We start from the raw sequence: 57,671 nt of genomic DNA, 5'->3' as shown, positions 1-57,671 counted from the left end.
TAAAGACCAACAACGACAAAGCGCGGCCAACCTTCCGACAGCTTGCTCAGCGTGAATTCTCCGATTGCAAATCCGGCTGCCCCTCCAACCAAACTTAGCAAGAGGAGCAGCACATTTATTTTCCGTTGCATAATTGACAGCATCCTTTCCGCTTACTAGTGGAGCGCTGCGAATAGCCATGTAAACCGTTTAACGCAGCTTAGGCAAAAGCGCGTGGTCAATCGCATGGAATTCATATCCGTTCTGCTGGTAGGTTTCATAATAAACCTTGCCGTTTCTGTAATACATCAAATCCTCCAAGTGAAAGCCGCCCATCAGATTCAATTTCTCCACACCGCTGCTGCGCTTCTCATGCACGCTGCCAAGCTTGTAGATGCGAGTGGTTTCGTCAACCCCGATCGCGTAGCGGATAAAGTCGCTTTCTTGATCCCCGAACATGTATTTCTCTTCATAACGATGCTCATGCGTATAGTCGAGAAGCCGGATATGGATAGTGGCCTGCTCCTCCAGCGTTCGGTACAGCTGGTGAAACAGCTCATCCTTGGACAACGCTTTGCGATTGCTATAGGCCACGGAAACGTTGGCCCGCAGCAGCAGCTCCTGCTCGAAGCTCTGATGGAACGGCTCCGCGCGCAGGACGTACTTGCGGCATACTTCAATTAATCGCTCCAAGAGAGCTTGCTCCCCTTGATCGAGCAGCCCTGACACATTGCCGAGAAACCTCTCTTCGAATAGAAACGAAGCGCCGCGTTTTTCTTCAGTCTCGAGCATAACGCCATGTGTGACCCGCTCATAATATTCAAATACATTTTGACCAATGTAATCATCGGCTGAACGGATGCTCTGCAGCGCCGCCTCCTTAAGCTCTGAAGCCAGCCCGTTCATTTGCAGCACGCGCAGTCGATAGGATTCATGGAGCAGCTCAAGCTCAGCGACAAGTCTTCGGTGCAAAGCAAGCTCTGTCTCCAAGCGGAACAGCTGCCATTGCTGACGGTAGACCGTGTCGAAAAACGCACGGATAAAAGCACGAAGATTTTGCTTATCCATAAACGGCAGCCGCTGAAATTTCAAATCCTCGACACGCGTGTCACGGAAACGTGCAAGCTCCTCGCCCGCTAATGCAATTTCTCTCGCCAAATCTCTCATCCGCATGCGGACCATATTCAGCACGCTGCCTTCTTTATGCTCATCAGTCCAATCGGACACTTGATAGAAGGTGACTATCGGTTGTTCGTTCATTTGACGGGCGACCGTACGGCGTATTTCATCTGTCGCGTTAATCTCGCTCAGCCGCAAATCGGCTGGTTCCACGAAATGCTTATGAAAAAAGGCCTCGCTGCTATCGCCGAATAGAGCGCCCTCAGCCTCGCTGAGCGTCATGCGGCGAAGCTGCTCATAGCGAACGCCGCTCGTCAATAGGCCAGTCATGTCCATGAGCCTTTCTTCTCCAGGCACCAGCTCCGCGATCCTAGCCTCCATTGCGGCATTGTCGAGTCCGAAATAGGCTAGCTTCGCTTTGCTGTCAAGCTCGGGCTCGCGCTGAAGGCGTTCAGTCATATGCTCGAAAAAGTGGTAGAGCACGGTCAACGCAATGGAATAAGAAGGACGCATCGCTCTGGCTAACCCGGCTGAGACGAAGCCCTGCCTGCCGGATTCGGCAACCAGACTGTTTCTGAACGATGAATTGTTATAGCTTCCGTCATTCGCATGAAGCGAACCATCCTTGCGTTTCCTGTTCTTCAGCAGCAATATGCGGCAAATCATTTCATAGTTGTCCTGCATGCCGTTCGGCGTTGTCATTCCTCGTTCGTTGCGGTCGGAAAGCACATAAACAAGATCAAATAAAGGTGCCTGCTTGTGCTCTACCGGAATGGCAAGCCCATCGCCGGTAACCTGCAGCTTAGCTGAATACGAGTAATCCGGCTGCTGCATGCCTTCGAGCTCGCGAAGGAAGCTGATTCCAGCCGCTCCTGCATAACCGAAAGTTTCCGACTGGTCACTCTCTTTGATCAAAGCGTATAAATCCATTTGCACCGATTTGAACATCTGCTCAAATATCGATTGCGCAAGCAGCGAAATTTCCGGAATAAGCACATTCATCGGATCGTCAGCTTGTGTAATGACGGCAAGGTGCAGCCGATCAAACGACGCATAAAGACGACCATAATCCGCAATGGTATCGCTAACCTGCCGCAGTGATTGATTGAGCATGCTCAAATGGCTGCCTTGCTTATGGAATGCAATACTTATTTCCTTGCGAACGGAGCGTTTATCGCTATCATCTGGTACAAGCCCCTGCAGTGCTGATACCCAACTCTTAGATGCTAGGCGATCTTGCGTACCTGTCCGGTTCGACGACTCTGCGTATGCAGCTGCCTTCGATGATACATGCAAATAGATAACGCCCGCATTGTTATCCCATTTCTGCTCATTGGAGCGCATCATCGGCTCTATCGCATGTCCAGCCTCATCCCCAACGAATAGAAAGACGGTTGGATAATGGATACTGCTCTGATCATCTTCAAGCCCTTTTAATTGATGCTCCGAGACCGAGTAGTCGGTCGCGAAGCGATTCAGCAGTTCTCTCATCTCTATTTCAACTTTCTGCGGATTTCATTTAATTTGGAAGTCATTTCTTTATAGAACCTATGCAGCTCTTCACCGTTCGCAAGCTCCAGCTTCTCATATTCAAGACGCTCGCGCGCATCAAGGAATTGGCCAAACAGCTCCTCCAGCTTATGAAGCAATAGCTTCGTGTCCTCTGTCGCGGTAAGCTCAGTCACTCTTCGGGATGCTTTACGCATCAGCGTACTGCGGCTTTTCTCATCTAAGCGCCGGAAGCTCTCGAACACCTCATGCTCAACATAGCTGCTGCTTTTCATTAGATTGGCGAATGGCGTCCATGCGTCTTCCTCCGGATCACGGTCGTACACGTAAAGCGCGCCTTTCTTGCTGATCGTATCTGTGTAAAGCGCCTCAATAAATTGGTCAAACCATTTCTCTTCGCCTTGATGAAGCAGCAATAGCTGCTCAAGCTCGCCCGACTTGGCTGCAATCTGCTCATATTTGGCTAATTCTTCGCGAACCCGCATTAGCTGCTCCGGCGATCGAATCAAGTTTTCTTGGGCAAGGTCAGCGGAGAAGCTTCCGAATATATCCTTGGTCGATTCCAGCTCCAGTCCTTCTGCCAGCAAACGTTTCAATTCGATCAACGCCCGCTTCACCTCGCCCAAATTAGGCTTAGCCGCATCCAGCTGCATATTGAAAGACTTTAGATGCTCGGAAAGCTGGAAAGGCTTCGTGAACCGAACCGAATAACGGTTGCTCGTATTGTGGTCGACACCCTTTTCCGCAATAATTTGATAGCTCTCCGCTTTCGCAAATTCGGCACGGACTCTAGCGTTATAGCTTTGTACCCGTGCATTTACGTACGTATCTCCCCATGACTTCTCGGGAATGGGTGATGGCAAGTACGTCCAGTTGTTGCGGTCGGTCTGCACCAGATGGCGGCCGATGCCTTCCTTATCCAGAATCGTGCGCTCGTAGCTTTCCTCGTATACCTTAAGCGGCGTATATACGAACAACGGTACGCCATTCCGCGTATTCAGCCAGAATATCCGGTTTTTAACTTCGCTTTCCTTAATCGTGAAATGAGATTTGCCGATCGAGTTATTCTGGTAGTTCCGAATGCCGCGCAATATGCTCGGTGCCTGTACGGGAACCGAGACGAAGCCCCATGACGGAACATGCAAATTGCCTGAGCTGTTGCTAAGATGGAATACAGGCACGGCTTCCTCATCCAGCTTGCTTGCGATATGGCGCTCTACGAATTTTTCGATTGACTCATCGTTTCCGTACTTCATGACAAGAAACTCTTCCATCGATTTCATAATGAGATCGCCGAATTTATCGGTCAAAAACTCCGAGATCGAGCTAACGATGTCGATTTCCTGCTCCTTCACCCAAAGGTTGGAATGGTCGAGCAGCTCCTGCGTGAAATCGCGGATGAGATCGTCGCCGTCCTTCTTGTCCATCATGCGGCTGATCACATCAGAGATATCGGGCACGCCGACAATGTTCCAATAGTACGTTTTGTTCCCCTTATGATCCGCTTGCTCATCGCCATTCATAAGTAGATCGCCGTTCTTCGCAAAAATGGCATTAAGCGTATTTAAAATTTCGGTAAATACGTTGTAGATCCGATTGTTCTCGTTGTTCAGCAGCTGATGGAGATCCTCGTAAAATTCGATTAATTGCTCCATGCGCTCAACGTCGGCATGCAGCCAGTACTCATTGATTTTCGCTTCGATATAGTTGTTTTTCTTTTTATCCTTCGACACGAATGCGCTTTTGGCATCGCCCATACGCTCATCCGCCTGCTCCCTTGCAGCCTCGATTTCACGCGGCAGTCTTAGCAAGCCCTCGCGCAGCGTTTCGATATAAGAAAGCAGCATTTTCAACAAACAGAATCCTTTCTCGGTGTAGAGCAATCGCGACACATAGAAAGGGCCCTGCTCTGGATGCAGAAAGGTACGCCGGATTTGGTCAGTAAATTGTCCCACGATTTCGCCGGGCAGCTGTTTCTTGGCCTTAATGTATTCCTCACGGGCTCGTGCAAGGAAGTTTTGCTCCAGCTCGGTGTCCATGTTCACCGCTTGCAGCTTAATCACGTTATTGTAATTCAAACGCTCGCTGTTCTCGAAGCCAGGGAGCGGCTCAGGCACACGCGAATCGAATGTTTTCATCATCGTTTCGAGGTCGATGCCCAGCTTGCGCGCAAACTTCTCGACATCATCCTGGCTCGGCGCCTTCTCGAACATCTTATCCATTTTATTGAACAGGCGATATGCCAAGTAGGTCGTCATTTCCTCGATTGGCAATACGGCCGAGGATGCTCCAATAATATTGTAATCGTAGTTGGCCGGGTACATCTTGTTCATTTGCGCGATGTTCGTCCGGATATTGCTGATATAGTCATGGATGGCGAATTCTTCGCCCGACTGCTTTTCTTCGCTTGAGATGAAGTTCGTAATATTCTCAGCCGTTACGTTCATGCAATAATCGTATGCATTCTCAAGCAGCTTGCCCTCCGCATTCGTCGCAGAGATAAGGTGGCATAAATTAAACGGCGGAAGCGGCGAATTAACAGATAGGATACTGCCGTATTGCTGCTTGAACCGCTCGCCGCGACCGTCCACGTTCATCCAATAGTCGAGCTCTTTCAATGCGGCATAGCCATTCTTTTTGATATACTCGCGCGTATGGTCACTCAAGCTTTTGTTCGCCAGATTGATATCCGGCGTGAACAGGTATCCCAGCGTGTTTACGCGGTCAATGCCCGCGGAGCCGTGGTCGCGCTCGATAATCCCCCTTACGATATACGAAATATCGAGGAAACATCCGCTGCCCGTCCCTCCGGATAATCCGGTCAACAGAAATACCATCAGCTTTTTGTTCGTACCGACAGACAGCGTTTTAATTTTCTTGTCGATGCTTTGCACGACTTGGTTAATCTTTGTGAACAGCAGCAGGCGACCAGCTTGGCGTACGCCTGCGGCACCGTTCATCCCGTCCGTAATGCTCAGCTCGGGGGACAGCCAATCGGTAATGTACGGCTCCAGAATGCTGCGGTTCTGAAGAAGCCCGCCAACCTCGGCATTGGACAGAAGCACGAATTCATTAATCGGGTCGAGTCCGATCCCCTTGTATTTTTTATTGCGGTCTTGTTCATTCGTTTCAAAAGCAAGAAATTCCACATTATCCGGTTTATCGCGTTTACGCTTGGAGATCGGATCCTCCGGCAGCTTGAAACGGCGGTTAATCTGGTATTTCAGGCGCAGGAGCGCATCGATGCCGGTACCTCCAAGTCCAATAATAAGGATAGGGTTGTCAATGGTATCAACCCGAATTTTCTCGCTGACAATACCTCCGCCTAGCGATACGTCAAGCTGCTGTATATGTTCTCTTACGATCGGTTTCATGTTCATTTCCCTCCAGGGCTCTATTTATACCAAATATTCAATGAATATCGTCTTGTCCACTTGCTTCAGTGACACCGTGATGAGGTCTCCGCTTTTCATTTCGAATGCATGGGATGCATCGATGGTGCGCCCTGCTTTCTCGATCGTACATAAGGAGCCGTTTTGCAAAACAATACGATCGTTGCTGCCTGGCTTGAAAACCACCTTCTCCGTTTCTTTAAGCTCAGGAGCGAGCTGCAGCAACTGATGAAGCAGCAGCTTGCCTTTGAAGGCGGACAGCTTCTTGTACTGCGGCGACGTTTTGTCACCTGTGTTCTCGTCCCTAATTTCTATAATAAGCTGACCAACGAAGCCGCGGTTCGCCTTTTTCAGGAGACGCAGGATTACGAATGCTGCCGCGAGCACAGCTGCGAGACCTATCACTCCCAATATGACAGGCACGACCGGGAACGGCTTCTTTTCTTCAACCGCAGGCTGATTCGGTGTGGACTGTCCTGTTCCTGCCCCCTTGGCCGTAATCGCGAGCGCCTCGGTTTCACGGAAAAAGCTTTCTTCTTCCGCTTTCACTTTGATTTCATAGTCGTGCTCGTCCTCAATCTTGTACGTTCCTTCGAAATGGTCGCCTCCATTGTCCATAGGCACTTCCTTCGTCGTTCCCGTATCCAAATCTTTAACGAGCAAAACCGCGCTCATGTTGCGATACTGCTCTTCATCCTTCAGCTTTTGTCCACCGCTGATCAAATAAGAACGGAATGTAACAGCATCCCCCTTTGAATAAGAGGTTTGAGCGAGGGGATCTATCGCCAAACCCAGATCGTAGTTGAAAATAAGATTGATATCGATTTTATCGCGATTAACGCCTTTTACTTGCAGCGTCCAATCACCTTCGACCGGTGAAAGCAGCTTAATCAATGAATAGCTCTTCGATTTCGACAGCAGGATATCATCCGAAGGAATGGCGACGCTATTGCCTGCTGGATCGATCAGCTTCGCTTCCACGGGCTGGGATGACATAATCGAAATATTCGCTTCCAGCACGTTCGCGTTGGGAACGGAGATTTTCACGTTTTGGTAGTTTCCGTCCGCCGTGAAAGAATCTACCGGAACGACGTTCAAATCGAGATGGCTGGCAAATATTTCGCTCAATATTTGAGGCAGATCATCCGCCGAGTCCGTGGAGAACGACTTGCCACCGGTCAAATCCGAAAGCTCGGCGAGCGCCTCTTTATTCAGCTTCCCATCCGCATTCAGCCCAATCGTGTAAATCGGCACGCCGCTGTCATTCGCTTCTTGGATAGCCTTGTCCATGTCTGTATCCGACTGTGCTTGCGTTCTGCCGGATGCATCATTGAAATCGTTATTTCCATCCGCCAGCAGGATAATCATTGGTTCATGCGCAGGATCAGCGCCATCCTCCAATATTTGCACCGCTTCCTTAACACCGACAGAAACGTCTGTGTAGGCGCCGCGGTTTAATTGGTCGATGAAGCCTTTCAGATTGGTTTTATCCGCAGCAGATTCAATCTCCAGCAGTGCTTTCTCGCGCTGAATTTCATCCGTGTAAGCAACGATTCCGACCTGGTCACCCTTTGTCGACAGCATATCGATGAACATCTTCATCGCCTCGTTGCCGATTTTCCCCGGATCGCTCGTGCTCATTGAATGGCTCACATCAAGTACCAAAACCGCGTCGATCCGCGATGTTCCCTGCGCTGCCTGCACGATAGAGAGACTGCTGAATGAAAGCAAACAAATTGCGGAAGCCAATATAAGTTGTCGTGTAGCTCGTTTAAGTCTATTCATGTTTGTACTCCTTTGTAGTGGGACGAACGGACCCGATCTGCTAGTCCTATAGTCGCTGTTAGTCATGGCTCCCAGTAAGGTGGTATACTACTAAGTAAGTATACCTGATAGATTTCCATAAATCACTTTTACTGTAAGAGAGGGACCATACATGGTTACATACGTCTGCCTAGGATTATTGTTTCTTTTTGTCATCATCAATGTCATCCAATATCGTTCCAAACAAAAACTTGCCCCATCTCCGGAACAGCTTAGCAAGCTGGTCTTGTCTATTCTAAAAAGCAGCGGGCAGCGTGATCGCGAATGATAAAAAAACAGCCGGTGCTCCTTGCTCCTTATATTAAAACACGCTTTCCTTACGATAAGCTTAAAATTTGCCGCAGATGCAATCACTTTACCGTTCTTGGCGAAGAAAAATGTCCGGTATGCGGCAAAGCAGCGCTGCAGCAGGTGGAGAAACGAGCTGCTTCCAAGCTGCACCGCTCACTGTGGGGATCACGAATTATCGTATTGCTGCTAATCGCATTCGGCCTCTTCATGAGCCAGTCAACGATGCAAACGACATCGCTCGCTATTGGAGGCACGTCGCTACTCGCTCTATTATGGACGATGCAGAGACGGTCAACCCCTGCACTTTTGCAAATGGAACTTGAAAAATTATTTCGCAAGGAGGCTTACTCTCTTATAGCAGGGCTTGCCAATGACCGTGAAATGGCCATTAGCGTCTTTCATAGTGGCAACAAAACGCTCGCTTATGAGATGCTCCGAGAGATCGGGGCTCTCGTGCATACCGACCAGCTTCGCATCGAACAAATCTTGCTGCTCCAATCCTTTGTGCTGCGCAAGGACATGGACTTAATGCTGGATCCATTGCTTATGGATCAATTCGATCCCGATCTCGTCGAATATATTGGCGAGCTCGCCAAAATCAGACGCGACCTGCTGAAAGAGAACACATTCCGGTATGTATTGCTCCATGAGTCACACATCCTAAGAATGGAGCATGGCGAGAGCATTCTCGTGAACGTCACAAGCGCTGCAATTCGGTTGAAGCGGTATACGACGCTCTATCCCTATTTGATTCTTCGGTATGCGCGCAAGCTGCCCAAAGACCGCTTTCTGCGGCTGTACCGAATGGTTCAAAGCAATGCGCAAGCCAGCAATGGCCCTTTATATGAAGAGGTCATGGCTATTTATAACGAGAAATACAAATTTGACGAGGATTTCCAGATCGGTAAACGGAGCCGCGACTAAACAGGGCATTCCAGTCGATTTGAGAAAAAATTAGCAATGATGACAAATAAAAATGGCTGTACAGGCGATCAAACCTGTACAGCCTTTTTGTTTCTTTGGGTGAGTTCTATTAACAAGCGGCTCAAGGCTAATAGCATAGATTAAAAGTCTCGGTAACAAATATCCAATCATAGCACGAGGTTCGTACATATGTTAAATAAAATATGAATAAGGAGGTACACGAAGCTGCTAGAGGAACAAGTCCGCTACTATAAGCTTTCCAATTCGTTTAGAAGCTTTGACGCAAATCATGAAAGAAAGGAAAGTGATTGGTAGTGAAACGAATAAAAAAGGCCCGTGCTAGCGCTATTCTTCCAACAGGAAGCGCGTCACCGATGGAAATCACCATGTCACCTGTATCGCCCGCATTGCCTGCAATGCCTGTAGTACCTGTAGCGCCTGCAGCAGCACTTCCTGAAAGCGAACGCCCTTCCTTCTCTCGAATAGGCGTTTTTGGCGGTCTGGACGGAATGATGTCCATGATGGGCAAAGTCCAGCAATTTTTCGGTATTTTCCAACAAATGCGGCCTGCTTTCAAACTAGCAGGCAATCTATTTGGCGCAAAAGCATTTGTCAAAGGGTTGCCTTCTTCTTCAAGAACAATAAAAAAACAAAAACATAGATCAAGAGCTGTCGCAGCATCACGCAGCAAATCCAATCGAAAACGCCGCTAACCGGTTTGTCCTCCGGGCATCTCCTAAACTAAAAAGGCTGCATGCTACCCAAATGGGAGGCATGCAGCCTTGCAGCTTATGTGTTTCGTTTAGTTGTCCTTAGCCGAAATTTTCTCTAATGGCTGTGCATTCCCGTATACGGGGCGCTTGCGGTCAACCGGCTTTGCCCATTTCACGGCATTTACGATGACGCGCTGGATGTCTTTATTATAATAGGTAGGGTACGTTTCATGGCCTGGTCTAAAGTAAAAGACTTTGCCATTCCCGCGCGTGAACGTGCAGCCGCTGCGGAATATCTCGCCGCCTTCGAACCAGCTGGTAAAAATCAGCTCATCCGGCGCAGGAATATCGAAATGTTCACCGTACATTTCTTCCTTCTCCAGCTCGATAAACTCGCCAATGCCTTCCGCGATCGGATGGCTCGGCGATACGACCCATAGACGCTCCTTCTCATCCGCTTCGCGCCATTTCAAATCACAGCTTGTGCCCATTAGCAATTTGAATATTTTCGAGAAATGACCCGAATGAAGGACGATCAAACCCATACCATCAAGGACGCGATGTCTTACTTTTTCAACCACTTCATCCGCAACGTCTCCGTGTGCAAGATGCCCCCACCAAATCAATACGTCCGTGTCGTTCAAAACATCATCCGTCAAGCCATGCTCCGGCTCATCCAGCGTTGCCGTCCCGGCATCATAGCCCGCTTCTGTTAAAAAACCTGCTATGGCGCCATGTATGCCATTAGGATATAATTCACCGACTAGCGGATTTTGTTTCTCGTGACGATTTTCGTTCCATACGGTTACCTTTGCCATTCTGTTAGCACTCCTTATTGACTCGATTAGTCTCAGTATAGGAAATCCGGCTCTTCAGAGAAAGGCTATATCATGCCGATTTTATATTCAAAAGTGTCATCCTATAAGAGAATCTCTCAAAACTTGCACAATAGCTGTCTTTTTGCTGCTTCAATCATCTCCAAAAATGATATACTCCAAATAGGAGGTTGTACGGATGACTATAACTGAAACGACTGCTTCTGGTTTAACCGAAGCGATAAATGAAGAGGTCATTTATCAGAATCCCCTGCTCTTCCTGAAAATATGGGAGATTACCGCCGACGCTCCTATGACTAGCAGCATGGAGAAGCATCCCTGGCACTTTCACAAGGAAGTCGAATTTCTTGCTATTCTGAAAGGTCATCTCGGTGTACAAAGCAAAAATGATTATCGCATTATCGGACCTGGCGATGTAATCGTGCTTGGCGCCTCCCAGCCTCACCGAACGCATAAGCCGTTTGCGGAAGCACTGCATTATATCGTGTTTCAAGTCGATTTAGGAAAACATTTTGACCAGAGCACGATGCCCTACCTTTACTGCTTCTCGGAACTGACAGAGCCGCTTGACAAGCTCAACTATATATTCGATCTAAGCGAGGCAGCCAAACGCGAAACGCATTCTTTCATACTCGACATATTCACAGAATCCCAGACAAGGCTGAAAGGCTATGAGATATCCATCAGCTCTACGATAAAGAGAATGCTGCTCCTATTGTTAAGAAACGATACGCGCAACGTGCTGAACTATACAGTCGAAGCCGAAATTAATCGCTTGCGCCCGGTGCTTGATTATATTAACAACCGCTTGAATGACAAGCTCTGCGTAGAGGAAGCCTGTGCAATGCTTAATTTGAGCTACCACTATTTCATCAAATATTTCAAAAAAACAATGGGCATCTCCTTCGTTGAGTACGTCAACTATAAGCGTATCAAGCGTTCTGAGCTGCTATTGCTGACGAGCGACCTTAGCATAATTGAAGTAAGCCTTGAAGTGGGCATATCCAATATGGCTCAATTTTATAAGCTGTTCAAACGACATAATCAGTGCTCGCCGCGGGAATTCAAGCTTCGCATGCGAAGCGAGTCCAAAGTCGCCATGGAAAGGATACAAGCCTTTCTCTAATCGGTCATTATTTTGAGCTAACCGTACTGGCCGGACTTCTACAAGCTTCTTCTGTTTGCTTCTCGCTTTAAAATCTTAATCCCGTTTGTCTCCAGCACAACGTTCAAGGCCAGGGTTTCGCTGGACTCCAGATCGACGTAGAGCCTATTGTCCAATAGCACCGTTTTCTGTTGACCGGTAAAGTTCATGAGGAATACATAATCAAACCTTCCATCCGTTCGCAACTGCGCGGTTACGCCTGGAGGAAGCTTCGAGTTCATAGCTTTCTCCAGTCCGATATCTTCCGCTATTTTACTGTAGAAAAGCGCCAAGAAATCCTCCTTCATACGTGTTGCCATATAATAGGCTTGCCCCTTGCCCAGCCGATTGACGGTTATCGCTGGCTTCCCCGCGTAGAATTCATCCTTATATACGCCGATGATCTCGGCACCTTCGATATGGATCACCTCGCATATTTCATGTGATTCGAAGGTTCCTGCAAGCCCTAATGCATGAGGCTCGCTCAGGGACACCCTATTCGTATCCTGATCATATAAGCCTTCAATTTCCTCTGCCCATATGCCTAGCGTTTTTCTTAACGGGCCAGGAAATCCCCCTAGATGGCAAAGATCATATTCGTTTACGATTCCTGACCAATACGTCGTAACAAGAGTGCCGCCACTCTCCACAAATTTCTCCAGCTTGCGTCCGGTCTCCTCGGTGCATAAGTAGAGCATTGGCGCTACAATTAACCGATATGGCGAGAAATCCTCTTCTGCTCCAATAACATCTACTGGAATTCCTTGCTGCCAGAATGCCCGATGATGCATGAGCACGGTTTCCTCATAATGAATACCCGTATTGCGAGGGCCAGATGCGTCGTTAATCGCCCAGCGGTTATCCCAATCAAATAGTATCGCCGTCTCGGAAGGAGTAGCCGTGCCTGCGACCTGTGAAATATGTGCTAACGTATGGCTTAGCTCGGTTACGTCCTTGAACACACGAGTATGCTCATGTCCGGCATGATCCACCACAGCGCCATGGAATTTCTCGCTAGCCCCTCGGCTTTTGCGCCATTGGAAGAATTGCACGGAGTCTGATCCGTGTGCGACCGCCTGCAGGGAAGAAAGCTTATGCATCCCTGGGCGCTTCAGCTTGCTGACTGCCTGCCAGTTTGTTGCGCTAGGAACACTTTCCATCAAGAGAAACGGTTTTCTTTTTAAAGATCGGTACATATCATGGTGAAAGGCAAAGGTTGAACCCAGCTCGCTATCGTCTTTTTGTTCATGCCACATCGGATAGGCATCCCAGGAGACGACATCTATAATGGCTGCAAGCTTTCGATAATCAAGGCTATCAATCATATGCATGTTTGTCGTAACGGGCAAGGAGGAATTCATCGCTCTTACCGCTTCGATTTCATGCCTGCAGAAATCGACGGTCCGATCCGTGACAAACCTGCGCCAATCGAGATTATGCCCATGCATCGCGAATTCGCCATGCGGTGCCGGTGATTCAATCTGCTCCCAAGCCGTAAATGTACGTGACCAGAACGAAGTCCACCAAGCTAAATTCAGCGATTCCAGCGTCCCGTATTTCAGCTGCAGCCATTGCCGGAATTGTTCCTGGCAGAGCTCGCAGTGGCACTCGCCATGATACTCATTGGAAATATGCCAGCCAATGACCGCCTCGTGGCTCCCGTATCGTTCGGCCAGCTTGCCGTTCATGATGGCTGTCTTCTCCCGGTATACCGGTGAAGTGTAGCAATGGTTATGTCTCATGCCATGCAGGTTGCGGATGCGGTTCGCCTCTGTACGGAGCACTTCTGGATATTGCTTAGACATCCACGCCGGCCGTGCCCCGCTCGGTGTCGCTAGCCAAGCATACAGCCCGTTATCCGCAAACGCATCCAACACTTGGTCCAGCCACTCAAATGTAAAGTGTCCTTCCTCCGGTTCAAGCGCCGTCCATGCAAAAATACCGATAGCCATCACCTTGCACCCCGAAAGCTTCATTAGCCGAATATCCTCCTCCAATATGCCCGGCGCATGCAGCCACTGGTCTGGGTTGTAATCGGCACCGTGCATGAAGAAAGGTATCTTATCGCTTATTGGCGGGAACTTTTCAATCATCTTTTTCTCTCCTTCTGCAATCGTCATTTTCTCTCATTAGCTTTATCATAGTTCACAGATCCTTTATACTGATAGCATAGAACGCTCCAATAATCGTACGATCCTAACATGGAGTTGAATGCTCATGATGCCTTTTTTGCTCGCAGAGTTTGCTAACCGCGAGAAATTTCTCCCGCTCTATGTCTGCTGCGTTGGCAGCCATGAACAAAAGCAGCTGACCCGCCCGGTCGGGCATTCCGCGCACCAGCTGTTTCTATCCAGAGGCGGCACAGGTGTTTTTCGTACTGAAGGACAACAAGATCTCGTCATGACCCCTGGCACGGTTCTTATTCTGCCTGCCAACATCCCGCATTCCTACTTCCCTCAGTTAACTGGCGATGCGATGTGGGACCTGGGATTTATCGCTTTCCAGGGACAAGCAGCCGCTCCTTTGCTTGAGCAGATGAACGCGTTCGTTTTAAAAGTGCTGCACGCACCTAATTTCCAAGATTTGTGGAATCAACTCTCTTCCCTGTGGCATCTCATCAGCTTAAATGGCGAGCATGCTTACTGGGAAACCTCAAAGCTGCTTTACGATATAACACTCACTTTGCTAGAAGGCCAAACCAAGTTCAATAAAGATTACACCAGTCCCTTGCCCATTTCCCAGCCAAACAGGGCACTCAACTCGGCTATTAAACTCATTCATGATCATTACAATGAGCGTTTGTCACTCTCGAACGTAGCCAGGGCGGTCGGATATTCCGTCCAGCATTTCCACCGCTTATTCGTCGCAAGCGTTGGCGTCACCCCTCAGCAATACATCTTGCAGCTGCGCATGCGCAGCTCCATTCAGCTATTCCATGATCATCCAGGCATTACGATCGAGAAGGTGGCTGAGCGAGTAGGAATGGATACCAGCTATTTCATTCGCATGTTTAAACGGACATATGGCACTACGCCTAAGCAGTATGTGAAGGGGAACGACAGTCTGCTTCTTTAATACAAGAGAATTTACTTCTCATTTCTGGAATGAATCATACAATGTAATCTACAACGCGGCATGTGCTAAGGTATAATGAATGTGCAATACATAGCAATTATTTGTCAGTTGCGCTCACATGGATGAATCAATCGTAGTCAGTGGAGGAATGGAATAATGGGATTTTTAGACGGATTGATGGGAAATGCATCAGAATTAAAAATGGAGGAAGTGCACAGGGAGTTCAATCATTTGCTCGGAAGCACGGAAAATTTCGAGAAGGCGTACAAGCTTATCAGAGACTTGTTTATTTTCACGAATAAGCGGCTTATTCTCGTTGACAAGCAAGGACTCACAGGGAAAAAAGTCGAGATCCATTCTTATCCGTATAAGAGCATCACGCATTTCAGCATCGAAACAGCAGGAACATTCGATATGGATGCCGAGCTGAAAATTTGGATTTCGGGAGCATCGACACCCGTCGAGAAAAAATTCAATAAAAGCCTAAACATATACGAGCTGCAGAGCGTTCTCGCAGATTACGTGATGAGATAAGGAATAAGACGACTCTTCTCGTTTTTACAGGTTAAATAGGCATAAGCGAAAAAGAAATGCTGCCGGCTTTGACTGCCGATAGCATTTCTTTTTGTTTCGTCTCTGCCTCTCCTTCCACAGAAGCATTCATTATGTCCGGCGCATGTATGCACGAACCGTAATAGGTGCAAAGATTGCCACAATGACGGCTGCACCGATCAGGGAGATGCCCAGATCCCAGCCTACATGGCCCGTATTAGCAAGATCGCGTACCGCCGTAACAAGATGTGAGACCGGATTAATGTTAACAAACCACTGGAGCCAATTGGGCATCGTGTCTACAGGCACGAACGCATTGGAAAGAAACGTTAGTGGAAACAGCACAAGCATGGATATCCCTTGCACACTTGAAGCCGTACGTGCAATGACGCCAAAAAATGCGAATATCCAGCTAATTGCCCATGCGCAGACAATGACGAGAATGCCTGCTAATGCGACATGCTCCAGACCGCCTTCCGGCCGATAACCCATAATATAGCCCATCGTAAAAGTAAGAACTGTCGCAATGGTATACCGAACGGTGTCTGCAAGCAAAGCTCCCGCGAGCGGGGCAATGCGTGCAATGGGCAATGACTTGAATCGGTCAAACACGCCTTTATCCATATCCTCGCGCAGCTGGACACCCGTGACGATCGATGTGGTAATGACCGTCTGTACGAGGATGCCCGGAATGATAACAGGCAAATAGCTTCCGATATCGCCCGATATCGCTCCGCCAAAAATGTAGGTGAACATTAAGGTGAAAATAATGGGCTGAAGTGTAACGTCGAACAATTGCTCTGGCGTACGCCGGATCTTAAGCAGGCCGCGGTAAGCCATCGTCAGCGAGTTTCGTATCGTCTGCCCGAAGCTTGTATGGTTTTTCAACTCTCGCTCCGCGCCTGGTTTAATGGAAGTAATGGAAGTCGTTCTCATATGCTTGCCACCTCTGCTTTTTGTGCCTCATTGGACGAGGAACTCGCGTCCTCCTGCACGCCATGGCCTGTGATGGTTAAAAATACCTCGTCCAAAGTCGGCTTCTGCACGCTGATCTCGGCCAAATGCACTCCTTTTTCGCGCAGAGCGTTCAATACGTCAGTTACCACGTCCACATTGGTTATAGGCGCAGTTATTTTTTCAGTTTCTTGCTGCGATACCAATAGCTGAATACCGAGTACCTTCTCAATGGTGCTACGAGCGACAGCTGCATCATCTGGATTCTGAACTCGCAATTGCAGTGAAGAGCTGCCCACCGATGCTTTCAATTCATCGACTGTCCCCTCCGCAGCGACCTTGCCGCGATCGATAACCGCAATCCGATCGGCGAGCTGATCCGCCTCTTCCAGATACTGCGTTGTAAGCAGCACAGTCGAACCCGTCTTCACGAGCCGACGAATCGTATCCCACATCTGCGAACGGGTTCGAGGATCAAGACCGGTAGTCGGCTCATCCAGAAAAAGCAGCGGCGGCTGTGCAATCAGGCTTGCTGCCAGATCCAGCCTGCGGCGCATACCGCCGGAGAAGTTTTTGAGCGGCCGCTTCGCTGCTTCCGTTAAGCCAAACTCTTCAAGCAGCTCCCATGCTTTTTTCCGTGCTTCAGCACGCCCAAGCCCGAGCAGCCGCGAGAAAATAATCAGGTTCTCGGTAGCGCTGAGAGACTCGTCAACTGAAGCATATTGCCCCGTCACGCCGATTAATTGACGAACAATCTGCGACTCCTTTACAACATCATGACCGAAGATCGTTGCCGAACCCGCGTCGGGCCGAAGCAATGTTGCCAGCATTCTAATGGTCGTCGTCTTGCCTGCTCCGTTCGGGCCAAGCACGCCATATATCATCCCAGCCCTCACATTCAGATCCACACGATCTACCGCTCGGAAGCTGCCGAACGTTTTGACAAGCCCGCTCGCTTGGACCGCCCAATCACCATTGTTGGGCTCTCGTTTTTTCTTCAATCCGTAATCCATTGCCATTCCTCCAATATGAGATGATGTAGTCATCCTAACTCACCTATTTAAACGGAATATAAACGAATCATTTATGAACAAAAAAACCACATGCAGCTTAAGACCGCATGTGGTTTTTGCTCAGCGCTCCTCCTCTTTCATATCGTGAAGATAGGCCATTGCTTCCGCTCGACTTGCAACATTCAGTTTTTTATATATTGCACTTAAATAATTTTTCACCGTACCTGTTGTTAAAAATAATTCAGCAGCGATTGCTTGGTTGGAACGCCCTTGTTTCAATTGGCTTACAATATTCCGCTCCTGTGAGGACAAACCATTCAACCGATCATCCTGCAGCGAATTAAAATGGGATTCCGTTGTTTCATTCATTGATTGTTGTTCCGTTTGTTCTGAAGAGCGGAGCGCTTGCAATAGCCGAGTTTGAATACGGCTGGGATAATTGATTCTTCCCTCTAAGCAGTCCTGTACGATGGAGAAAAGCTTTTTCGTCTCGACTCCTTTAACTAGAAATCCGCTGGCGCCGTGACGTATCGCCTCCCATATGTATTCCTCATCCTCGAAGGTGGTAAGAATCAACACCTTAATCTCAGGAAATTCCGCTTTAATACGCTTCGTTGCTTCCAATCCATCGAGCTTAGGCATATGAATGTCCATCAAGACAAGCTCAGGACGAAGCAACCGCACTTGAGCGATCGCAGCCAAACCATCGCCGGTTGTAGCTACTACATCATATTCATCCTCCATGTTGAACATAGCTGCCAATCCGTCGCGAATTAAAGGCTGATCCTCTGCGATCAGAATGGTTCTTTTAGTAATGTTGATCACTCCGTTCCATTGTTTTCGTTGGGAAAGGGATGCTTATATCTAACGTAACACCACGCTCTGATGACTTTTTCATAATCAATAGCTCTCCGCCAATTTCCTTCACCCTCTCACTCATGGCCTTCAAGCCAAAGCCATAAGCAATGTGAGAAGGAGCCCTGCCATTATCAGATAATCTAAATTGAATATGCCCTTCACGATAGTTCAGCAGAAAGTAAAAAGTAGTGCTGGAGCCATGCCGAATGCCATTGGTCAGCCCCTCTTGTAAAGCACGGTATATGGTTAACTCGGTCATTGGCAGCAAATCCGGCAGATTTGGGTCTATGTCGTATGTAATATCTACCTGTGTCTGCATCTTCGTTTCATCGATAAGCTTAATAAGCTCGGGAACGAACGGCTGATCCAGCCTATGTTCATGAAGCAAGTGTACGGAGCTGCGCACATCGTCTAGACCGCTGCGAATATACCCCTTCGTTCTGTCGATCATATCTTTTGCTATGACATAATTGTTTTTCTCTATCGCATAGGTTGCTGTTTGCAGGCCCGTTAAAGCTGCCGTTAATGTATGTCCAACCGAATCGTGAATTTCGCGCGAGATTCTAGTCCGCTCTTGTAATTTAACTTTCTTTTCCAACTCGATGGATGCCATTCGCAGCTGTTCATTGTCTCTAACCAACTGATTTTTTTGCTGAACAGCCATTTTGGCGAGTAGACTTATGCCGAATATCGCAAAGTATTCGACGATACGCGGCAGCAGATAGAATATCTCATGAAAAGGTGGAAATTGACGATACACCAACAGGCCTAATACACAGCTAACGTAACTTGCCATAGTAAAGAGCAAAGAATGGCTTCTGCGGTGATGAAAGCTAAATTCTCCAACGAGAACTAAGATATAGATTTGCGCAAAAAAGCTTTCCGACCCTATTGCGATCAAAGAAGCTAACGCCAGCTGAAAAAATAGACATAACATGCCAGCCTTACTTTGCAGATTTACCTTTATGACGTAGTTCCGAACGAAAACCGCTAATACGTACGTGCATAATAGCAATAATAGCCCAAGAGAGTATTGATTGGTATGGAACAATAAGAAGAGCGTCGCACCGGTTACGATGATAAACAAGATGTGAGTCATTCTATGATTTAATTGAACATCCATATTTAAGTCCCCACAGAACATGATAGATTTACCAAATATTTTATCATAAACATGACTTTAGTCATATGAATATGCAAATTTCAGCGAAAATCGTCGAATCGCATGTCTTTTTAGTGAACTTCTTCATCTAGAATAAGTCTATGTCATTATTTATAATGATAAAAGTAGATCGGAATGAGACCTAGGAACCATTTGAATAGAAACTTTATTCATTCATTATGAGGCAAAAGAATTATATGTAATGTTTAGACAACCATCAGGATTGGAACTCACTTATCTTCTGCAGATGAGAATAACACTTCAAGGGAGACCTAACGACATGCTGTGGATACTCTGGAACGTATTAGGCTGCTTCCTGCTCCTCTCAAGTATTTTTTTCTCTATCCGTTTGATGCTTGAAAGCAAGCATCAAAGATGAAACTCATCTATGAAGACAGGATACCATCACATGAAGAATTGATCATCCAAGACTGTGTTGCTGCAAACGAGGCTTTGGAGCATTCCGTCGCACAAAAGCTAAACTGTGCAATGCAACAATTTTCATTGATTTATCGCCTGACACAACGGGAATCCGAGATGCTCACCTTATCCGTAATCCATGGTTTATCTAATCGCGAAATTTCCGAGAAATGCGTCATCAGCGAAAAAACAGTCAAAAATCATCTTGCCAATCTAATGAATAAGATTGGTGTTCATTCCATGCGGAAATTGTTCTCGATGCTGCTGCATCATGCATTTTCCTCAAAGAAAAATCAACCAGACGTCTAACCAATTCGCGCATATCGTCCGAGTTCCTAAGCTCCAGCCAACTAACAGCCATGGTCCAAAATAGAAAATAGCGGCACAGGAATAGACTCCTGTACCGCTATTCGTTTAGCTATACCCCTATTTGTATTAAAAGTAAGCAACCATTCCCGCGAGCTTATTGCTATTGGTCCCTTTTCTCCCATGCAGCAAGGCCAAGTGCAAGCGAGCCGCATAAGCCGGCATTGTCGCCAAGTCCAGGCAATACGATGTAATCGTCCATTCCGGTCAACAGCTGCGCTGCGCTGACGTAGCCATTGAGATTTTTGCTTACCTCACTACGAATCATTGGCAGCAGTTGCTCTTGATGCATAACACCACCGCCTAGTATGACCCGTTTGGGCGAAAGCATCAGAATCGCGCTCGTCACAGCTTGACCTAGATAATAGGCCTCCATCGCCCAAGCAGGATGATTAGCTTCTAGCTCGCTGCCCTTCACGCCCCACCGCTTCTCAATCGCAGGACCTGCAGCCATCCCCTCCAAGCAATCGCCATGGTATGGACAGTTCCCCTCATAGCGGTCGTCTGGATGACGTCGCGGCAATATATGTCCGCCTTCTGGATGAACTAAGCCGTGAACCAGCCTTCCTTCGGAGTAGACGCCAACCCCAATTCCTGTCCCGATCGTGAAATACACACAGCTATCCAGTCCCTGAGCAGCTCCCCAGACTGCCTCTCCGTAAGCTGCGGCATTGACATCCGTATCCCACCCAAACGGTACATGAAATTCACGCTTTAGCGTATCCAGAAAGGGATACCCTGACCAACCTGGCTTCGGAGTCGTCGTTACGCTGCCGAACGTCGCACTTTTACGGTCGATATCAATCGGTCCAAAGGTGCCTATGCCTATCGCTTCCGGGTTTTTACTTTTAAAATAGGAAATAACCTGCTCCATCACCTGTTCTGGCTTCTCCGTCGGAAAGCTTATCCGGTCCTCGATCTCCCCGCTTTCATTCCCGATCCCGCATACAAATTTCGTGCCGCCTGCTTCAATTGCTCCAATTCGCATGATACGTCTTCTCCTCTATTCGTATTTATGTCTAAACGTAATCGTTTTTCTGATTATAGAAGCTTCGTTCATTTCTCGTCAACCGTTCATGCACCATCACTTCACCGCAGCTATCATCAAATAGTATCCATATGCAAAAGGAGTATGCTTCCTTCTATCGAAGTGTATATGGAGATGGAGTCCACTCATTCAGAAAGGATCTATATCATGACAATAACGATTAGAAATGTAGTCGATGCCATCCGTTCCTCCGTCCACTCTATTGCGAATACGGTCGATGGATTGGAGTTCGGCTCCCCCGATATGGAAGTACGCGGAATTGCGACGACGTTTATGGCAACTCGGCAGGTCATTGAGCAAGCTTTGTCCTTGGACGTGAACTTGCTTATTTCCCATGAAACCTCGTATTATAGCCATCGAACGATTGATGGACTATTGACCGGAGATCCGGTATATGCGAACAAAACAAAGCGCGTTCAGCACTCGGGTCTTGTTATCTATCGACACCATGACTATTGCCACAGCGCACAGCCTGATCCGATTATGATCGGTCTGCTGCAAGATTTGAAGCTGGAAGCGTGCGTAGAGGAAATGCTGCCTACAGCAGCTATTATCCGCGTACCCGACGAAATGCGTGCCGATGAGATTGCGGAATACGTCAAATCAAAGCTAGCTATCCCTTATGTTCGATTAGCCGGCGACCCGCATATGATTTGCAGGCGCATCGGCATCCTTGTAGGCTACAGGGGCGGAATTGCTAATGCTGTCCCGCTCTACCGCGACAAGGGAGTTGACTTGGTAATCGCCGGCGAAGGGCCAGAGTGGGAAACACCCGAATACGTGAGGGATTCTGTCAATCATGGCATTCCAAAAGCATTAGTAAGCATAGGGCATGCAGAGAGCGAAGAGCCCGGCATGCGTTATCTGGCCGAACAGCTGAGGAGAGCATATCCGGGGCTGCCTGTTCACTTTATAGCATCTAAGCCGGTATTTCAGGTATTATGAGCAGTTGGCACCAGGTATCCACCTTATTCTTCACATAGTATAATAATGATAAGGTGAATGATTATTCTATCATGTCACTTTACCAGTATCATCCTACTTAAAGATAAAGGAGGATATCTATGCTAAAATCAATTTCTATCGATCGCAGAGTCTTCAAATCAAAAACAGCTTTGAAGCAGGCTTTGCTTGAGTGGATGTCACATAAACCATTCTCTGATATTTCGATAACTGATATTGTGAAATCAGCTGATTTGAATCGTGGAACCTTTTATAAACACTATACCTATAAGGAAGAGCTGCTCGACGATATATTGGCAGACGTGTTGACTGATCTGATTCAAGCCTACCGATATCCTTACCTGCATCGTCAGAATTTCGATATCCAGAGCCTGAGTGCGTCTGCCATAAAAATATTCGAACATGTGCATGCTTACGCAACCGTCTACACCTTGTTGGTCAGCACGAGTATGCTGCCAGATTTCCGAAATACGGTGTATCAAACACTGAAAAGCCTGTATTTGGACGATGTCACGAACACCTCTCCCAATCCCAATATCGACAAGGAGCTGCTTGCCTGCTATCAGGCCAATGCAGTTCTCGGTCTAATTGCAGAATGGGTGCAGGGCAAATTTAAATACAGCTCTACTTATATGGCGGAGCAACTGCTCGAACTGACGCGCATGAACCGCTCCAACGAGATGTATCATTCGAACCTTAGCTCGGGATAAACGCAATAAGGCTTCATAAATCCAATTTTCTCTGCAGGTACACAAATAGAAAGAGTCTGGCATGCGCCAGACCCTTCTTATTGAACAAGATTGATTAGTTGCTAATCCAGCCGCCATCAACAGGCAGTTCGATTCCTGTTATAAACTTCGATTCATCCGATGCCAAGAACAGGTAAGCATACGCAATATCCATCGATTCACCGGCGTGAGGAGGAAGGGGAGCCAAATTCTTGTAATGTTCACCCATTTCAACCTGTGATTTGATTCCGGCTTTCTCCACCATACCCGTGAACACCGCTCCTGGATGAACCGAATTGACGCGGATGTTGTCTTTGGCGAACCACTGCGCAGTATGTTTAGTAAGCGAGCGTACAGCTCCTTTGGATGCGCTGTACGCTGCGCCCTGAGCATCTGCGATTCCGCCTATAATTGCCGCAATGGATGAAGTATTAACAATCGAGCCTTGACCGTTTTGCTGCATATGTGGGATGACGGATTTCATGCCCAGCCATACGCCAGAGCTGTTAATCGACATGACTTTTTCCCAATCCGCTAGCTCGGCTTCCAGCACGCCTTTGGCGATATGAATGCCTGCATTGTTGATGAGAATATCGATTTTACCGTATTTCGCAATGGTTTCTTCTATGACTGCATGCCATGATTCCGGGCTAGACACATCGAGTTTCAAAGCTATTGCTTCTCCCCCATCTGCTATAATCGCATTCACCCGCTCCCGCAACGCTTCCTCCACAACATCAGTTGCAACGACCTTCGCGCCTTCTTTAGCAAATAACTGCGCTCCGGCAAGTCCCATGCCGCTAGCTGCCCCAGTAATGATGGCTACTTTGCCTGTTAATCTACCCATTTCATTCATCCTCTCTGCTTGACGAGCTCTGTTTATGATCTCGTTCTTCCCTGTAGATAAGCCGAAATCGGTCATCCGTTTGTCTATAATTAATGGTCTAAGACAAGCTGGCCGTTTATGCCTCTATAGTATAGAGCAACACCGAAAACTTTCTCAATCAGCAAATGAAAGCGCTTTTGTATGTTAAGCAACACGAAGAGTTCGCTTCGTTTGTTAACGAATTCCAAAGGCTTGTTAATGAACAAAACAAGGTCAATTGTTGGTTTTTCAACAAAAAACAAGTTAACTCACGGAAATATTACACATATGCCCGAACTGACTCTACTTTCTCGTTGCTCACAGTGTCTATGACGGCTTGGAAAAGATTTGGAGGGTACTCCGCAATACGATGGCACAGATACAAATACCATTCATGTCCATACGTCAAATAAATGCGTATCGGATACCCCGCCGCTTTCAGCCTGCTGCTCAAGTCTGGGCGTATGCCGTACAGCATTTCAAACTCTACATTCGAATTGGACAACCATTTCTGCTCGAGAAGCTCCTCGATGATGAACTCATCATGCGTCGCGATAGACACATGATGCCCGTGTCGAATAGCGCTTTCTACAAGCTCAACATAGCGTTGATTAAGCTCGGAAGAACGAGGAATCATGCAGTCATCCGGCTCTTGATAAGCGCCTTTGACAATGCGGATACGACTAGTCGCAGCATGCAAAGCAGCCAAATCCTCCGGTGTTCTTTTTAATTGCGCTTGCAACGTTATGCCAATATTCGGATACTTTAGGATAGCCTTCTTATAAATAGATAGAATCCGATCCGTCTTAGTGGATTCTTCCATGCTAATGAATAGCTCAACGCCAGACTTTTGTGCTTGGTTAGCTAGATTCATGAGATGTGAAAAAGCGAGCTCGGTATCAATCAAAAGTCCAATATGCGACAAATCGAACGATACTCGTGCCAAGACCTCATTCTGGCCAACTTCATGAATTAATGCCAGCAGTTCCGAAGCTGCTGCCTCGCATTCAGAAGCAACGGTTGTATTTTCTCCAATATACTCTATGGATGCCGCATAGCCTTTGGCGACAAGCTTCTCTGCTGCATCAAGTCCATCTTGACGCGCTTCACCTGTGACATACCTGACAGCCGCAAGCTGAAGCATATGCTTCAACTGCGGGGTATTCTCCACATAAGCTTTTAGGTCTGCACGGCGAGCAATTGTTTTGAGCGCAGCTGTAAATGATTTATCCAATTCTGATCCCAGATGCATAGTTTTCTTCCTCTCCTTCTTTCAAGTAAACCTAGTTTATAAGCTAGATCGGAATCGGTATTGTAAAAAATTGCTCACATTCAAATCGATAACGCATATTTCTGCGGAGTTGCCCCCACTATTTTAAAGAAGGCCTTCGCAAAGTGGCTTTGGTCATAAAAGCCTACTTCTGCCGCTACATCGGCAATAGCTCTTTGCTTCGCAAGCTCTGCCTTTGCATGATTGATTCTTAGTAAAATTTGATAAGCATGAGGAGGAAGATGGCTCCATTTCTTAAATAACCGTACGAGATGAAATCGGCTAATACCTGTTTCATTCTCCAGCATCTCTAATGTCACATGCTCGGCAAAATGCGCATGCAGGTATTCTTTTATGCTTTTGACATACTTTTGGTCGTTGTTGGCTAGGACTTCATGTTCAAGATCGGAAGAATTCTGGCTAACAAGAGCATGTAACAGCTCGATTAAAATCGTTTCGATCTCAAGAGGAGTGCCTTTTCTAGCTATCGCATCCATCGTACGGTTTAAATGCAACCGACAAGCTTTATTTTTACCATCTTCCAGCAAGTAAGGGATGTAAAGCTGATCAATCTCTCGCTGCTTGAGGCCTTGAAACCATTCAGGCTTGATGTACAGCATCTTGTATTCCCAATCTGAATCTTCTTGAGGCTGACAAGCATGTATCATCTTGGGTGGAAAACTGATTAGTCTTCCCTCATCAACCTGAAGCAGCTTTCCATCGCACCAAGCGTTCGTTGTTCCTTTATCAATCAATCCTATCGAATATTCCTCATGAAAATGCTTATGATAAGCAAGATCGCTTCTCATACTTTGCTTAGCCTCCAAAAAAGGCAACAATGGATCGCGGTGAAAGGCCACGGCTGACATAATGATGCCCTCCTATTTATTCGGATTTATCGTCTTTGCTGATGTTGACCGCAGCAAAATAAATTGTTTGGCGAGATAAAGCGGTGTATAGGGCATATCATTGCGAAGCCAAGCGATAATCGTACCAATCAATGCCGAAGATCCATACCAAATGGCAATATCCTTCTGAATATTTAACGAAGAACGAACGGAATCAACCTCCTTTTTTTCTAACCGATCGGCAACTAATCCCGCAAGCAGCTTTAATAAGCGGTCAGAAAAGACCGTCGTTCGATGCGTGGCAAGAATGACCTTGTAAAATTTCGAATGTTTGGAAAGATGCTCGAGCAGATTCACCAGCATTGGCCAAGACTCTTCCTCATTCGAGTTCGGATTCAAATGAAGCGGCGTATCGTTCAGAACCTGTTGAATGTCCTCGACCATCTCATCAGCCATCTTCTCCAGCATATCTGGAATATCCCTATAGTGCAGATAAAAAGTAACACGATTGATGGTGGCGCGTTCTGCCAGTCGATTGACCGAAATCTTCTCGATATCTATTTCCTGCAGCAGCTCAATAAAAGCGTCCCTCAGCAATTGCCGCGTTCGCACGATACGAGGATCTGTTCGCGGTGTAGCATGATCCATATCTTTCTCCTTTCTAATTAAAATCTACACTTTCCGTCATTTCGTAGAACATTTCAAAGATAAACAACATATATACTTTAGTTGTAAAGTACTTTACATTTTTCGTAAATTCTGTCGCTTGTAAACCTATCAATTCTGCCTATAATCTAATTTATACATTGTTCATTATATAACACAGTGTAAATTAAGTACACACAGAGAGAAGATTGGAAAGGATGGAGTAGATTGAATAAAAGCATAGCAGAAAACAGCAGCTCGATAAAAAAGGGACCAATCTTGTTCATTATGATTTTGGGAGCCTTTCTTGCGACGCTGAATCAAACCGTCATGAGCGTTGCTACCCCGGAATTAATGATTGATTTTAGCATTTCGGCTGCAACTGCCCAGTGGTTGACTACCGGGTATATGTTGGTAAATGGTGTATTGATTCCGATCACAGCTTATTTGATGCAGCGATTTACCACGCGCGAGCTTTTCCAGGCTTCCATGTTTATCTTTCTTGCAGGAACGATTGTATCGGCGCTTTCGTCAAGTTTTCCTGTCCTGTTGACAGGTCGTTTGATTCAAGCTGCCGGCGCTGGTATAATTATGCCGCTGCTCATGACCGTTATTTTAACACTCTTCCCCCCCAATAAGCGGGGAGCCGCGATGGGCATGGTTGGGTTCGCTATTATTTTCGCCCCCGCCATTGGACCAACGCTTGCCGGATATATTCTGGAAAATTATCGATGGGAAACCATGTTCTACGGCATGATTCCTTTAGTTGTTATTGTAATCATTTGCGGGTTAATTTATCTACGGAATGTGTCAGAACGCATTCATGCAAAAATTGACATCATAAGCGTCGTCCTCTCCACTGTCGGATTCGGTGCAGTGATGTATGGCTTCAGCCGAGCAGGCAGCTTGGGCTGGTCGAGCGCTGAGGTCATCACGTTCCTGATAACGGGGATTCTTTCACTTGTTCTGTTTACTTGGCGGCAAATAAAATCCGATAATCCGCTTCTAGATCTGCGTGCTTTCAAATACAACATGTTTACACTAACCACCGTCATTAATATTGCGGTAACTATGGTTATGTACGCGGATATGATGCTGCTGCCTCTATATTTGCAAAATGCTCGCGGCTTTACTGCGCTGGAATCCGGCTTATTGATGTTCCCAGGCTCGCTGCTAATGGGACTTATGATGCCAATCACAGGCAAGCTATTCGATAAGTTTGGAGCCAAATGGCTGTCCATTATTGGAATGGCCATTACGATCATCACCACTCTAGGCTTTATTAACTTGACAGACACAACCAGCTATTCCTATCTGGTTCTTATGTCTACAGGTCGTCGCTTCGGTATGGCCATGCTTCTCATGCCAATCACGACAGCTGGTCTAAATCAGCTTCCGGCGAGACTGAACGCACATGGGACAGCGATCTCCAATACGATCAAGCAAGTGGCAGGTGCTGTAGGCACCTCATTGCTCGTAACGGTAATGACGAGTCGTACCACGACTCATATGAAGGAGCTAATGACAGCAGGAGGTACTGAAGGAGCAACACAAGCGCAAATGGTTACAGCAGCATCCATCCAAGGAATCAACGACGCGTATCTCGTTATCGTTGGGATTGGCATAGTCGGCTTGCTGCTTTCCTTCTTCATCAAACGTGCGGATCAACCTGTCGTAGAAGAAGCGAAAACGAAAGTAAAATTGGCAGTCGTCAAAGAATTGTAACGCATTGCGGTCAAAACAAGACTACTCTCCTACTGAACATAGGAGAGTAGTCTTATTTTCGTGCCAATAGCAACTTTAAATTGAAGATTATTGGCAGCTTCATGTGTAAACTTTATTTTACTCCGTTTGTGTGACCATCAAATTGAGCATGAAGCTCTCTTTTTCCTTATTACTCTCGTCTTTAACAATTTGCACACTAACGTTTAACAAATCCGATTTTCCATTCATGAATATGGAATTGATAGCGCCGCTTTCCTCATCCTGCAGTTCCGTTCGCTCCGGCTGAATCCCCTTTTCCTTGAGCGCATCTTCATAGTACGCGGCAAGATCAACGATGGGTTCGGAGCTCGACAATGCGACGATAAAATGTTTGCCGTCTGCTCCATCGGTCGTCATAGAGCTTTCAATCTTAGCACCAGGAAAAGCGGATAACGGAAATCCCTCTGGAAGCTCTTCAGATTCTCCGCCAAGCGTTATATCCCCATCTTTTGATTGAATAGTAACATCATTTCCTTCTTGATTGACCTTCACGCCAGTCGATTGTTCGATTAATTTTTCGGCTGCGAGTTCAGAAGCCTTTTCCGTGATTCCACAGCCGGACATGAAGGTTAGCGTAAGGATGATAAAGATAGACGGTTTAATGAAATCTTTGAATTTTAACATTTTTCTATTCACTCCTTTTTTTATTATATTAATCTACCTCGCCGAACAGAGTCGACGGACTATAAGTATCATTCATCTCCCATTTCGTTTTCAGCTTTCGTATCACGCAATGAAAAAAGCTGGTTACGGACAACCTCCCGCAACCAGCTCTTCATCCACTTCTCAAGACTGTATGATCTAATGATTGACTAACCCTTCACCGAGCCCGCAGCAATGCCTTCTACTATACGGTTGCTAAGGAACAGGAACGTAATTAAAATGGGTAAAATACTTATCATGAGTGTTGCACCAATTGCGCCCCAGTCCGTTGTATATTGCCCAATAAAGTTTTGCACGCCTACTGTCAAAGTCTTGTAAGCATCTGAGCTGATGAACGTGTTGACGAATATGAATTCATTCCAATTATAAATCATGTTAATAATGGCTGTGGTAGCTAATACCGAACTGGTCATGGGAAACACGATTTGCACGAACATGCGGTTCACTGAACATCCATCTATGATCGCTGCCTCCTCGACCTCTTTGGGCAGTGCATAATAAAACCCTAGCAGGATCATAATGGTAATCGGCATATTAAATGCAACGTAAGATAAAATCAGTGATAACGGGTGATCGGTTAAACCTACCTTGCTGAAAAGGCTAAAGAGCGGTATAAGCGTAGAATGAACGGGAATCATCATCGCTACCATAAATAAACCAAGCACGAATGAGCTGCCTTTCCACTTCATCCTCGTCACGGCAAAGGTGACCAAGCTTCCCAAAATAACGGTAAACAGCGTAGCCGTTATCGTAATCCACACGCTGTTAAGAAAATAAACATCAATATTTCCTGCACTCCACACCTTTGCATAGTTTTCCCATCGAGGATTCATCGGCAGCGACAACGGAGGAAGATTGAATACCTCTTGATTATTTTTCAGAGAAAAAAACAGCAGCCATACGAGTGGGAACAGCTGCAGCGCAGCAACCGCAACCAATACGGCATATAACAAAGTATAGCCAAGCTTTGAAATCATTCCCGACTTTGATTCAGCTATCCCATATCGGTTCCTTATGTTTCCAGAAATCATGAAGCTTTCCTCCTTACGAATATTGGATCGTATCCTTCGTGGCTGTTAATTTGCGAATGATCCAAGTCACAGCAAGACAGATGACAAGAAGGAAGAAGCCAATCGCGCTTCCATAGCCAAAATCGTATGCCCGGAACGCTTCGTGATACATATAGGATGCCATCACTTCACTCGAACCGTTAGGACCGCCGTCTGTCATAACAAATATGAGATCGAAATATTTCAACGAACCGACAACGGCTAAAACGATCGTTACTTTGACTACCTCCATAGCAAGAGGGAGCTTGATCTTCCAAGCGATTTGCAGAGCGTTCGCTCCGTCAATCTTAGCAGCTTCCTCCAGCGATGCCGGGATATTCTTGAGTGCCGCATAATAGATTAAAATATAAAAACCCGCATACTGCCAAAGAATCGGTATAAACAGAGCAAATAATACGATCGAGGACTCGGCGAGCCATGCGGGAGGGTTTGCAATTCCAATCGACTCCAACAGGGTGTTCAACACGCCATTCGTTGGATGGTAAATTTTGAGCCATAACTGTGCAATTGCGACAGATGACAACAGCATTGGAATGAGATAAATTTTGCGGAACAGTTGAGCTCCCTTGATTCTAGCGGCCAATACCATTGCAACAACGAGATAAAGCAGTAGACTTAGTCCCGAAAATAAAGCCAATAACAGTGAATGCCATGCACTGTTCCAGAATGTTGCATCTTTAAATAAGGCCATATAATGATCAAGTCCAACGAATGTCATGGTACCAATGCCATTCCACTCATTCAATCCATAGTATGCGGTCAGCACGATCGGAATATATACGATGGCTAGAATGAGAAGCAGAGACGGCAGCACGTATAATGCAATTATTTTTTTATTCGATAGCACTTTGTCCAATTAGGCCGGCTCCTTTTCTTTATCATTGATTAATGAGAAGACATATTCGGCATCATCAAACAGCGAATATGTCTTCTCTGCGTAAGCTCAGCTTTTATTTTCCTGATGCAATGGCTTTGTCGTGTTCCTCTGAGAATTTCTCCGGTGTTGCCGCTTTTCCGAATAATGCCTGTATCATATTAAGATGAGTCTCTGCAGCATTCGCTTGCATCTGAACATCCGCGAATAAAGTGATGCTGCTTGCTTTGTTCATTTCATTAAACAGATCAATGTACAGCTGCGGCAGATCCATGTTGGAAGCATCAACCTTTGTTGCAGGAATAACGCCTGCCCCCGTAACGGATTGCTCCCCCCATTTGGTAACGAAATATTCCACGAATGCCTTCGCTTCAGCCTTCACCTTGGAATTCTCGCCTACAAACAATCCAACGCCAGGACCACCTACCCAGCTGTTAATATCACCTTTTCCGCCCTCTACTGTCGGAAATTTAAAGAAGCCTACGCTGTCGCGGAAGTCCTGCGGAATATCTTCGTTAGTCGTAAAGTTTGGCAGCTCCCACGTGCCCATCATATACATGGCGGCTTTTCCGTTTAGAAATTCTGACTTCGCCTCTTCATTTGACAATCCGTTAAATCCTTTCACGAATGCTTGATTGTCGACAAGCGATTGTACTTCGGCAGCTGCCTTCAGCAGTCCTTCCTCTTTAAACGAACCCGCTCCGCTTATTGCACTGGATAATGCTGGTTGTCCGGCCATCCGGTCAGCCAGGTACATGTACCACAGAGAGCCGGTCCAACGATCCTTGTTGCCAAGCGCTATTGGAGCAACGCCGTTCTCGGACAATGTATTTACAACAGCTTTTAGCTGCTCATACGTCTGCGGAATTTCCAGCTTGTATTTCTCAAATATCGATTTGTTGTAATAAATAGGCGCAATGTTGAACTCGAGTGGAAGCGCATACGTTTTTCCGTCAATCGCATAAGCCTCCGTAGTGCCTGCTACGAACTTGTCCTTAAGCTCGCCGCTTAATAAATCATCAACCGGTGTGAATAGCAGCCCCTCCACATACGGCTGCAAAAAACCTGCTGCCCAAGTAACGCCCACATCAGGCAATTTGTTGGAAGCGGAAAGCACCTTCAGCTTGTTCTTGTATTGTTCATTGTCCAATACTTCTTGCTTGATCGTCACATTAGGGTGCTCATCCTCGTATTCCGCAATGATTTGATTGACAATTTTGTTTTGTCCTGCAGAGACGCCTTCCGGCCATAAATGCATAAAATTTATCGTCACTTGTTCTCTGTCACCGGCAGATTCACCGCTTGTCCCGCCAGTTCCTTCATTGCTGTTTGTCCCGCAGCCAGATACGAGCAGTACAAGACAAGCCGATAATAGCAGCATGGCCCATTTTTTATTGAACACGTTTACATCCCCTTTAATTCTAGTAGTAAGCGTATTGAAACCGCTTTACACAAATTGTAGCAAGATCCCTCACTTGTCGTAAGGACACAGGCATTGGAACTAATACCACTATTATTGGATGGTTTCTTCCGGGTTTAGCATGCTTTGGCGATATTGTCCCGGGCTTACCGTTTCAAATGAACGAAAAACTTTTACGAAATATTTGGACGTTTGGTATCCAACCTGTTCAGCGATCTCGGCAATGGAATACCGCGTATTTACCAGAAGCTCCTTCGCCCGCTGAACTCTTCTCCTGCTCAAATATTCGCTGAAGGTCAGCCCTGTCTGCTCTTTAAACAGGACGCTGAAATAACTGGCATTCATATGCAGCTGATCGGCTACGGCACGCAGCGACACCTGTTCACTCATATGCACATCTAAAAAACGAAGCGCTTCCTGTACCTGCACGCCATACGTTTTGTCTTCTTGCAGCGTTTCCAGCAGCTTGGGATCAAAGAGCTTCTCCATCCTTTCGATCCGATTCAATTCTTCTTCACGTTTCATTGCCAGCTCAACCGCTTGCACCAGCTTGAGCTTGTCCAAGGGCTTTAACAAATACGAGATGACACCTAGCTGAAGCGCCTTTTGCGCGTAGTCGAATTCGGGATGTCCCGAGATGACGACAACGACTGGCGGATGCGTCATAGCGTTTAATTTCTCAACCAATTCAAGCCCGCCAACCTCAGGCATTCTAATGTCGGTTATAAGCAAATTGGCGTCATTATGCTGGAGCCAAGATAACGCTTCGACTCCGCTGGAGGCTGTTTCTATCCGATAGCGTCCGCATGACCACGATTCTAATGTTTTACGAATACCCTGCCTTGTTCTTGGTTCATCATCAACGATCAATATCGTCTTCATGGCCACTTTCCCCTCCCGCTCCATTCGGTATTTCAAAAATAACGGTCGTTCCCCGTCCTAATTCACTTTGAATATCCAAGCCGTTGTTTTCGGATGGATAATACAGCCTCAGCCTGCGTTCTACGTTCGAGATTCCAACCCCGGTTCCCTTGGAACCGCTCAAATGACCTTCTTTCATCGATGACAGCAGGCCAAAGACTGTATCCGTATCCATGCCTCTGCCATCATCGGATACAATTATCCGAATATACCCTTTGCGGCTCGAGGGCTCGGCACGCACAATAACTGTTCCTATACCTACTCGCTGCTCGATGCCGTGTAGAATAGCATTTTCGACGATCGGCTGAACAAGCAGCTTGGGAAGAGGCGCCTTGCGGCATTCCTCATCGGCTTCTATGCGCCACACGAGCCTGTCCACCATCCTCATCTCCATAATTTTCAAATACCTTTCCGCATGATCAAGCTCGTCCCCGAGCGTAACCCATTCATCATCGTCTGATCGGTTGATCACGTATCGGAAGAGGCCTGACATGGCCACAACAATCTGCGCAAGCTCCTCTTCCCCTTTATCATCCAGCTCCCAATAGAACGCTTCCAGCGTATTGAACAAAAAATGCGGATTAATTTGAGATTGCAGCGCTTTCAACTCCGTGCGACTTTGTATGATCTCTTTCTGGTAAACGACCTCTATTAGTTCATTCAAAGAATCAACCATCTGATTATAGGTATTGTTGAGCTCATTGATTTCCATCGTTGAGGATGAGTTCGGATTTGCCTTTAAAGTCCCGAACCTGGCGCCGCGCATGGCTTTAATTAAAGTGAGGATTGGACGTGTTATCATCGTTGACAATATAAAGGTCAACACGAGAAACAGCAGGCCGCCTACGGCCGCCGAAATTAAGATCGCCGTGCGAAGTACGGATATTCCTGCAGTCGTATAGTTCACGGGTGTCAATATGACCAGCTTCCAGCCCGTCACCTCAGACTCCTGTTGCACAGCGATATAAGATTCACCATCTACTGTAATGATTTCACCGCCCTGGTCCAGCATCATGTCCGCATCGCTATCAGCGGGGAAATCCGAATAAATCTCCTGCCCCATTCCATCAAAAAGGCCCATGGATTCACCGGTTTTGCTTTCGTTATCCGTCAAAGCGCTAGCCAGCTCAAAATAGCTTTTCTCGATATAGACCATTAAATAGCCTGCATGGACAAAAGAGCGGTCAATCAGTTTGACTTGGCGCATTGCCACGACAACATCCGGATCCTGCGGGTCGAAGCCTAACCAGAGAAGGCTGCCCTTTCCGCTGTCTACGCGGTTAATCCAGTCCGTCGGCACCCGGTTGTCCATACTTATATCATCAAGCGGAAACAACCGTCTATAATCAGTCGTATACATTTCCAATGAACGAATGCCCGTAGCGTATGCTTCATATTTGCGCGCATCCTGCTGAAGCGATTGCCTCTCTTCAAAGCTAATCCGCTTTCCATCGGCCTCTTGTGCCAATAATTGCTGGATGGATGCGTTCGTGGCCACTTGCGCCGTGAGGGTATCGATTTGCCCCAGCAGCACATCCAGCTTGCCCATGGCTTGAACAGCGGTTTGCTGAATATGCTTTTCCGCGTTGTTGCGAAGGAGTACAGAAACTTGGTCATACGTAAAAGCACCGACGGACGCGAGCACAATGATCATAACGAGCATAAAGCCAATAAATATTTGATTACGCAGCGTATTCAGCTGTCCGAGCTTTTTCACGATCTACATTCCCTTCTTTCCATGCTATATCGGAACTACTATACACAAAATAAAAGAAAAAAAGAAAGCTTCGATTTAAAGCATTTACTTTCATTTTTTAATGTTGACAGCAATATACTAGCTTCCTGATACGAACTGTTCGAAATTTCATTAGCCACGCAGCCTATCAAATTCACCACAATTGATATTTTTTGGAATGTTAAGAGTTGATTATTTCCCATCTGCAAAAACAAAAAAGAGCGCTACCTCATCGGTGAGCGCTCTTCATCATCGTTATGGATATACAATGTGACTGGTTAGGCTTAAATTGCCAATCTGTGGATTCCAGGCGTTAGTCGGTGATGGCTTGAAGGCGATTTTCAAGTACTGCGTACCTGCAGGCAAATCTCCGCTGTAATTCACTTCATTCCAGCTTCCTGGCACTGTAGCTTTAGCCGGATTGAATACGCTGAAATTCAGATTATCCTCTGAGCTGTAAAAAACGAGATCGTCCACTGCCTCATAAGACCAAGCCCATGATTTAACGGTGAAGCGGGATAAATCCATGTTGGGCTCCGCTTTATAGACTACGTATTCTTCCGTATTCGTTGTCCTCACTAGTCTCGACATATCGTTGCCGATATGCTCCGAATTAGAGCCAGTGAATAGCAAATTCGTGCTGCGATCATGCATAAGACTGTAATCATTCATCGGATCCGTCACCGTAATACTCGGTACTTTACTTGTAATCCTCACATGACCGATCTGTGGATTCCAGGTATAGGCGGATTGATGCTGGAAGACGATTTTCAAATACTTCGTTCCCTCGGGCAATGAGCCGCTATAGTTTGTTTTCATCCAGCCGTTGAGTCCCGTTGTTTTGGTTGGTGAATAAAGCGTATACACCCCATTGTCCGGTGAAGTGTAAATTTGAAAGTCCGTTTTATTCGCTTCTCCCGGTAGAAACCAGGCCGTGACGTCGAAGTCGGTCATATCCATGCTGTAAGGTGCTTTATAAATTAAATATTCGCCTTTGGTGTTGCTCGTCGTCCGGATGACGCGGGACGTATCTTGATTAAAATTGACCGGCAAGCCGCTTTCAAACATAAGATTGGTGCTGCGGGCGAACACTTTGCTGAAATCGTTCAAAGGATCTTCCAGCGTGTGCTCCCTCGTTACCGGTGGCGTAGAGGTCGCCAGCTTGCTTACGATCTTTACCTCTCCGATCTGCGAATTCCAGACATAAGCCGATTTGTGCTGGAAAACGATTTTCAAAAATTTGGTGCCTGCAGGAACTAAGCCGCTATAATTAATCCTCGTCCAGCCCTGAAGCTGTGTCGTCTTCGTTGGGTTAAACAAGGTATACGTCAAATCATCCGGCGAAGTAAAGATTTGAAAGTCTGTCTTGGCTTCTGAATTGAGAAACCAAGTCGTAACGTCAAATTCGGTCATCTCCCTGTTGTCGGCAGCCTTGTAGATAAGATACTCGCCTGATGTCCCTTTTGTTGTTCGAATGGCTCGGGACCTATCTTGATTGAAGTAGGCTGGCGTTCCTCGTTCAAAGTCCAAATTGGAGCTGCGTGCGTAAACTTGCGTATAATCATCCAATACGTCTACCGTTGTCAGAATTTCCGGCTCAGGCTCCGCTGGAGGATTCACCGGAGGGACAGGCGATGGCGTTGGCAGCTGGACCTCTACGCTAGCATCGTACTGGAAGCGGACGGCGTGGGAATGTCCGTTCAGCTTATCCGTACTTACTTCGAATTTGATCGTAGGACTTAGCTGCAGTACCGTTACGCTCGGATCTTTCTCCGAGACGGATAAGCCCTGTCTGAAGATTTCGAAACTTAGCTTGGTCTGGAGCTGCGTTGGATCCGATACGGCAATGTTGAGCTCACCCGCTTCGTCCTTTAATGTGATCGAGGAGGAGTTCGATGCCGTGATTCGATCTACCGTCCCAGGCTGCCAGAAGTTAGCGCCGACGATGTTCGTCGTCTTCTCCCGAACGGCTTGAATATGGCGATCATTCGCCATAATTTCAATATCGGGATTCGCGCTGTAGGATGACGTCTCCGCTGCCGACTTATTAGGCAGAATCACGTACGAATAATCCTTGTTTACCGGGCTTTTGCCATGGTCGTACCAAAGCGTTAAGTAATTTTTGCTGATATCCGTAGTCGTGCCTGCCGTTGTGATTTGCGAATACTTGCCTATGGAAGCCGCACGCTGGCCTTTGATCGTGACGGGCTCAGGGAAATAATAACCGCCAGTTCCCTCCAGATAAGCGTAGGAGACATTGTTCATTTCTTCCTCCCACCCTAGTCCTGTCGGCTTTGCAGCGCCGTCAACGATAAGCTCCTCATCCCCTTTAGTCACTTGCGTAACATGCAGAGGATCGAGCACGGGTCCCAGCGTATTGGGAGCATACAGCTGAATTTCCGATACCCTGCCTGGGTCTCCCAAATCATCGCCGTTCATCGTGAATTTGACGTATCTGGCTGTCGTATCCACTAAATCATAGGCTCTGATCTCCGAAGTTTGCCCTGAGCTGTACCCGCCGTAAACGGATGACCACACCGTTTGATCCGAAGAGGTCTCGATGCCAATGCTATATTCCCGAAGCTGTCCTTCAGGGAAGCTAATTCCGGCATAGCCAAGTTCAACGTTCTTGCCCATATCCACGATTAACGATTGCCCTTCCGCTTGAGCCGCCCAGAAGGTAGAGATATTGGAGTCGGTTGCGGTTGTGATGCTTGACCCATACGTATTATCCGTAACGCTTGTGGAGACTAGCGGATTGACTGAAGGCTGAATGATCAAGTTTCCAGACGCTAAAGGAGCATAGATTTGCACCTCATTATAACTGTTCCAGAGGTTAAGCGAGTTTCCATATCCGATAATCTTCACATATCTGGCCTGCACATCAGGGAAATCAAAAACTTGAATGATCGAATCATTAGCTTCTACGCTGGAATTGCCACTGTACACCGTATTCCAGCTCTGGTTGTCATCCGAAACCAGAATATCGAAAGCGGAGGTTCTCGTATTTTGAACAAAAAAGCTGATGCCGACGTAACCAATCGGCTGAACCTTGCCCAAGTCAAATTGAAGCCATTGACCGCTCCCCAAGCCAGACCACCTTGTGCCATAATTATTGTCGAAGGAGCCTTCTCTCAGCGCCTTGTCGTTGGCGCTGTCCGTTACCGCATAGATACGATGACGGAGCGGTTCGCTGCCAATCGGAAGGGCAGCGGGTGAAGCTGTGTCGATACCATTAGTGTTGAACGGCTTGTTCAGCATCCGGTTCTCAATCGTCGTTTCGATCGTTCGATTGTCCGTGCTGCTAATGCCCGCACCCAAAGCCACCACTTCGTCATCGAACAAAAACCATGATTTCTTGGCCGTTAATGAGCTTCCGTAAGCCTTGTAGTCCATGCCCACGGTTGCGTTCTCTTCAAGGAGCTCCGAACCGCCTACAAAGGTTATGGGGCTTCGGTATGCCGTTCCTTCATTATCCGTTCTGAGCATCGTATCCACGGTCGTACCGGGAAGCCGGTATTTGTTCACCGTAGGCCAGAAATCATAATATTGCCGTTGATCATCATTGTACAAATAAGTCATGCCTGAGCCGCTATACCAAGCTTGCATGTTCTCGCCAACCGTAGCTTCATAAGTACCAATCCGTTTGGAAGACATGCTTACGCCAAAGCCGAAGCCTGGTCGAAGATGAACAGCTCTGTCCATACCGGAATAAATCTTGCTCTTGATTAATTCGCCTCTCGGTTGGATGGATGAATCGTTCATAATCTCTTTAGTTAAGTTAGCAAAAGTTAAATTGACATCATTGTAATAATCGAATTCCGTACTTGATTGCACCCAATATTTCACCATGGCCTTCAAGCGCTCGGCGTGTACCTGAGGTGCCAGCTGTGCCAAACGCACGATAGCTGCTATCGTCCTGTGACCCGTATTATAATCCTGGTCATAGCTTCTGACAATAACTCTGCCCCTTGTCATATCCATAAAAGCACCTTTATAGATAAGCGGCTCATAAGCATCATATACCCATTGATAAATCCTGCTGGCATCCGGGTCTACAGGTTCCCATGATGAGCCTACCAGCATATACAAGACATTCCCCAGCTCCTGAAGCAAGCTTGCGCCGTACCCGCCGGTGTAGGCGAACACGTCATGCTGGACAAAAGAGCCATCTTCATAAAACCCGTCTCCTACGTTTACGTAATCGAATACTGGGCTTAAACCGTCTCTTGCCAGCGTGATCTTGCTGGCCGACTTGATGATAATGCCGCGCAGGGCGATGATGTTGCATTTCCAGACCAGATTGGCTCCGGTATTAACCAATTGATTATAATTCACCTTCTCCGGCACAGGGGAAAACCGATCAATCGGTTTCATATAATTCAAAATCTGCTGAGGAGTCAAATCATCATACATCAAAACTACCGTATCGTTCAGTTGCAGAGGGGAGCCAATCTCCCAGTCCCACCAATTATCATAATAAGCTCTTGTTTCGTTGTAACGGTTGGCATACATCCAATCCAAAGCGTTAATAATATCCGTCTTTAACTGCTGATTGCCATATAGGGTGGAGCCTTGGGTAGCGTACGCAACCGCCATATCTTTAATGCGAAGATAAGAATTTGTAACGTGACCAGATAACGTAGTACTAGATAGATCGCTCCATAGATAAGTCCTGCTCGTGCTCTTGTTCATGGTATCCCAGCTGGTCTGGCTTAAGCTGCTTAATTTGCGAGCAATCACCGGATCGTTGACGTCATATCCAGTGCCGCCAATTAAGTTCTCTCTCCATTTGATTCGTATTGTGTCATACTCATCTGAGGAAGCGCTTACTTTTGTTGAAGCAAAGGAACCTATCAAGGAAACGAACATGGCTAGGACCAACAGCATACTTAACTTACGCTTCGTCTTTTTCACTATTACACCTCATTCTTCAATTAGGATATAGTCTTCAACAGCGAGGCTTTGAATGGAAGTTCAGGGGACTTCTTCGAAATCCCCTGCACCGAATACCTATCACTCCTTTCTTTTACTTTTGTGTGGAGTTATACCAATCTGAAGCTTGTTTGATGGCTTCGGCGCCTCCTAGAGCTTTGTATTGCGTCACGAATTCGTCGAAGTAGTCGAGCGGTTTCTCGCCCATAATAATTTGAGTTGCGGCCTCTAGATAGATAGGCAGATTATTATAGCCGAAATTCGGTACCTCTGGCTGATTTGTCTTAATTGCCGGAAGACCAGCCATTAGATTCGGGATGGATTCGTTACGAGCTACTTCGTATGCCAGCTTTTGCTTTTCAAAGGCCTGTTCATTATCCAGCTTAATTTTGAGAAGCTCTTCGTTATAACCGACGATGTTCAATATGAGAGATCTCCAGGTGCTCGTTTTGGCATCAGCATCCTTTTGCTTGTCATAGACGATTTTCCCTCCATCATTCGTGTACGTATCTCCCGGAATACCGAAGTTAACGAATTCCTGGCCTTCTTGCGTGGCCAGCCAATCGAACATTTTGATGACCGCGGCAGGATCCTTCGCCTTTTTCGTGATCAGGTAAACCTTATTGGTAGAGGTTCTTAAGGAACCGACGTCCGTCACTCCGGGAGCCCTAGGAGTCGCGAACGCTACAACATCCGGTTTTTCATTCGGCAAGGATTTGTTCAGGCGATCCTGCCAATCCCACGCAAGGGACGGATCATGGTTCCACATGCCAACGATGCCTTGCTGAATCTTCTGCTCCCAAACATTGCGCTTGTTTGTCATGAACTCGCTGTCGATCAGCTTCTCCTCAAACATCGTTCTCATAAATCCAAGACCTTGTTTGTTGTTGCTCGTAATGAAGCCCGGCAGCAGCTCATTATTCTCGTATTTGGCCGTCATATGGGTTTGGCCGAACATACCGAAAATGTTGTTAACCCAAGCCAAATTTTCACGGGAGGAGAAAGCAATTTCATCCTTCTGCCCATTTCCATTTGGATCTTGGTCCCGGAAAGCCCTTAATAAGGCGAGCAATTCATCAGGCGTTTTTGGAGCTTCGGTGATGCCGACCTTATCCATCCAGTCCTTGCGAACATAGAAGATACTGTTCTCCGTCACGTTTCCGCCTGCGGGCTCCGGAATGCCTAGTATTTTGCCGTCGATCGTAACCGCGTCCCATGCCGCTTTGGGGATCACCTTTTTTAGGTTAGGACCATATTGGTCGATATACTCGTTAAGCTCAAGCAGTTGGTTGTTGGCAAACAACTCGCCGCTCGCGTTCCAGCCCATAACGACATCGGGAATGTCTCCCGCCGCATATTTGGTGCTAAGCTGCTGATCCATTTGGGTGTGGGGAAGGAAGACGATATCCAATTTGGTATTCGTCTTTTCTGCCAAATATTTGAGCGTCGGGTTGGACATGCTTTCGCCGCCGGGAACCGGTTGGCTGAAATCGGAGGTGAAGATCCGAATGGGAACCGGCTCGAGAGCAGCGGTACTGCTTGGACTTGCCGCCGCATCTGCTGATGGCGCGACCGTGGCCGGTGTGTTGGTTTTCCCGGACGAACAAGCCGATAGTGCGACAACCATCGTTAATGAGATGACCCATAATAACCCCTTATGTTTCTTGAACATTTCTTTTAGCCTCCTTGTTGGATGGTCCATTTATATGAAGACGATAAGTCCACATAACAGTATCTCAGTTATTCCTTGATAGAGCCTAGCGTGGCGCCTTTAATAAAATAGTTCTGCACGAACGGATAGAGCAGCACAATCGGAGCCGTTGCCAAAACGATAGTAGCCATCTCGATCGCGGCGGGAACGAGTGAAATCGAAGCCTCGCCTGCTGCTGCTGCGACGACATCATTGCTGTTTCCTTGAGAAATTAGCGAATAAATATAAAGTTGAAGCGTTTGCAAATTACGGTCGTTCAGATACATAAGCGGTCCCATATAAGAATTCCAATGGCCAACCGCATAGAACAAGAGCAAGGTGACGATAATCGGCAAAGATAAGGGCACGACGATTTTGGCAACAATCCGGAATTCTCCCATGCCGTCAACCTTGGCTGCATCGAGCAGCTCCTCGGGAAGAGATCTGAAGAAGGTCAAGCAGAGAATGACGTTAAATGCGGATACCGCGCTAGGTATGACCAAAGCCCATAGGGAGTTCAGCAGGCCTAGTGATTTGACCACCAGATAAATAGGAATCATAGGCGCTTGGAAGACCATCGTGAAGATTAGGAACAGCATAAAAAATTTACGTCCGCGCAGCCAGCTTTTAGATAACGGATACGCTCCAAAAACGGTTAGAACCATATTCACCGTAGTGGCGATGACAACAATCTTCACGGTCATCCAAGCTGCCTTCCAGAAGGTTGAGGTTTGGACGACCAGCTTGATATTGTCCAGTGTCATGTCTACCGGCCATAAAAATACGCGATTATGGATAATGGCTTGGGAGGAGCTGAATGCCCCTGCTACGACATGCAGGATCGGAACCAAGGAGACGAAGCTGATGAGTCCCAAAACCAAGTAATTCAAAACATCAAACGTGCGCCCCCCAAGGGAAGATTGAATACGCATAACTGCCTCCTCAGTACAAGCCCTCGCCCGTAATCTTATTGCTTAACTTGTTGACGCTCACCAAGAGAACAAAACCGATAACCGACTTAAACAGCCCGATTGCCGTCGTGATACTAAATTCACCATTAATGATTCCGAGGCGGAAAGAGTAGGTGTCGAGCACTTCGCCTACCGAATACGTCAAGGGATTCAGGAACACGTATATTTGCTCGAAGCCTACATCAAGCACGTTCCCAATTTTCAGCAGCAGCAAGATAACGATGGCGGGGAGCAGCCCCGGTAACGTTACGTGCAATAACTGCCTCCAGCGGCTCGCGCCATCCAATTGGGCCGCTTCGTACAGCGAAGGAGATATACCGGTCAGCGCTGCCAAGAAGATAATGGCGCTCCAGCCCATTTCTTTCCACATCCCCGCTCCTACAACCAGCGTGCGGAAATATTCAGGGGTCTGCAATAAATGAATAGGGGCAATGTCGAAATGGGCAAGCAGTTGGGTGACTAAGCCCGTCTGCGTGGAGAACATCATATAGGCCATACCGTATACCAATGCCCAGGATAAAAAGTGAGGTAGGTATACGATGGTTTGAACGGTTCGCTTAAATGCAGTCTTGCGAACCTCGTTCATCAGAAGGGCCAGAATAATAGGTGCCGGGAAAGCAAAGACGATCTGGTATAAGGAGATAATCACTGTGTTGCGAAAAATAGCGAGAAACTTCCGCTGCGTCGCCAACGTCTCGAACCATTGAAAGCCAACCCACTTGCTGGCGATGAATCCATCGAATATGTTGTAATCCTTGAATGCGATTACGCTTCCCAGCAAGGGAATATACTTGAAGACCAGGAAATAGACAAGCATGGGGACAATCATAACGTAAAGCGGCCAATGCTTCCGGATGAACTTGGCGAGCGGCTCTCTCGCATATCGTTCTTTGCCGACGGAACGGCCGCTAGCCGGTATTTTTCGGGGCAAACCGATATAAGACATTTTTCTATCTGACATTGTGCAGCTCCCTCCTTCTTATGGTCAATTATAAGGAAAGAGAGGAGTGATCAGTAGAAGTCTATCTTTCGATTTATAGGGGTAATGTTCGGATTTCGATTAAGATTTCATTCTTCTTTTATAATCCAGAGGGGTCATGCCATAATACTTCTTGAAGATTTGGGAGAAGTAAGGAACATCCTCGTAACCAATCTCATTGGCAATTTCGTAAACCTTGAAGGAGGTTTCCAGAAGCAGGCTGCGTGCTTTTTGCATCCGTTCCGCAACGATATAATTCCAGACCGTAATCCCTGTCTCTTGCTTAAATAACGTACACATATATGTTTTGTTCATCTCCACCTGCTCCGCCAGTTCTTGCAAATTAATGTCTTTGGTGAACTGCTCCCGAATATATTGCTTTACCAATTCAACTTTTCTCATCGATTGCGTATCCCGGACTCCGCGCATAGCCGCTATCAGCTTGTTGGAGCCTTCCTCCAGCCTTTGTACCGCACATAAACGGAAGTAACTTCTATTTTCGGACATGGGCAGCGTTCTCTCGCCAAAGAATAAGTCCTTCCCCTCTTCGAGCTCCAAACGCAGCTTGTCCTCCATTAGCTCCTCGATGAGCGTTTGCAGCCAAGCATCGGACAAAGCGTTAAGAAGAAAATACTTATAGCCGATCCAAGATTCCAGCAATTCCAACGTATCCACGATAAGCAAGGGCATCGTCTCTATCTGAAGGGTTCGGATCTGGTTCAGCCACCGGTCCAAAAAAACGCGGTGATGCGGCAATCTGCGGAGCATAATGGACGCCGCATCCCGACTCCGTTCCTGGTTGATACGGTCCACCGCCGCTACCAAGGTACGGCTAAGCAAGCGATTATCTACCGGCTTCAGGATGTAGTCCAGCGCCTTAAGCTGAATGCTCATCTTCGCATATTCAAAGTCATCATAACTGGACACAACCAAGCACATCATCCATGGATATCGTTCGTTAATCCGCTCGATTAGCGTTAATCCATCCATAATCGGCATCCGGATGTCGGTCATGCACAGATCGGCATAATGGCTATCCAGCCAAGCTAGTGCTTTCTCTCCGTTGGCTGCCGTCCCAGATACAACCGTCATATTGCCAGCCTCCTCAACGGATTGGGACAGGCTTTCCCGAATTAGCGGCGAATCATCTACCAGCAGTACACGAATCATAGGGGATACACATCCTTTGTGAAGTAGGGGAACATAAGGGTGATACGCGTTTTCCCCTCATCTGTTACCGATAAGGAGACGCCGGACCGGCTATCCTTATAAAACGCCCGGAGCCGGTAATGAACATTCAATACTCCGATTCGAGACAGCTGCATAAATTCCTGAGCCTCGCGTTCTAGCGCAAGAGCGCCCTGCAGCTCCCGAAGCTTCTCCTCCGTGATGCCACTGCCATTGTCCTCGATTTCGATACAAACGTAGGCTTCGCCTTCGCGCCTGGCCGATATACGGATCATCATCGGCTCCGCCGTCGTTTCGAAACCATGCTTAATGCTGTTTTCCACGAAGGGCTGGATGATGGCCTTAAGGGACCGCGCTCCTTTCACCTCTTCTTCCGTCTCCATGCGGAACTGTACGTCGTCTCTGTAAAGGATTCGGATAATATGCAAATAATCGGATACGTGATCAAGCTCTTCTTCCAGCGTGACCAGCGTCTGTTGGTAATTGGAGGTATACCGCAGCATATTGGACAATGCAACCGTTGTATCCATGATCCCTTTGTGGCGGGCGAGATTAGCCATAGAGTTAATCGATTCCATGGCATTAAACAAAAAGTGGGAATTAATCTGCGACTGCAAAGCCGACAAAATGGCATGTTGCTGCACGATTCGAGATTCCGCCAACTGCTGGATGGATTCTTCAATCCGGTCGAGCAGGTGATTATAAGCCGCGCCAAGCTCAGCCACTTCGTCGCTTCCTTTCATGTTCACGCGGACATCCAATCTGCCGAGCCTGGTCATGCCAATGGTTTTCCGCAGTTCCTTCATCCGTCTCGTAATTGAGGTGGCAACCAGGTAAACCAACAAGCTTGCGATGACAATGCCTATAATCGTCATGATAGTAGTCCAGATACGTATACTGAATACGCTTTTAGCTAGCTCTCGGTATGGAATCAGGGAAACGATCTTCCAGCCGGTCTGGGGAATGATTTGGTAGACAATCATCTGCTTCGTTGACTTCATGTAATAGGAGCCGGAATCATTTTGGCTCAGTACGCTTTGCAGCATGTCGTCTATGCTGTTTCCCACTTGATCCTGCTCATGAGCCGTGATGACCGATCCATTCTCGTCCACGATAAACGTGCTTCCCGTATCACCCAGCTTAACGGCATCCAGTATAGCCTGAGTGGAATTTAGCGAAATATCCAGCTGCAAATAGGAGGAATCGCTTCCATAGTTGAATTGCTGCAAATAGGTTAAGACAGGAAGCTTCACTGAAGCACCGGAAGAGTTCACATAGGAGGTATTGACCTTAACCGATCTCGTTGCTTCTCCCTCAAAGGGAAGGTGCCCGAACCACGGCTCCTTCTCCATGGCATAGCCGGTGGTCAACATGTATTTGGAATTGTCCGGATTTCGGTATACACTCTGATAGCCATTGTTGCTGTAGAATACAATAGCCAACAGCTCAGGATGGTAGGCGATAAAGGGCTCAATATATTTGCTTTCCATATTCTTATAATTCCTATAAATGTGGTAAGCGTTTGCATTTAGCGCCGTCGACCAATTGCGAAATTCACCGCTCGTTCCCAGTGTCTGAAAGAAATGCTCGTTATCCTCGACGTATCGGCTTAAGTTGAAGTTTGCTTGCGTCAAGATTTGATTGCTGAACCTAGTCACGTCCGAATCAATCGCGTCTATGCTTTTGCTATAATTCACGGTTCCAATCACTGTAATTACAAGTGTGATAATGGCAGTAATCATCAATACCAGCTTCCATTGCAGTGATTGCCGCAGCTTTCGATACAATATGACCACCTCCCATAAGTAAAACGATTAGCCGGATGTCGAAGGCTTCGTCTGACCCTCGTTTGATTCTCGTTGATCTTCGTTGATCTTCGTTTCGGATTAGACTTATCCTTATTTCGACAGCATGAGATGGATTCCTTTCGTTAAACCTATACCATAATCACAATTATGGAACCCGATTCCAATAGATTAGCAAGAAGCGAGCCAATCTCGAGGATTGGCTCGCTTCTATTTGTTCCTGCCAGCATGGCATATGATACGTATTACGGATGAAACTACCTGTATGATGTCTACTGCTTTTCCTTCAAAATCTCCTTCACATACCCCGATAATGCTTTGGCCGCTTGTTGGTGAGCTAAGATTCCTGGATGGTTTCTCGCGCCTACGGTTTCGTCCGTGGTAATCGGAAGCTGGAATACGGTCACCTTTCGATCTCCCGTTTCTTTCACAAATGCATCCACGGCGCGACTGATGGCGGGCATCATCGGGATACCAAGCATGCCGTATGCCCATACGATATGCGCATCCTTATTATTTTTTCTAATTTTAACGAGGAAATTCTCGGCTGCCCTTTCAAAAGCTTGAAGATCCAAGTCATTGTAGCTGCCATCTTCATTCAGCCGCTGTTTATGGGTTTCTCCAGTGGTCTCATCACGCCATTCCGGCGATCGAAATGCTCCGCCATCATTGGTTCCCAGATTAATGACCACAACATCCGGCTGCCAAGCAGCAAAGTTGTTTTTTTCAAACGCTCCAAGCGCTTTATTTTTATCTCCGGTAAGAACACCGCAAACCTGTTCATAATAATCAGGAATATTCGTACGCGGATTGTTATCCCAGCTTGTTAGTACACCCCATCCGCTTTGGGAAATAATTCGATATTCCGCATTCAACGCCGCTGCTGTTATCGTGCTGTAATTATGAATGGCGCTGAACCACATCGGAATCCAATCCTCTTCGGCTTTTGCCCCTATGGCACCTTCACCAGAGGTAATGCTGTCTCCGATGAACTCAAGCTTATAGGGCTTGTCCTTTATGGGCAAAAATTCGCCGTCGCTCTTCACCGCATGGATTTGAAGCGAGCAGCCCGGATCTGCGTTCATCGCCTGCAAGTCTTTTAAAATACGCACATTTTTTGAAACGCTTTCATTCATCCCTCTAAATAAGCACACCCAGTACCTTCCGGCTATTAACATTTGTCTGCTAACGGGAACCTCATTAATCATAATGCTCACCCAAGGCTCGTAATGATCATAATCAACCTCAACTTCCATCCATAGCTCTGAACCTTTTACAACGCATTCCATTGCACTCCCAGTCCAAAACAACGTTAAGGGAGAAAGATTCCCCGTCGTTCGGCCATGAATCTTTACATGATCGATTTCCGATAATGAATATACTTTTAGTTTTGTATCATTCAATAATTTCCCCTCCTCTATCATCTCATTTGTTAGATGAATCCATTATACTTTCATTGGCGGGGTTAGTTCTACTTATAAGTTCATATCCTTCTTTCCCACAGTAAAGGGCAGAGAAGGGGAAATCCCCTCACCTCTGCCCCTGCGTACGGCTGATGCTTATAGGCTACCTCATGGAGCTGCAGCCCATGCTTCTACGCTCGCCTATGATTACGCTTTGCCAAGAAAGCGCCAGAAATTCCGGTTCAGCATATCGTCCAGATCTCTTTGAATTTCTTCTTCTGTCACGATCCACCCGCTGTGATGCAGCTTCTCGTATTTATCCGTCAGTACATGCCCAATGATTCTTCGGGAATGTTCCCATTTATAGATTAACTGCTCGAAGACGCGGCAATCAGAGTGCTGCGGAATCATCGAGGTGCCCAGAAGTTCTAAACGGAAACGCGTCATTTCTTCGACCATTGACTCGATGTGGAGAAACCACCAGCAGCCGAAAATCATCAAATTACGGAATTTCCGGGCAAGCACCGTGAGTTCATGCTGGTTTTCTCTTGCCAGCATCGTGATGAGAAACTTCTGATCGGGATATTGGCGGCATAACGCTTCCACTGACGAAACGTCGGCCTGCATGCTCATATCCCCAGCCAATCCAAGTGAGGGGTTCACTTTTCTTCGAACGCCGATCATGAGCGCGAACGGTATGTTTTGCTCTTGGCATACCGGAATCATGACCTGATCTATCATTTTGTTTCGATGGTCATCCGCTGGATATTTGAAGTCGCCTGGCATGGAAACAGCAAGGTAAAGCGCGTCCATGCGAATGATCCATTCCGATAGAAACCGGCGTGTTTCCTCTTTTGTTCGCTCTGTCCACTCTGCCTGTACGTCATAACCTAAACCTTGAAGCTCGTTTACGGCATGGCGCCAGTCATTTAGCAACGTATCCACCCGAAGCGCAGCGTAAAAACGGGGGTCCGTTTTGCCTTTGCCAGATTGCCAGACAGGACGTTCAGCAGCGTCAAACGGGTCGTTTGTCATGACGATTTTCTCAATTCCCGCGATCTGCATGACCGTATCTACTTGTTCGTGCACCGTGCGCTTCTCAAGTGCCTGACGATAATCATCCAAATTCCGAGAGGATACGTCAAGTCCCAGCCGCTTGAGAATCGTAATGAAGCCGGATGCCGCTTCGCTTACCGGTGAATGATCCAGGAAAAGAAGCTTCCAGATCCAGTCCGCTTGCTCCCTTTTGGACATCGACCAGAAGTGGCTGTACTCTTCCTCCGACCACCGGAACGATTCTGAAATCAAATAATGGTAAGTCAATAAATCATCAATGCCCCATAATAGCAAATCCCCGAATTCAGGCGCATATAAATGCGTATGCATGTCGGTAACAGGCGTGTTGAGAGCCAAGCGCTCAACCGTCTGCCTGAGATCAACCAAACTTAAATCCAGCTTTGTACTCATGATTAATTCCCCTTTTCTTAGCTATTCAGTTCATACGAATATAAAGAATGTTGTTGGTCATTTAATTAATCAACGTTGGTAAGTTAGACTGCAATGATTCTTTATTTAAGGCTTCATGACACTTGCAATGCTAGTTTGCTATTTTTATTCGCTGAGCTGTTTATAAACTTCGCGGTATACCGTTTCCAGAGGAACGCCGAATGATCTTGCGGCTTGGGCGGCATCCTCATATTCCGGCGATTGACGAATTATTTTTTCTCCCTCGAGAGCCTGCTTCACTCTCACCGGTCCGAAAGGTGTTTCCACCTGAACCCACTGACGCGCAAGCGCCCTGCGCTTCCATTCGCTCCTGCGTACGCCGAACGTCGATGTTTCTGCAAGCATCGTCTCCTCGCAACGCGCGCTGCTTGCCGGATGGCATAGTACGGTGATAAGGACGCCTGGTCGGTTCTTCTTCATATAGACCGGCGTATGGTACACATCCAGAGCACCGGCTTCGAACAGCCTCTCCATTGCAAAACCAAGCGTCTCACCGGTTGAATCATCTACCTGCGCTTCAAGTACGACTATCGTCTCATAGCACGTTTTCTCTTGTTCCTGCTCGTATAACACCGCTCGGACAACGTTAGGATGCTCGAAGTTTTTTGTTCCTGCACCGTATCCGATTCGATCAATCGTTCCCGCGGGCAATGGACCAAAGGCTGAGGCAAGCGCTTTGACGATCCCTGCACCAGTCGGCGTAGTCAATTCCCCTCTAGCCGTGAACTCAGCTAATGGAACGCCGCGCAGCAGCTCTGCCGTAGCAGGCGCAGGAATCGGATATAAGCCGTGAGCCATACGCAGCTTGCCCGTTCCTGTTGGCACAGGAGAAACGATAATAGTGGAGGCATCAAGGCTCTCCAGTGCAAGGCAAACGCCAATGACATCTAGAATGGAATCCATCGCCCCTACTTCGTGGAAATGGACATCGGCTGGGTCCATGCCATGAATCTTTCCTTCCGCTTCAGCAATTAACTGAAAGATGGACAAACTTCTCTCTTTCACGCGATCAGGCAAATCTGAGGCCTGGATCATTTTCAAAATGTCCGATGCCTTTCGATGTTCATGCGAGTGCACATGTTGGTGGTCATGCGCATGACTATGACCATGTTTATGGTCGTGAGTGTGGTCATGATCATGTTTATGGTCGTGAGTGTGGTCATGATCATGTTTATGGTCGTGAGTGTGATCATGTTTATGGTCGTGAGTGTGGTCATGATCATGAGTATGAACCTGTATATGATGGTGAACGCCATCGTGATTATGTCCTTGGCTATGACCATGTTTATGGTCGTGAGTGTGGTCATGATCATGAGTATGAACCTGTATATGATGGCGATCAGCTTCGTGATCATGTCCATGGTTATGGTCGTGTTTATGGTCGTGAGTGTGGTCATGATCGTGAGCATCTACTTGTATATGGTCATGAGTATGTTCTTGCATACAGTGGTGGTCATGTTGGTGACCATGCTTGTGCGCAACGACGTGATCATGTTCCTCGCCATGCTCACTATTATCGAAGCTGAGATTCAGCCATTTCGCGGTTATGCCTCGTCGGTCTACTTTTACGAACGCCATCGTAAAAGGATCAATCGGCAGCTTCGACAAATGGCTGACGATATAATCCTCGTCCGCGCCTAAGTCAACGAGTGCGGCTAGTGCCATATCACCTGCGATGCCTGAAATACAATCCAAATAGACCGTTCTCATGTTATGTTCCCTCCGCAACCAGTTGTAAAATCATTGCTGCTTGAAAGCCTGCTCCGAATCCGTTATCGATATTGACTACCGTCACGCCTGCTGCACACGAAGTCATCATCGCTAACAGCGTTGTAATCCCTTGAAGATTAGCACCGTAACCAACAGAGGTCGGTACCGCAATTACCGGTCTGCGCACAAGTCCTCCGACAACGCTGACTAATGCACCTTCCATTCCAGCTACCCCAATGACAACGGATGCTTCCCGTATCCGTTCTTTGTGGCTTAGCAGCCGATCAATTCCCGCAACGCCGACATCATAAATGCGATCAACCTCGCAGCCCATCCATTCTGCCGTCCCTGCCGCTTCCTCTGCTACCGGTATATCCGAGGTTCCCCCGGTCACCACCGCTACTTTTCCCGGAAGCTTGCTCGCGGATCGGCCCAGCGAAATAAGACGAGATTCACTATCATATCGCGCCTCTGGATACTTTGCAGTTACCCGCTCCGCCATCTCGGCTGTTGCCCGCGTGATAAGTGCTCGGCCATGAATCTCTACGAGGCGAGTAAAGATCGTCTCAACCTGATCCACGGTTTTCCCTTGGCCAAACACGACTTCCGGATGTCCTGTCCGCTCATATCGCCCCACATCCAGCTTGCAAAATCCAAGATCCTCAAATTCGTTCATATCGCGGTGCCTCCAAGCTCAAGCACTTTATTCATACTGCCGCTGCGGTAACCGGTTAGATCCATAGCAACATAGATGAAACCCAGCTCCTTCAACCGATCTGAAATAATAGCTGCGTGGCTAATGAGCGGCTCCATTGCGCGCGGTTCCACTTCGATCCGCGCGATATCGCCATGGCTTCTGACCCTGATTTGCCCAAACCCTAATGAGCGAATATAGCGTTCGGCTTCTCCGACACGTCCAAGCTTCTCGATTGTAATCGTCTCACCGTATGCAATTCGTGAAGAAAGACATGCAAAAGAAGGCTTATCCCAAGTGGGCAAACCGTGCTCACGAGACAAATCACGAATTTCGTCCTTATAAAGCCCCGCTTCCTGCAAAGGCCCCCGTACGCCGCGTTCCTTCGCCGCCTGAACGCCAGGCCGATGCTCGTTCATGTCATCAGCGATGAGCCCGTAGACGATCTGACGATAAGCTCCATCGCGAACGAATGGCTCAATATGCTCGAATAGACTCTTTTTACAGAAATAGCAACGGTTTGCATTATTCTCTTTGTAGCCAGGGATGCTTAATTCGGACGTTTCGATTACCTGATGTGTCGCCCCGATGCTCTTCGCCAGTTGAATCGCCGCTTCAAGCTCTTCCGTCGGGTAGGTTTCCGAGTCGGCCGTAACCGCCAAGACCCGCTCGCTTCCCAGCGTTTTTATTGCGGCATCCAGAAGAAAAGTACTGTCAACGCCGCCGGAGAACGCGACCACAACCGATTCCATTTCCGTCAAAATAGTTTGCAGCCTGCTGTATTTATCATGCATAGTAATGACACCGCCTCCAGTTAAATTCATCCAACCGACGTATGCTGCAGCTTCGATATTTCCCTCATGGGCTCTTTCAATCGTTCGTATAGGCTTAAATATAAAGGCAATATTTTTTGATAAAGCATATGATTCGTCAGATCAGGCTCATAAAGACTGCCCTCCTGCTCCTTCCACCTTAGCAGCGGACCCGTGCAGCCATCCATAGCGTATAACCCAAGCTGAGCGGCCCCAAGCCCTGAGCTTTCTACGGATTCGGGCACCCTTACAGGGACGCCAAGCATGTCTGCCAACATTTGGCACCATAAGACAGAACGCGCAAAACCTCCGGAAGCTCTTACCTCTCTTGGTTGTTGACCTGCTTGCTTCATTAAATATACGATTGCCGTAATCTGATACAGTACGCCCTCCAATGCCGCGCGAAGCATATCCGTTTCCTTATGTGCGAGCGTCAACCCGAACATGACACCTTTGGCCTCGGCATCCCAGAAAGGGGCACGCTCTCCCGATAAGAGAGGCAGAAAAAGCAGGCCGTTTGATCCCGGAGGAACAGCAGCAGCTAATGGCAGCACCTCGTCTATTGATTTCCCCGGGTAGAGACGATCCGAAATCCACTTCGCTACGATAGCTCCATTGTTGGAAGGTCCGCCTACGATCCAATGGTCATTCGTCAACGCGTAGCAGAACAGCTTTCCTTCCGCATCGAAGGCAGGCTGTTTCACGGTAGTCCGAACAGCTCCGCTCGTGCCGATCGTAACGGCAAAAACGCCTTCCTCAACAGCGCCTATTCCCAGATTGGCTAATACTCCGTCCTGTGCGCCAACAATGAATGGTGTATCCGCAGCAAGTCCCATTCGGTCAGCCGCTTGCTTTTTGAGCCCTACAAATCGCTCGGTAGATGGTACTAGCCGCGGCAGTTGATCCTCACGAATACCTGCCACCATTAAGGCTTCCTCATCCCATGTCAACGTTCGGAGATTAAATAATCCGGTAGCGCTTGCGATCGAATGATCCATCAGCAAAATGCCGAATAGCTTATTCAATACATATTCCTTTATCCCTGCAAAATAACGCGCGGACTCGAACAAATCCGGCCGCTCCTCCCTCATCCATACCAGCTTGACGAGCGGCGACATTGGATGGATCGGCGTGCCTGTTCGCGAATAAATCGATAAGCCTGATCCATCCGCTATCAGCCGCTCTGCCTGGGCAGCACTGCGCAGATCCGCCCAGGTGATGCTCGGCGTGAGCGGCACTCCGTCCGCATCCAGCAGGATCAGGCTGTGATTGGCTGAGCTGAAAGAAACACACTTTATTAGACCAGCCACTTTTTTTGTAACATGGCCAACAGAATCAATGACAGCCTCGCAGATGACATCGGGATCCTGCTCGGCATAGCCTTGAACTGGCGTGTGAAGGGGATATTCGATGGAGTGGCTGGCAAGTATCCGTCCGTTCAGGTCGACTGCCAACGTCTTTGTGCTAGTCGTTCCGATATCTATGGCGATGACGATTTGGACATCCGTATTCATTTGGGCAAATATCCTTCCTCGTCGAACTTCCACTCATAGGGCCCTTCCAAAATCTCGATACGCGGATTGCTTCTTGCCTCTTCAAGCAGCGATTCGGAAATCTCAATCGTTCCCAGATGCAGCGTATCCCGAATGCGAACCAGCTTGCATGTTGAATAATCTAGAATGTTACAGGTTTTGATCGCAGCTTTAATGGCATCACGATCATTCTCGAGCGTTGTCGCTTGTTTCGTCGGCGCACAGACCGTCGAGGTTAAACCATTCGCATAGGTAGCAGGCCAATCTGTCTTGCTTACTAATCTGCTAGTCGTGAAATCGGCTGTTCCAACTCCATTTGCATTGCCTTGGGACTCTGGCGTTAGATCGAGAACAACCATTTTGTTCACCTCAGGGCCACCGTGTGCGTAAGGCGTCGGATACCGGCCCGTAATATTTGGATCCGCTCCGTCACCACTGATGTTTTTACCAATGTAATCAATGACGAGAACGTCGAGATCGGTGAAAAAGATTTGCGGAAGCCGGCTCTTCGCTTCTACTAACAGCTCCTTCTCCCTTTCCTCCATCGTGTCCGTTCCGAGTACTTCAATCCGGCAGATTTGGTCATACGCGTTCTCTACGATAGCGACCCCGAACCGGATGGGCAGCTTCTCAATCATAACCCGAGCCATTGCCGGCACATTCTCAGCCATATACTTGAAGCCCAGCTGATGGCAGGCTTCTGCTCCTTTTTGCTTCCCTAGCCCGATCGAGATCATTTTCAACATGCCGCTTTCAACCGTCCCGCGAAAAGCCGTATGCGGTTTAATTCGATTGATGACAATGATCGCATCCGACTCCGTAGCGGCGATTCTATCACAATAAATCGGCAAGCCATTCGGCAGTCGATCAAGCTCTACGACCTCCATTGACGAACGAACCGGGCAGCCCATTCGCTCCTCGTCTATGCCGAGATGGGCAAGCACCTCCGTTTGCCCTTCTGCTGTCGCTCCCCCATGGCTTCCCATGCATGGCACAATGAAAGGCTCCGCCCCGATTCTTTTCAACTCGTCAATAACGGTCTTTGTCAGCTCATCGATTCGAGATATCCCCCGGCTTCCAACGGCCACTGCAACCTTCTGCCCCGCAGCGATCCCATTCATAGAATCTGCGGTACGCAGCCGCACGGTCAACTCACCGATGGGATCCGCCAGGATCGTGTCATCGAACGACTGGCGAATTTTCACCAGCTTCGGAATCGGCGTATGCTCGACTAATCTTCGAAGTAAATCACTCATATCGTCATCGCTCCAAATCCACCGTCAACCCGGATCATCGCTCCAGTGACAAATGATGATGCTTTGGCTGAAGCCAAATAAACGGTCGTGCCCTTAAGCTCCTCCGGATCTCCGAAGCGGTTCATTGGTGTATGCTTCATAATCGATTCCACTCGATCAGGCGATAAGATTTTTTTGTTCTGTTCTGCTGGGAAAAAGCCGGGAATGATAGCGTTCACTCTTACCTTGCTTGGAGCGAACTCTCTGGCCAAATATTGGGTCACGCTATTTACCCCTGCTTTCGATACCGAGTAAGTAAACACCCGGGAGAGCGGTGGTGCAGAGGACACGGAAGAAATATTGATAATCGAGCCGCCATCCCCTTGCTCGATCATTTGTTTGCCGAAAACTTGGCTGGCAAGTACGACGCTTTTCAAATTAACGTCCATAATGCGATCCCATTCATCCATTTCGAGATCGAAAAACGGTGTCGCGCTATTCGTCCCGGAGGCATTCACAAGCGTATCGACACGACCGCCCCATTGAAGCACTTCATTCAAAACCGACTGCAGCTCCGCTTTTTGGGTTGCATCCGCCTTCAAAGCAATTGCTGTGCCGCCATTGCCTTCAATCTGCTCGCAAACGAACCGGGCTTTTTCCATGTCTCTGCCGACGATCGCCACTTTTGAGCCTGCTTCTGCAAGCGCAGCAGACATGGCACTACCTAATACACCGTTTCCTCCGATAACAACCGATACGGTATTGTGTAATTCAAACATGAATTGGCCACCTTTAAAATCAAATTAACAACGTTGTTATTTTATGATATCCGAATAATCCATTGCTGTCTATACGATAAATATGCCGCTTTCATTTGCAAAAAAAGGATTCTATGATAAAGTGAACGACATCAATAAGAACTCGGACTAGTTCCTTCCGGAGGGAATTCATGGTAACGATTAAAGACATCGCAGACCGAGCAGGCGTCAGCTTCTCCACCGTCTCCAAAGCGCTCAGAGACAGCCCGCTCGTGCAGAACAAAACAAAACAGCATATCCTTTCGATCGCAAACGAAATGGGCTACCAGCCAAACCTCGCAGCACGAAGCCTCGTCTCCAGAAAAAGCGGGGCAATTGGCGTCGTTTGGCCATCTATTGAACGTGCAGCTCTTTCCTCCCTCATTACAAAGATCAATGAACAGCTTGAGAAAAAAGGTTATATCACCTTGCTATCGATAAGCCACTTGGAGTCGGCGATTGAAATTTTCCGCCGATACCAAGTAGATGCCATACTCGTCTTTGGAGACAGAGATAGCATTTCTAACTTTAGCAGCATAAGCCCGCTGCAAATTCCCATTCTCACCTACGGCGCTGCCGGATATACACCTTTCTCCACAGTTGACGTGAACCGTGGCCAAGCCGTTCGTCTTGCCGTTCGTCATTTGGCTCGATTGGGTCACAAAGATATTGCTTATATCGGCGAACCCCAGACACAAGATCCGTTGCAGACGGTCAAGATCGAAGCCTTTCGGGACGAAATCGTCCGTCTTGGCCTGCAGGACAGAGACGACGCGGTTCTCCAGATGAACGGCTTGGAGTTTCACGATGGTTATTTAGCCGCCCGAACGATGCTGGAGCAATCGCCTCGTCCTACAGCCGTTATCAGCGGCGGCATCGATCTGACGCGCGGCATACTTCGTGCCATAGGGGAGTATGGTCTCAGCGTTCCGCAGGATATTTCCGTTGTCAGCTATGACAATCTTCCTCAAATGGAAGACATCGGCGTACCGATGACAGTGGTAGGCGTTGCCATAGCGACCATATCCGCACATATCACAACGGCTATTCTCGAGCTAATCGATCAGCCCGAATCGCTTAAAACGGTATACTTGGAACCGGAGCTGGTTGTCCGCGCATCTACCTCTCAGCTGCTAGTGGAATGAATAGTGATTTAAACATTCGTTAACGTTTTTTGCCGCCTAAAGCGCAGCTATTAAACGAAATCTTTGCTAGCTGCGTTAGACTGTTTGGACAGTCCCTAGGTTAATCAGCAAGCTACGCATTCAAATGTTCTTCCGATCGCCATTGCTCGGGGATTCCTCTGAATCAACGAGCTATGGTAGGAATCCCCTCACAAAAGCGAACGCTGACGCTTCTCCAGAATCATTCGAATTGCTCCGCCTGCCGTTAACCTTTCTTATAATTGCAATAAAACACAAATAAAAAGAAGCCGACCCTCATTAAAATTGCGGTGCCAGCTGAGCTAT

The 57,671-nt window shown here is 47.5% G+C and carries 46 protein-coding genes (1 of these 46 running past the window's edge); 10 read left to right on the top strand and 36 right to left on the bottom strand.

Annotation, left to right across the window (positions count from 1 at the left end; all coding sequences use genetic code 11):
* The 4 genes in view from AB4Z29_RS12295 to AB4Z29_RS12280 are tightly spaced (at most 58 nt apart) and all read right to left on the bottom strand, a layout consistent with a single transcriptional unit that may run on beyond the window.
* On the bottom strand, nt 1-131 hold the beginning of the coding sequence (locus AB4Z29_RS12295) for a vWA domain-containing protein (RefSeq protein WP_441943346.1). The gene continues 1,159 nt to the left of window position 1, outside the view; only the first 131 of its 1,290 coding nucleotides appear in the window; the start codon lies at nt 129-131; its stop codon lies beyond the left edge, outside the window.
* A 58-nt stretch (nt 132-189) separates the two neighbouring features.
* A complete protein-coding gene (locus AB4Z29_RS12290; RefSeq protein WP_441943345.1) occupies nt 190-2,589 on the bottom strand; it encodes a transcription initiation factor TFIID in 2,400 nt (799 codons plus the stop codon).
* Between the two features lie 2 nt (nt 2,590-2,591).
* Nucleotides 2,592-5,981 carry a tubulin-like doman-containing protein gene (locus AB4Z29_RS12285; RefSeq protein WP_441943344.1) on the bottom strand — a complete coding sequence of 1,130 codons (3,390 nt, stop codon included), beginning with the start codon at nt 5,979-5,981 and terminating at the stop codon, nt 2,592-2,594.
* Between the two features lie 24 nt (nt 5,982-6,005).
* A complete protein-coding gene (locus AB4Z29_RS12280) occupies nt 6,006-7,784 on the bottom strand; it encodes a vWA domain-containing protein (RefSeq protein WP_441943343.1) in 1,779 nt (592 codons plus the stop codon).
* A 151-nt stretch (nt 7,785-7,935) separates the two neighbouring features.
* Here AB4Z29_RS12280 and AB4Z29_RS12275 point away from each other — a divergent pair, with 151 nt between their 5' ends.
* Nucleotides 7,936-8,091 (top strand): hypothetical protein, encoded by a 156-nt coding sequence (locus AB4Z29_RS12275; RefSeq protein ID WP_441943342.1) that lies wholly within the window; start codon nt 7,936-7,938, stop codon nt 8,089-8,091.
* Nucleotides 8,088-9,038 carry a hypothetical protein gene (locus AB4Z29_RS12270; RefSeq protein WP_441943341.1) on the top strand — a complete coding sequence of 317 codons (951 nt, stop codon included), beginning with the start codon at nt 8,088-8,090 and terminating at the stop codon, nt 9,036-9,038. Before AB4Z29_RS12275 ends, AB4Z29_RS12270 begins: the two co-directional genes overlap by 4 nt.
* A gap of 268 nt (nt 9,039-9,306) precedes the next feature.
* Here the strand turns inward: AB4Z29_RS12270 and AB4Z29_RS12265 are convergent, their stop codons facing one another.
* Both AB4Z29_RS12265 and AB4Z29_RS12260 read right to left on the bottom strand, forming a co-directional pair.
* Nucleotides 9,307-9,735: a hypothetical protein gene (locus AB4Z29_RS12265; protein ID WP_441943340.1), complete on the bottom strand. Its 429-nt coding sequence runs from the start codon at nt 9,733-9,735 to the stop codon at nt 9,307-9,309.
* Nucleotides 9,736-9,840: 105 nt separating this feature from the next.
* Nucleotides 9,841-10,569 (bottom strand): ThuA domain-containing protein, encoded by a 729-nt coding sequence (locus tag AB4Z29_RS12260; RefSeq protein WP_441943339.1) that lies wholly within the window; start codon nt 10,567-10,569, stop codon nt 9,841-9,843.
* Nucleotides 10,570-10,771: 202 nt separating this feature from the next.
* Here AB4Z29_RS12260 and AB4Z29_RS12255 point away from each other — a divergent pair, with 202 nt between their 5' ends.
* Nucleotides 10,772-11,713 carry a helix-turn-helix domain-containing protein gene (locus AB4Z29_RS12255; RefSeq protein ID WP_441943531.1) on the top strand — a complete coding sequence of 314 codons (942 nt, stop codon included), beginning with the start codon at nt 10,772-10,774 and terminating at the stop codon, nt 11,711-11,713.
* 38 nt (nt 11,714-11,751) lie between these two features.
* Here the strand turns inward: AB4Z29_RS12255 and AB4Z29_RS12250 are convergent, their stop codons facing one another.
* Complete coding sequence (locus tag AB4Z29_RS12250) at nt 11,752-13,824, bottom strand: beta-galactosidase (protein ID WP_441943338.1); 2,073 nt, start codon at nt 13,822-13,824, stop codon at nt 11,752-11,754.
* 124 nt (nt 13,825-13,948) lie between these two features.
* Between AB4Z29_RS12250 and AB4Z29_RS12245 the strand changes: the two genes are divergently transcribed.
* Nucleotides 13,949-14,806 carry an AraC family transcriptional regulator gene (locus AB4Z29_RS12245; RefSeq protein WP_441943337.1) on the top strand — a complete coding sequence of 286 codons (858 nt, stop codon included), beginning with the start codon at nt 13,949-13,951 and terminating at the stop codon, nt 14,804-14,806.
* A 156-nt stretch (nt 14,807-14,962) separates the two neighbouring features.
* Nucleotides 14,963-15,340: a PH domain-containing protein gene (locus AB4Z29_RS12240; protein WP_183568781.1), complete on the top strand. Its 378-nt coding sequence runs from the start codon at nt 14,963-14,965 to the stop codon at nt 15,338-15,340.
* A gap of 129 nt (nt 15,341-15,469) precedes the next feature.
* On the opposite strand, the gene AB4Z29_RS12235 is transcribed toward AB4Z29_RS12240, so the two are convergent.
* From AB4Z29_RS12235 to AB4Z29_RS12220, 4 genes are all read right to left on the bottom strand, one after another.
* Complete coding sequence (locus tag AB4Z29_RS12235; protein WP_441943336.1) at nt 15,470-16,294, bottom strand: ABC transporter permease; 825 nt, start codon at nt 16,292-16,294, stop codon at nt 15,470-15,472.
* Nucleotides 16,291-17,325 (bottom strand): ATP-binding cassette domain-containing protein, encoded by a 1,035-nt coding sequence (locus tag AB4Z29_RS12230; RefSeq protein WP_441943335.1) that lies wholly within the window; start codon nt 17,323-17,325, stop codon nt 16,291-16,293. The genes AB4Z29_RS12235 and AB4Z29_RS12230 overlap by 4 nt, the downstream gene beginning before the upstream one ends.
* A 120-nt stretch (nt 17,326-17,445) precedes the next feature.
* Nucleotides 17,446-18,150 carry a response regulator gene (locus tag AB4Z29_RS12225; RefSeq protein ID WP_441943334.1) on the bottom strand — a complete coding sequence of 235 codons (705 nt, stop codon included), beginning with the start codon at nt 18,148-18,150 and terminating at the stop codon, nt 17,446-17,448.
* Complete coding sequence (locus AB4Z29_RS12220) at nt 18,134-18,943, bottom strand: sensor histidine kinase (RefSeq protein WP_441943333.1); 810 nt, start codon at nt 18,941-18,943, stop codon at nt 18,134-18,136. Before AB4Z29_RS12220 ends, AB4Z29_RS12225 begins: the two co-directional genes overlap by 17 nt.
* 777 nt (nt 18,944-19,720) lie before the next feature.
* On the opposite strand from AB4Z29_RS12220, the gene AB4Z29_RS12215 reads away from it, so the two are divergent.
* A complete protein-coding gene (locus AB4Z29_RS12215) occupies nt 19,721-20,074 on the top strand; it encodes a helix-turn-helix transcriptional regulator (RefSeq protein ID WP_441943332.1) in 354 nt (117 codons plus the stop codon).
* Nucleotides 20,075-20,234: 160 nt separating this feature from the next.
* Here AB4Z29_RS12215 and AB4Z29_RS12210 read toward each other — a convergent pair whose 3' ends face one another.
* On the bottom strand, nt 20,235-21,119 hold the full coding sequence (locus AB4Z29_RS12210; RefSeq protein WP_441943331.1) for an ROK family protein: 885 nt from the start codon (nt 21,117-21,119) through the stop codon (nt 20,235-20,237).
* 207 nt (nt 21,120-21,326) lie between these two features.
* On the opposite strand from AB4Z29_RS12210, the gene AB4Z29_RS12205 reads away from it, so the two are divergent.
* Together AB4Z29_RS12205 and AB4Z29_RS12200 are read left to right on the top strand one after the other, a co-directional pair.
* The gene (locus AB4Z29_RS12205) at nt 21,327-22,124 is read left to right on the top strand and encodes a Nif3-like dinuclear metal center hexameric protein (RefSeq protein ID WP_441943330.1); all 798 of its coding nucleotides are present in this window, start codon (nt 21,327-21,329) and stop codon (nt 22,122-22,124) included.
* A 119-nt stretch (nt 22,125-22,243) separates the two neighbouring features.
* Entirely contained in the window at nt 22,244-22,852 is a 609-nt protein-coding gene (locus AB4Z29_RS12200; protein WP_441943329.1) for a TetR/AcrR family transcriptional regulator, read from the top strand.
* Between the two features lie 94 nt (nt 22,853-22,946).
* Here the strand turns inward: AB4Z29_RS12200 and AB4Z29_RS12195 are convergent, their stop codons facing one another.
* From AB4Z29_RS12195 to AB4Z29_RS12180, 4 genes are all read right to left on the bottom strand, one after another.
* On the bottom strand, nt 22,947-23,717 hold the full coding sequence (locus AB4Z29_RS12195; RefSeq protein WP_441943328.1) for an SDR family NAD(P)-dependent oxidoreductase: 771 nt from the start codon (nt 23,715-23,717) through the stop codon (nt 22,947-22,949).
* Between the two features lie 298 nt (nt 23,718-24,015).
* A complete protein-coding gene (locus tag AB4Z29_RS12190; protein WP_441943327.1) occupies nt 24,016-24,987 on the bottom strand; it encodes a proline dehydrogenase family protein in 972 nt (323 codons plus the stop codon).
* Between the two features lie 80 nt (nt 24,988-25,067).
* A complete protein-coding gene (locus tag AB4Z29_RS12185; RefSeq protein WP_441943530.1) occupies nt 25,068-25,814 on the bottom strand; it encodes an AraC family transcriptional regulator in 747 nt (248 codons plus the stop codon).
* Between the two features lie 72 nt (nt 25,815-25,886).
* A complete protein-coding gene (locus tag AB4Z29_RS12180; protein ID WP_441943326.1) occupies nt 25,887-26,501 on the bottom strand; it encodes a TetR-like C-terminal domain-containing protein in 615 nt (204 codons plus the stop codon).
* A 285-nt stretch (nt 26,502-26,786) separates the two neighbouring features.
* Here AB4Z29_RS12180 and AB4Z29_RS12175 point away from each other — a divergent pair, with 285 nt between their 5' ends.
* A complete protein-coding gene (locus tag AB4Z29_RS12175; protein WP_441943529.1) occupies nt 26,787-28,223 on the top strand; it encodes a DHA2 family efflux MFS transporter permease subunit in 1,437 nt (478 codons plus the stop codon).
* Between the two features lie 117 nt (nt 28,224-28,340).
* Here AB4Z29_RS12175 and AB4Z29_RS12170 read toward each other — a convergent pair whose 3' ends face one another.
* From AB4Z29_RS12170 to AB4Z29_RS12075, 20 genes are all read right to left on the bottom strand, one after another.
* A complete protein-coding gene (locus AB4Z29_RS12170; RefSeq protein ID WP_441943325.1) occupies nt 28,341-28,886 on the bottom strand; it encodes a hypothetical protein in 546 nt (181 codons plus the stop codon).
* Between the two features lie 188 nt (nt 28,887-29,074).
* A complete protein-coding gene (locus tag AB4Z29_RS12165; RefSeq protein ID WP_441943528.1) occupies nt 29,075-29,902 on the bottom strand; it encodes a carbohydrate ABC transporter permease in 828 nt (275 codons plus the stop codon).
* A 67-nt stretch (nt 29,903-29,969) separates the two neighbouring features.
* Nucleotides 29,970-30,851, bottom strand: a complete 882-nt coding sequence (locus AB4Z29_RS12160) for a carbohydrate ABC transporter permease (RefSeq protein ID WP_441943324.1) — start codon at nt 30,849-30,851, stop codon at nt 29,970-29,972.
* A gap of 94 nt (nt 30,852-30,945) precedes the next feature.
* Complete coding sequence (locus AB4Z29_RS12155; protein ID WP_441943323.1) at nt 30,946-32,271, bottom strand: extracellular solute-binding protein; 1,326 nt, start codon at nt 32,269-32,271, stop codon at nt 30,946-30,948.
* Nucleotides 32,272-32,382: 111 nt separating this feature from the next.
* A complete protein-coding gene (locus tag AB4Z29_RS12150; RefSeq protein WP_441943322.1) occupies nt 32,383-33,171 on the bottom strand; it encodes a response regulator transcription factor in 789 nt (262 codons plus the stop codon).
* Entirely contained in the window at nt 33,149-34,927 is a 1,779-nt protein-coding gene (locus AB4Z29_RS12145) for a sensor histidine kinase (RefSeq protein WP_441943321.1), read from the bottom strand. The genes AB4Z29_RS12150 and AB4Z29_RS12145 overlap by 23 nt, the downstream gene beginning before the upstream one ends.
* A gap of 273 nt (nt 34,928-35,200) precedes the next feature.
* Nucleotides 35,201-39,862, bottom strand: a complete 4,662-nt coding sequence (locus AB4Z29_RS12140; RefSeq protein ID WP_441943320.1) for a polysaccharide lyase family 8 super-sandwich domain-containing protein — start codon at nt 39,860-39,862, stop codon at nt 35,201-35,203.
* Nucleotides 39,863-39,974: 112 nt separating this feature from the next.
* Nucleotides 39,975-41,552 carry an extracellular solute-binding protein gene (locus tag AB4Z29_RS12135; protein ID WP_441943319.1) on the bottom strand — a complete coding sequence of 526 codons (1,578 nt, stop codon included), beginning with the start codon at nt 41,550-41,552 and terminating at the stop codon, nt 39,975-39,977.
* A 68-nt stretch (nt 41,553-41,620) separates the two neighbouring features.
* A complete protein-coding gene (locus AB4Z29_RS12130) occupies nt 41,621-42,502 on the bottom strand; it encodes a carbohydrate ABC transporter permease (protein WP_441943318.1) in 882 nt (293 codons plus the stop codon).
* Between the two features lie 10 nt (nt 42,503-42,512).
* The gene (locus AB4Z29_RS12125) at nt 42,513-43,502 is read right to left on the bottom strand and encodes an ABC transporter permease (RefSeq protein ID WP_441943317.1); all 990 of its coding nucleotides are present in this window, start codon (nt 43,500-43,502) and stop codon (nt 42,513-42,515) included.
* Between the two features lie 99 nt (nt 43,503-43,601).
* Nucleotides 43,602-44,690 (bottom strand): response regulator transcription factor, encoded by a 1,089-nt coding sequence (locus AB4Z29_RS12120; protein ID WP_441943316.1) that lies wholly within the window; start codon nt 44,688-44,690, stop codon nt 43,602-43,604.
* Nucleotides 44,687-46,495: a cache domain-containing sensor histidine kinase gene (locus tag AB4Z29_RS12115; protein ID WP_441943315.1), complete on the bottom strand. Its 1,809-nt coding sequence runs from the start codon at nt 46,493-46,495 to the stop codon at nt 44,687-44,689. Before AB4Z29_RS12115 ends, AB4Z29_RS12120 begins: the two co-directional genes overlap by 4 nt.
* A gap of 290 nt (nt 46,496-46,785) precedes the next feature.
* Nucleotides 46,786-47,937 (bottom strand): SGNH/GDSL hydrolase family protein, encoded by a 1,152-nt coding sequence (locus AB4Z29_RS12110; RefSeq protein ID WP_441943314.1) that lies wholly within the window; start codon nt 47,935-47,937, stop codon nt 46,786-46,788.
* 186 nt (nt 47,938-48,123) lie between these two features.
* The gene (locus AB4Z29_RS12105; RefSeq protein WP_441943313.1) at nt 48,124-49,383 is read right to left on the bottom strand and encodes a glucuronate isomerase; all 1,260 of its coding nucleotides are present in this window, start codon (nt 49,381-49,383) and stop codon (nt 48,124-48,126) included.
* 144 nt (nt 49,384-49,527) lie between these two features.
* Nucleotides 49,528-51,087 carry a nickel pincer cofactor biosynthesis protein LarC gene (gene larC / locus AB4Z29_RS12100; protein WP_441943527.1) on the bottom strand — a complete coding sequence of 520 codons (1,560 nt, stop codon included), beginning with the start codon at nt 51,085-51,087 and terminating at the stop codon, nt 49,528-49,530.
* Nucleotides 51,088-51,133: 46 nt separating this feature from the next.
* Nucleotides 51,134-51,808: a nickel pincer cofactor biosynthesis protein LarB gene (gene larB, locus AB4Z29_RS12095; RefSeq protein ID WP_441943312.1), complete on the bottom strand. Its 675-nt coding sequence runs from the start codon at nt 51,806-51,808 to the stop codon at nt 51,134-51,136.
* The gene (gene larE / locus AB4Z29_RS12090; RefSeq protein ID WP_441943311.1) at nt 51,805-52,620 is read right to left on the bottom strand and encodes an ATP-dependent sacrificial sulfur transferase LarE; all 816 of its coding nucleotides are present in this window, start codon (nt 52,618-52,620) and stop codon (nt 51,805-51,807) included. Before larE ends, larB begins: the two co-directional genes overlap by 4 nt.
* A gap of 26 nt (nt 52,621-52,646) precedes the next feature.
* Complete coding sequence (locus tag AB4Z29_RS12085; RefSeq protein ID WP_441943310.1) at nt 52,647-54,152, bottom strand: gluconokinase; 1,506 nt, start codon at nt 54,150-54,152, stop codon at nt 52,647-52,649.
* Nucleotides 54,149-55,426, bottom strand: coding sequence for a lactate racemase domain-containing protein (locus AB4Z29_RS12080; RefSeq protein WP_441943309.1), 1,278 nt, complete (start codon nt 55,424-55,426; stop codon nt 54,149-54,151). Before AB4Z29_RS12080 ends, AB4Z29_RS12085 begins: the two co-directional genes overlap by 4 nt.
* Nucleotides 55,423-56,184, bottom strand: a complete 762-nt coding sequence (locus tag AB4Z29_RS12075) for an SDR family oxidoreductase (protein WP_441943308.1) — start codon at nt 56,182-56,184, stop codon at nt 55,423-55,425. The genes AB4Z29_RS12080 and AB4Z29_RS12075 overlap by 4 nt, the downstream gene beginning before the upstream one ends.
* A 170-nt stretch (nt 56,185-56,354) precedes the next feature.
* Here AB4Z29_RS12075 and AB4Z29_RS12070 point away from each other — a divergent pair, with 170 nt between their 5' ends.
* Complete coding sequence (locus AB4Z29_RS12070; protein WP_441943307.1) at nt 56,355-57,347, top strand: LacI family DNA-binding transcriptional regulator; 993 nt, start codon at nt 56,355-56,357, stop codon at nt 57,345-57,347.
* The last annotated feature ends 324 nt before the right edge of the window (nt 57,348-57,671 follow it).

Source organism: Paenibacillus sp. 2TAB23 (assembly GCF_052115165.1).
GTDB lineage: Bacteria > Bacillota > Bacilli > Paenibacillales > Paenibacillaceae > Pristimantibacillus.
The sequence above is the reverse complement of the archived record's forward strand: the minus strand, read 5'-3'. Positions and strand labels throughout refer to the sequence as shown.

Excerpts from the sequence above, each read along its gene's own strand:
- AB4Z29_RS12290 (WP_441943345.1), bottom strand. The coding sequence starts at position 2,589 with ATGAGAGAACTGCTGAATCGCTTCGCGACCGACTACTCGGTCTCGGAG.
- AB4Z29_RS12285 (WP_441943344.1), bottom strand. The coding sequence starts at position 5,981 with ATGAAACCGATCGTAAGAGAACATATACAGCAGCTTGACGTATCGCTA.
- AB4Z29_RS12280 (WP_441943343.1), bottom strand. The coding sequence starts at position 7,784 with ATGAATAGACTTAAACGAGCTACACGACAACTTATATTGGCTTCCGCA.
- AB4Z29_RS12275 (WP_441943342.1), top strand. The coding sequence starts at position 7,936 with ATGGTTACATACGTCTGCCTAGGATTATTGTTTCTTTTTGTCATCATC.
- AB4Z29_RS12270 (WP_441943341.1), top strand. The coding sequence starts at position 8,088 with ATGATAAAAAAACAGCCGGTGCTCCTTGCTCCTTATATTAAAACACGC.
- AB4Z29_RS12260 (WP_441943339.1), bottom strand. The coding sequence starts at position 10,569 with ATGGCAAAGGTAACCGTATGGAACGAAAATCGTCACGAGAAACAAAAT.
- AB4Z29_RS12250 (WP_441943338.1), bottom strand. The coding sequence starts at position 13,824 with ATGATTGAAAAGTTCCCGCCAATAAGCGATAAGATACCTTTCTTCATG.
- AB4Z29_RS12245 (WP_441943337.1), top strand. The coding sequence starts at position 13,949 with ATGATGCCTTTTTTGCTCGCAGAGTTTGCTAACCGCGAGAAATTTCTC.
- AB4Z29_RS12240 (WP_183568781.1), top strand. The coding sequence starts at position 14,963 with ATGGGATTTTTAGACGGATTGATGGGAAATGCATCAGAATTAAAAATG.
- AB4Z29_RS12235 (WP_441943336.1), bottom strand. The coding sequence starts at position 16,294 with ATGAGAACGACTTCCATTACTTCCATTAAACCAGGCGCGGAGCGAGAG.
- AB4Z29_RS12230 (WP_441943335.1), bottom strand. The coding sequence starts at position 17,325 with ATGGATTACGGATTGAAGAAAAAACGAGAGCCCAACAATGGTGATTGG.
- AB4Z29_RS12215 (WP_441943332.1), top strand. The coding sequence starts at position 19,721 with ATGAAACTCATCTATGAAGACAGGATACCATCACATGAAGAATTGATC.
- AB4Z29_RS12210 (WP_441943331.1), bottom strand. The coding sequence starts at position 21,119 with ATGCGAATTGGAGCAATTGAAGCAGGCGGCACGAAATTTGTATGCGGG.
- AB4Z29_RS12205 (WP_441943330.1), top strand. The coding sequence starts at position 21,327 with ATGACAATAACGATTAGAAATGTAGTCGATGCCATCCGTTCCTCCGTC.
- AB4Z29_RS12200 (WP_441943329.1), top strand. The coding sequence starts at position 22,244 with ATGCTAAAATCAATTTCTATCGATCGCAGAGTCTTCAAATCAAAAACA.
- AB4Z29_RS12195 (WP_441943328.1), bottom strand. The coding sequence starts at position 23,717 with ATGGGTAGATTAACAGGCAAAGTAGCCATCATTACTGGGGCAGCTAGC.
- AB4Z29_RS12190 (WP_441943327.1), bottom strand. The coding sequence starts at position 24,987 with ATGCATCTGGGATCAGAATTGGATAAATCATTTACAGCTGCGCTCAAA.
- AB4Z29_RS12185 (WP_441943530.1), bottom strand. The coding sequence starts at position 25,814 with ATGAGAAGCGATCTTGCTTATCATAAGCATTTTCATGAGGAATATTCG.
- AB4Z29_RS12180 (WP_441943326.1), bottom strand. The coding sequence starts at position 26,501 with ATGGATCATGCTACACCGCGAACAGATCCTCGTATCGTGCGAACGCGG.
- AB4Z29_RS12175 (WP_441943529.1), top strand. The coding sequence starts at position 26,787 with ATGATTTTGGGAGCCTTTCTTGCGACGCTGAATCAAACCGTCATGAGC.
- AB4Z29_RS12170 (WP_441943325.1), bottom strand. The coding sequence starts at position 28,886 with ATGTTAAAATTCAAAGATTTCATTAAACCGTCTATCTTTATCATCCTT.
- AB4Z29_RS12165 (WP_441943528.1), bottom strand. The coding sequence starts at position 29,902 with ATGATTTCAAAGCTTGGCTATACTTTGTTATATGCCGTATTGGTTGCG.
- AB4Z29_RS12150 (WP_441943322.1), bottom strand. The coding sequence starts at position 33,171 with ATGAAGACGATATTGATCGTTGATGATGAACCAAGAACAAGGCAGGGT.
- AB4Z29_RS12135 (WP_441943319.1), bottom strand. The coding sequence starts at position 41,552 with ATGTTCAAGAAACATAAGGGGTTATTATGGGTCATCTCATTAACGATG.
- AB4Z29_RS12130 (WP_441943318.1), bottom strand. The coding sequence starts at position 42,502 with ATGCGTATTCAATCTTCCCTTGGGGGGCGCACGTTTGATGTTTTGAAT.
- AB4Z29_RS12125 (WP_441943317.1), bottom strand. The coding sequence starts at position 43,502 with ATGTCAGATAGAAAAATGTCTTATATCGGTTTGCCCCGAAAAATACCG.
- AB4Z29_RS12120 (WP_441943316.1), bottom strand. The coding sequence starts at position 44,690 with ATGATTCGTGTACTGCTGGTAGATGATTCGCCGCTAATTCGGGAAAGC.
- AB4Z29_RS12110 (WP_441943314.1), bottom strand. The coding sequence starts at position 47,937 with ATGATAGAGGAGGGGAAATTATTGAATGATACAAAACTAAAAGTATAT.
- AB4Z29_RS12105 (WP_441943313.1), bottom strand. The coding sequence starts at position 49,383 with ATGAGTACAAAGCTGGATTTAAGTTTGGTTGATCTCAGGCAGACGGTT.
- larC (WP_441943527.1), bottom strand. The coding sequence starts at position 51,087 with ATGGCACTAGCCGCACTCGTTGACTTAGGCGCGGACGAGGATTATATC.
- larB (WP_441943312.1), bottom strand. The coding sequence starts at position 51,808 with ATGAACGAATTTGAGGATCTTGGATTTTGCAAGCTGGATGTGGGGCGA.
- larE (WP_441943311.1), bottom strand. The coding sequence starts at position 52,620 with ATGCATGATAAATACAGCAGGCTGCAAACTATTTTGACGGAAATGGAA.
- AB4Z29_RS12085 (WP_441943310.1), bottom strand. The coding sequence starts at position 54,152 with ATGAATACGGATGTCCAAATCGTCATCGCCATAGATATCGGAACGACT.
- AB4Z29_RS12080 (WP_441943309.1), bottom strand. The coding sequence starts at position 55,426 with ATGAGTGATTTACTTCGAAGATTAGTCGAGCATACGCCGATTCCGAAG.
- AB4Z29_RS12075 (WP_441943308.1), bottom strand. The coding sequence starts at position 56,184 with ATGTTTGAATTACACAATACCGTATCGGTTGTTATCGGAGGAAACGGT.
- AB4Z29_RS12070 (WP_441943307.1), top strand. The coding sequence starts at position 56,355 with ATGGTAACGATTAAAGACATCGCAGACCGAGCAGGCGTCAGCTTCTCC.